A 56,738-nucleotide genomic window follows, 5' to 3' on the forward strand; every position below is an offset into this window, starting at 1 on the left:
GCTCGACCGCCTACACTCGCGACGGCAGCTTTCAGCTCGACGCCAACGGCGAGATGGTCAGCTCCAATGGCTATAAATTGACGGCAGGGATCACCATTCCGGCCAATGCCACGTCGATTTCCATCAGCACCGACGGCATCGTCTCGGTGACCCAGCCCGACAGCACCGCCTCCACCCAAGTGGGCCAACTGAACCTGGCACTGTTCGTCAACAATGCGGGCCTGCAGAGCATCGGCCAGAACCTGTACCAGGAAACCGATGCTTCCGGCAGCCCCACCGAGACGACACCCGGCCTGAACGGTGGCGGCACTGTCAGCCAGGGCTATGTCGAGACCTCCAACGTCAATGTGGTGGAGGAAATGGTGGGCATGATCCAGACCCAGCGCGCCTATGAAATCAACAGCAAGGCCGTCGAAACCTCCGACGAAATGCTGCAGCGCCTGACCCAGCTCTGATGGCCATGTCCCAACCCCGCAACGCATCGCTCAAGCTCCTGCCCTTCGTTTGCCTGGCCGTGCTGCTCGGCGCTGTGCTATCGGCTGCCGGTTGTGCGCAACTGGTACCAAAGCCAGTGGTGCCCGACGAGTCCATGCAGGTGCCCGACTTGCCCGAACGCCTGGCCAATGGCTCGATCTACCAAGGGCAGCGCGGTTCGCAACCGCTGTTCGAGGACCGCCGCCCGCGGATGGTCGGCGATACGCTGACCGTAGAACTCAACGAGCAGGTCAGCGCCAGCAAGACCTCATCGTCCAATGCCGACCGCAGCGGCAGCCTGGGCCTGGCGTTTTCCACCAGCTCCGACCGTGACTCCAAGGTTGGCAACTACGGCGTGAATGCCTCGACCGACCATGAGTTCGCCGGCAGTGGTGGCTCCAAGGCCAACAACTCGTTCACCGGCACCATTTCGGTCACGGTCATGCAGGTGCTGGCCAACGGTAACTTGAGGGTGCGTGGCGACAAGCAGATCGCCATCAATCAGGGCACCGAGTTCATCCGTTTCTCCGGCGTGGTCAACCCACGCTCGATCACCGGGGAGAACACCGTGCTTTCAAGCCAGGTGTCCCTGGCACGCATCGAGTACGTCGGCGAAGGCTACATCAATGAGGCGCAACGCATGGGCTGGTTGCAACGCGTCATCCTCAACCTGTCACCTTTCTAACGAGCGCATCATGGCCGACTCCCCGTTCACTTCCGGGCTGCGATGCCGACTGCACTGCGCGGCCCGCGCCCTGCGCCCGCTGTTTGGCGCCTTCGCGCTGGTACTGGGCGGCACGGCGCACGCGGAGCAGATCCGCGACATCGCCGATTTCGCCGGCATCCGCAGCAACAACCTTGTGGGCTATGGCCTGGTGGTCGGGCTGGACGGTACAGGCGACCAGACCACCCAAAGCCCCTTTACCGAGCAGGGTCTGACCAACATGCTTTCCCAGCTCGGCGTTACCTTGCCGGCCGGCGCCAACATGCAGATGCGTAACATCGCGGCGGTGATCGTCACCGCCAACCTGCCGCCCCTGACCCGCCCCGGCCAGCAGATCGATGTGGTCGTTTCTTCCATCGGCAACGCCCGCAGCCTCAGGGGTGGAACGCTGTTGATGACCCCGCTCAAAGGTGCCGACGGCGATGTGTATGCCATGGCCCAAGGCAACCTGCTGGTGGGTGGTGCTGGTGCGGCAGCCAATGGCAGCAGCGTGCAGATCAACCAGCTGGCCGGTGGCCGCATCAGCCGCGGGGCAGTGGTGGAGCACAGCGTGCCGCTCGACCTCGGCGCCCAGCACGGCATCCTCGAACTGCAACTACGCGAGCCCGACCCGGCCACCGCGCAGCGGGTAGTGTTCGCCATAAACAGCGTGATGCGCAGCACCGTCGCCTCGGCGGTGGACGGCGGCCTGGTGCAGGTACAAGGGCCGCTCTCGGCCAACGAGCGGGTCAATTTCATGGCCCGGATCGACAGCATCGATGTAATGCCAATGCAGGCACGGCCCAAAGTCATACTCGATTCGCGCACCGGCTCGGTGGTGCTCAATGGCTCGGTGAAGCTGTTCCGTGCCGCCGTGGCCCACGGCGATCTATCGGTCACCATCGACACCACCAACAGCGTCAGCCAGCCAGGCGCCTTGAGCGGCGGACAAACTGCGGCCACCGCCAACAGCGACATATCAATCGAAACCCAGGCCCGCGCCCTGCACGTACTGGAAGGCAGCGCCGACTTGATGGATGTGGTCAAAGGCCTCAACGCCCTGGGTGCCACGCCACAGGACCTGATGGTCATTCTCCAGGCGCTCAAGGCCGCCGGTTCCCTGCGTGCAGAACTGGAGATCATCTGATGAGCATGGCTGATGGCGCGGCGGGGTTCGCGCTCGACGTTCAGGGCCTGCAACGTTTGCGCAGCCAGGCCGGGCGCAGTGGTGAGGCAGGCCTGAAGGAAGCGGCCCGGCAGTTCGAAGCGCTGTTCCTGCAGACGATGCTCAAGAGCATGCGTGCGGCGATACCCAAGTCGGAGCTGTCCAACAACTCGCAAACCCAACTCTATACCGAGATGCTCGACCAGCAATGGGCTCAGAGCCTGGCCGGGCACGGCATGGGCCTGGCCGAGCAACTGACGCGTAGCCTTTCGACAAGCGGGCTGGTGGCCGAGCCCCCGACTGCTGCACAGGAATCGCCCTTCGTCAGCCTGGCCCGACAAACGCCGGCTTTCAATGCCTGGAAGCGCTATGAAGTGCGCGACGAAGCAGCTGGCCGTGCCGAGCATGTCGAGGACTTCGTGGCCCGGCTGGCCGAACCGGCGCGCATGGCCGCACGCAGCAGCGGCGTGCCGGCACAGCTGATTCTTGCCCAGGCCGCTCTGGAGACCGATTGGGGGCGACGGCGCATCACCTCCGCCGACGGCGCGGACAGCCACAACCTGTTCGGTATCAAGGCCGGCGGGCGCTGGCAAGGTGAAACCACGCAGATACAGACCACCGAATACGTCGCCGGCGAGGCACACAAACAGGTGGAGAGCTTCCGCGTCTATCCCCACGCTCAGGCCGCTTTCGACGATTACGCGCGCTTGATCCGCAGCCGCCCCGGTTATGCAGCGGCGCGCAACGCCACAAGCAGCTCAGAGGCAGCGCTAGCGCTGCAGCAAGGCGGGTACGCCACTGACCCACACTATGCCGACAAGCTGATCGCGGTCATGGCGACCATCGGGCCGCTGCCATCTGCCGGGCAGGTAGCACTGGCCAACGACCAATAAGGCCCGCACGCATTTGCCAACGCTTTTGTGCAACCAGCAATGGATAAAGGCTCAAGATGCCCTGACCCGAGGCCGATGTTGCGCAGCATGTAGCCCAGGAGCTTTTCGATGAGCATCATCTCCATTGGCGTCAGCGGCCTCTCGGCGGCCCAGATCGCCCTTGCCACCAGCAGCAACAACACGACCAACGCCTATACCGACGGCTATACCCGCCAGGTCGCCAGTTTCACCGAGTCTGCCTCCGGCAGCGGCGTGCAGGTATCGAGCGTCGACCGCCAGTACAACCAGTTTGTCACCACCCAGCTCAACAGCTCCACCAGTGCAGAAAGCGCGCTGTCCACCTACCAGACCGAGGTCGATCAGATCGACAGCCTGCTGGCCGACAGCGATGCAAGTCTGGATAGCCTGCTGCAAAGTTTCTTCTCGGCCATCCAGACCTTGACCTCAGATGCCAGTGACACGGCCGCACGGGAAGAAGTGGTGGGTGCGGCAGAAACACTGGCCAGCCAGTTCAACCAGCTGGGTAGCTACCTTTCAGCGATGTCGGACGACGTGAACGAGCAGATCGACGATCAGGTCACTCAGATCAACGACCTGAGCGCGCAGATCGCGACCCTCAACGAACAGATCAGCCTGTCCGGGTCGCTCGGCAGCACCTCGAACGACCTGCTCGACCAGCGCGACCTGCTGGTCAGCCAGCTCAGCGAACTGGTGGCGGTAGACGTCACCGTGCAGGACAACGGCAGCTACACGGTATCGCTCAGCAATGGCCTGGCGCTGGTCTCTGCGGGCGACAGCTTCGAACTGACCACCGGTGCCTCCGCCAGCGACCCGAGCGAAGCGTCCATCAGCTATGTCGATGCCGCCGGCAACAGCGTGACGCTGGACGACAGCGTGCTCGACAGTGGCTCGCTCGGCGGCCTGCTGTCATTTCGCGATACCACCCTGGCCGACACCCAGAACCAGTTGGGCCTGATGGCCGTGTCGCTGACCCAGGCCTTCAATACCCTGCAGGCGCAGGGCGTTGACCTCAACGGCGATACCGGCACGGCATTCTTCTCGGTGGCCGACCCGCTGGTATACGGCGACACCGGCAATACCGGCGACGCCACCCTCAGCGCCAGCTTCGGCGATGATGTCAGCGCCCTCACGGCCAGTGATTACACGGTGACCTGGTCCGACAGCGACGGCTTCACCGTCACCCGCAATGACACCGGCGCCAGCGTCGAGGCAAGCTACGACAGCAGCAGCGCGACCCTGAGTTTCGCCGGCATGGACCTTACCGTCAGCGGCACCGCCGAGGACGGCGACAGCTTCCTGGTGCAACCTACCCGCAACGCAGCCAGCAGCTTCACCACGCTGGTTAGTGAGGGCGAGCAGATTGCCGCCGGTACCTCCAGCGGCAGCAGTGACAACACCAATGCACTGGCGATGCTCGACCTGCAAACCAGCGATATCGTCGGCGGCAGTGCAACGCTCAGCGAAACCTACGCATCGCTGGTGAGCGACGTGGGCAGCACCGCAACGCGCGTCGCCGCGCAGCTGGAAACCCAATCGGCGCTGACCGAACAGCTGACCACCCTGCAGCAGTCTGAGTCGGGCGTGAACCTTGATGAGGAAGCGGCCAACCTCATCGTCTACCAGCAGTACTACCAGGCCTGCGCGAAGATCGTCGAAGTGGGCACCACAGTCCTCGACACCATCCTCGACATCAGCTGATTGCCCCCAAAGGAGAGCCCGGCATGCGCCTGAGCAGTGCGACCATCTACAACCAGAACCTCAACTCCATGCTCGCCCAGCAGAGCCAGTACCAGGAGGCGGCCCTGGAGGTATCCAGCGGTACCCGCGTGGTAAACCCCTCGGATGACTCCCTGGCAGCGGCACAAGCGGTCACCGTGCGCCAGTCGATTGCGGCAAACGAGCAGTACGCCGATTCGCGGGCGGCCATCACCACGGCGCTGTCCCAGGAAGAAAGCACCCTGGACAGCATCAATGACGCCATCACCAGCGCCATGAGCCTGGTGGTTGAGGCCGGCAACGGGACCCTCAGCGACGCTGACCGAGAATCGCTGGCCACCTCCCTGCAAGGGGTCTACGACACACTTGTCACCTTGGCCAACAGCACCGACAGTAATGGCAACTACCTGTTTTCCGGCTACCAGAGCCAAAGCCCGGCGTTTGCCGAGAACGCCGATGGCGAGCTGGTTTACCAGGGTGATGACAATGTGGTCTCGCAGCAGGTCAGTGCTACCCAGAGCATGGCCAGCGGCGACAATGGCGCGGCGATCTTCCTTTCGGTTAGCAGCTCCGCCGGTTTCATTGCCGAAGCAGGCGACAACACCGGCACATTGACCTTCGACGGCCCGGATGTCGCCGACACCAGCGCGGCCAACTATGGCGATGCATTCACCCTGACCTTCAGCGTCGCCGACGATGGCAGCACCCAGTACAGCATCGACGGCCAGGACCCGATCAGCTACACCGACGGTGAAACCCTGGAGGTCAATGGCCTGAGCCTGACACTCAGTGGCACACCCGCCGAAGGTGACAGCTTGACGGTCAGTGCTGCTGCCGATGCCGACCCCGACGTGTTCGCCACGCTGCAGAACCTGATCAGCGCCTTGCAGACGCCGGTGGAGGACGAGGCGGACCAGGCGGCCCTGAGCAACACCCTGTCCACCGCCAGCCGAGAGCTGAGCAATGCCCAGGACAATGTGCTCACCGTCCTCACCTCGGTCGGCACGCGCCTGGGCCAGGTGGAAGTGCTCGATACCATTGGCGACGACCTGGCCCTCAGTTACACCGAGCGGCTCTCCGGGCTGGTGGACGCCGACTACACCGAGTCCATCTCCCGCTACGTGACGCTGCAGGTATCGATGCAAGCGGCTCAGCAGACATTCGCCAGCGTGCAGCAGCTGTCACTCTTCGAGTACATCTGAGCGCTTGCGTAAAACCACAGTGGCGGCCTGCTTCGCACGAAAAACCCGGCGTATCAGGCATGCCCGAGCTGGCCGATCAAGGCCTGCATGAACTGCAGGGCCTGCTGCAACAAGCCCGCAAGGAACTGCCCCAGGTCGCCGACCAGTACCGTCAGCAGCAGCATGCCGACGAACAAGGTTGCCGGAAAGCCGACTGAAAACACTGTGAGCTGCGGGGCGACGCGGTTGAGGATACCCATCGCCAGGTTGATGATCAGCAAGGCCCCGACCATGGGCAACGCCAGCAGCAGGCCAGTCAGGAAGATGCTGCCGCCATGGCGTGCCAGCATGTTCCAGCCCTGGGGGTTGAAACCGAAGTGGCCGATCGGCAATTGGCTGAACGTATTGGCCAGCAGTTCCAGCACCATCAGGTGGCCGCCCAGGGCGAGGAACATCAGGATGGTCACCAGGCTGAGAAAGCGCGACAGCACCTGGCTGTTGGTGCCAGTGTCGGCGGAAAAGAACGACGCGAAGGCCAACCCCATCTGCATGCCACAAATGTCGCCCGCCATTTCCACCGCCGCCAAGGCGATGCGCATGACCATGCCCAGCGACATGCCGATCAGCAGCTGCTCGACGATCACCCCCAGCCCTGCCCAGGAAAACAGGGCGATATCGGGCATCGGCGGCAGGTTGGGTGCCAGCAGGAAGGCCAGCAGCAACGCCAACCCGACCTTCACCTGGCTGGGGACATTCTTGTGGCCCAGGATAGGGTCACTCATGAAAAACGCCAGCAGCCTGCAGAACGGCCAGAAAAACGCGCTCACCCAAAGCTGCAACTGATCCCAGCCGACCTCGATCAACTGCGCTCAACCCACCAGCGTCGGCAGGCTGGTGAACAGCGCCCGCGTGTAATCGACCAGCAGCTCCATCAGCATGGGCCCTGCGAGAATCAGCACCAGGCATACCCCAGCGATCTTGGGAATGAAAGACAGGGTGGACTCGTTGATCTGTGTCGCTGCCTGGAACAGGCTCACCAACAGGCCGATGCACAAGGTAACCAATAACAGCGGCGCCGCTATCGTCATGCTCAGGCGCATGCCCTTGTAGGCAAGGTCCATCACCATTTCCGGGGTCATCAAGGCACTCCTCGCAGGCTCATACCGGGTAGAAACTCTGGGCCAGGGAACCCAGCAGCAATTGCCAGCCATCCACCAGCACGAACAACATCAACTTGAAGGGCAAGGAAATGGTCGACGGTGGCACCATCATCATCCCCAGCGCCATCAGCACACTGGCCACCAGCAGGTCGATGATCAGAAACGGGATGAAGATGGTGAAGCCTGCCTGGAAGGCGGTCTTCAGTTCGCTGGTGACGAACGCTGGTAGCAGCACCCGCATGGGCACATCTTCCGGGCCCTTGAGATCATCGATGCGCGCCAGGCGGACATAGAGCGCAAGGTCAGCCTGGCGGGTCTGCGCCAACATGAAGGTACGGAAAGGCTGGCTGGCCTCATCGAGAAACTGCTCAACCCCCATCTGGTCCTGGGAAAAAGGCACCCAGGCTTTCTGATAAGCCTGCTCCAGCGTGGGCGACATGACGAAAAAGGTCAGGAACAGTGCCAGGCCCAGCAACACCTGATTGGGCGGAGCACTGGTGGTGCCGATGGCGGTGCGCAGCAAGCCAAGCACAATGATGATACGGGTGAAGCCGGTCATCATCAGCAGCACCGCCGGCAAAAAGGCCATGGCACTGAGCAGCATCAAGGTTTGCAGGCTCAGCGACCATTTCTCGCCACCGGCCTGCCCGGTGAATCCGGACAACCCCTGCATTGCCGGTGCCGCCTCGGCGACCGGCAGCAGCACCAGCAACAGTAGCGGCAACAAGACCAGGCGCGCCGTCCTCATGGTCGGTTCTGCGGGTCGCGCAACCCACCCTGCTTCAAGGCGTCCATCAGACGCAGGGCAAAACCACGTGCAGCGGGCTCCACCGCCGCTTCGGTGCCAGCCACCGGCGCCTCCAGCTCTGACAGGCAGGCGACGTGCTGAGCCGTCACACCCAGCACCAACCAGCGCCCACGCACCTGGACCACCACCACTTTCTCGCGCTGCCCCAGGCGGGTGCTGGCAACGATGTGCACGACCTTTTCCGGCGACGACACACGGGTGCCAAGCCGCGATACCAACCAGCCACACAGCAGCACACAGGCCATCACCAGCCCCAACGCGAAGGCTGTTTTGCCAAGCAGGCTCAGCCCGACCAGGTTGTCAGCCGGCACCCCAAGGCTGGCGGGCACTGCAAGCGCGGTCGCGGTGCTCATCGATTGAGCTTCTGCACGCGCTCGGAGGGCGTGATGATTTCGGTGATGCGAATGCCGTAGCGGTCATCCACGACCACCACTTCGCCCTGAGCGACCAGGTAACTGTTGATCAGAATGTCCATGGGCTCACCCGCCAGGCCATCGAGGGCCAACACCGAGCCCTGAGCCAGCTCCAGCAATTGCTTGATGGTGATGCGCGTGCGCCCCAACTCGACGCTCAGCTTCACCGGGATGTCCATGATCATTTCCAGCTCGCGCGGCGATGCCAGCCCAGGGGCTGTGCCCAACGGCTTGAAGATGACGTTGTCCGCCGGGGCTGGCTTCGCCTCATGCTGCTCGGCCAATGCCGTGGCCCAAGGGTCTTGAGCATCATCACCCGCGCCTTGCTCGGCCAGGGCACTGGCCCACTCGTCGTCTTCGTGCGCTTCAGGCTTGTTCGGGTCACTCATGATCGGGTTCCTTGGCTTTGGGCAGGTGGCCCTTGATGAATCGGCTGGAATTGGGCGACTTGCCGATGGAGTGATCGATCAACTCCTTCACCAGCAAGGCGCGGGAGCCGTTGTAACTGCCGAACTCACAGGTCATGACCGGCACGCCGTCGACGCGCACCTTGACGCTTTCGGGCAGGTCGATGGGCAGCACGTCCCCCACTTTCAGTTCCATGACCTGCCCCAGGCGTGCCTGCACCTCGACGAAGTCGGCTATCAGGTCAACCTGCGAATGGGTTATCTCGTCCGCCATGCGCCGGTTCCATTGGCGCTCCTCCTCCGGGTCGGCATCGGTCAGCGGGCCACTGAGCAGTTGGCGCATCGGCTCGATCATCAGGTAGGGGATGACGATGTTGAAATCGCTTGAAAGATTGCCGACCTCCAGGTGGAACGTGGCGTTGACCACGATCTCGTTGGGCGAGCCGGTGATGTTGGCGAACTTGGCCTGCATTTCCGAACGCAGGTAGTCGATCTCCAAGGGGTAAACCGACTTCCAGGCATCGCTGTAGGCATCCACCGTCAGCCCGAGCAAGCGTCGAATGATGCGCAGCTCAGTGTTGGTGAACTCGCGCCCCTCAGACTTGGTCACGAAGCGACCATCGCCACCGAACAGGTTGTCCACCACCATGAACACTACGCTTGGCGGGAATACCACCAGCGCGGTACCGCGCAGCGGCTTCATCGACAGCAAATTGATGTTGGAAGGCATTGGCAAGTGCAGGGAGAACTCGCTGAAGCTCTGGTAGCCAATGCCTTTGAAGGTGATATCCACGTTGCGCCGGATCAGGTTGAACAGGCTCATGCGGAAATAACGGGCGAAACGGCCGTTGATGATGTCCAGGGTGTGCAAGCGTTCCTGGATCACTCGGTGCTGAGTCGCCGGGTCGTAGCGGCGCACCTGCTCCTCGGGGTGCGGGTAGCCGTCCGGGAAATCCAGGCCGTCGTCATCGCCGATACCGGAGGTGTCCAGATCGTCACCACCGCGCAGCAGCATGTCGATCTCTTCTTGAGAGAGCATGTCGTTGGTAGACATGGCTTACTGCACGATGAAGTCGGTGTAGAGCACGCCGAGCAATGCAGCATCTGGCTGCTCGGTACTCAGGGCACGGCGCAGCAGCTCGAGTATGCGTGCCGCCAACGCTTTTTTACCCTCTGGCGTAGACAGCGCTGTGCTGTCCTGCCCACTCAATACGGTCAGCAGCTGGCTGCGGATTTTCGGCATATACAGCTCCAGCAACTTGCGGGTCGCTTCATTGCCCACTTCCAGGTTGAAGCCCACGTAGAGCATGGCCGGCTCATCATTGGCGCTGTGCAGGTTGACGGTCATGGGGGCGACGTTCACCAGCAGCAGTACCGCAGGAGCCGTGCGGGTCGCTTGGGTATGGGCCCGCTCACGCATCACGTAGGTGTACACACCCGCAGAACTGGCAGCGGCGGCAACCAGGGCCAATGGAATGAACCAGAGCCAGATTTTCTTGGTGGTAGTGGGCATGGACAGCTGCCTTGGGAATGGGAAAGCGTTTCGAAAGGGCGCAAGTATGCCCACCAGGCGCCCCGTGCCATGGGCTGATTAGCGAGGGTTTAGGGCGTTAACTTGCGGCTTTGCAGGGGGCTTCACAGGTACAGGTCGACCCCTGCGCCGGAATGGGTTGTCTGAGGCGCCTGTACCGTTGCGCTGGCCTGGGCTACCCGCGGGGCGCGCGCCTCGCCACCGCTGCCTGGCGGCTCCCGCCGCGGCTGTTCACCCGCAGCCTGACGGGACGCACCATCGTTGACCGATGTTTCGCCAAGGCTCAGGCCCTGGGCTGCCAAAGCACCCTGCAACTGCGGCAGCGCTTGCTCAACAGCCGCGCGCACCGACGCGTGGGCAGACTGGAACTGCGCCTGGATGCCACCCTCGCTGACACTGAGGCTGATCGACAGCGGCCCGAGATCGGCTGGATGCAACTGCATGTCAACCTGCTGCTCCCCACGCCGGACCATACCGATCACCTGCTGGCCCAAGTCGTCCTGCCAGGCGTCGGTGCCCAGCGTCGTGGTAATGGATGATGCAGCGCCATCGCTGGCTGGGCTGACGATGCTTCCCACCACGCTGGAATTCGATGCCGGGATGCCTGATAGCGAAGGCTGCTCCCAATTGGCTGGCGCAGAGACGGAGCCGTCACCCTGGACGCGGCCAACACCTTCGCTTGGTGCTTCAGCCGCCGGCGCGAGCTCGGCCGGGTTGTCTACACCCTCACTTGCCTGCGCCTCTAAGGGCTGCGTAGCGCTCTGCAGCCATTGCAGTTCGGTGGCCTGCCCCGGGTCATCCGCAACACCGAAGCCAGATGCCGCTTCTGCGCTTGCGGCAGGCGCCTGCACCCACGCCACCGCAGGCGTGAGGGCGAGCATGCCAGAGGCCATTTGGCCGGCGCTGTCGATCAGGTCCAGGCGCTGACGGATCGCGTCCAGCGAATCCGCCGATTGTGGCGTGTCATCATCGGCGACATCGCCCTGCTCCTTGCTGCCCCCCGGGGCTGCAGCCGGGGCCTTGATATCCAAAGGCTGCACCTCGCCATCGGCGACGCTCTCAGCCCCGCTTTCGTCGACCGCGGCTACTGCCGGCGTGGCCTCAGGTTCAGCCTGCACCGCCGCTCTGATGACCTGCTCGTTAGCGGGCGCAGCGCTCGCTTGCAGCTCAAGCGCCGCCCCCTCAACCGTCGACGTCAGGCCGTCATTGCCGGCGGCAGTCAGGGGCTGGGCAGGGGCGGCACCCGGTGCCGGCACCAAAGGCCCTGGGGCAGCGGCTCCGGTGCCGGCCTCGCTGATTTCGGCCTGCTGCAGAGCAACAGCGAAAGCTCCAGGTTCGCTGTCGCCGACACTGTCGCCGCCTGCGGCCTGCAGTGATACCGCAGGCGCAGGGGATATGGCGGTGATGATGTCCATGGTGTTTTCAGAATCCACTGTCGAGGGGTGAGGCAAATTGCCCGGCCTGGCGCGAGCGGCCAGCCAGTTCATCGGTACGCCTCTGTTCGGCGCGCCCGGCAAGCAGCCGGCCATGCTCCACACGGCGGGCCAGCAGCGTTTCCAGGGCATTGACCTTGCGCCAGGCCTGCCGCCAGGTGTCCTGGTGTTGGGCCAGTTGGGCGCGGTGGCGGTTCAAGTTACCCTCTGCCCGCTCGATAGCCCCTTCCAGCGACTTGAGGAAGCCGCGGTAGTTGGCCAGCGTAGAGGGGCTCATGCCGGCACCGGCCAACTCCTGCTGCAGGCCTTGGCGATACTCGCGCTGATACTGGTCCAACAGGCGCAGCTGTTCGGTCATCTGCTGCTCTGCGCGGCGGCTCTGGGCCAGCGCATTGGCCGCGGTCTCGCGGCTGCGCTCGGTGAGTTCGATGAGCAGCTGGAGTGACTCATGGGCCATGGGTGCATGCCTGCCTTAGCGTGGTTGCGGTCATTTGCCGGGGAACAGCAAGTTGAGCCCGGCAAGCGTGTCTTGCATCGATGTACGCTCGTGGGTCTGCTGCTGCAGGAAGCGTTCGATGTGCGGATACAACGCCACGGCGCGGTCGAGCTGGGCATCGTGGCCCGGCGCATAGGCGCCCACGCTGATCAGGTCGCGATTGCGCTGGTAATGCGACACGGCCTGCTTGAGCTTCTGTGCCTTGCGCTGCTGAGATTCACTGACGATCGCGCTCATCGCACGGCTGATCGACGCTTCGATATCGATCGCAGGGTAATGGCCGCTCTCGGCCAACTGGCGCGACAGCACCAGGTGACCATCCAGAATCGCCCGCGCCGAATCGGCAATCGGGTCCTGCTGGTCGTCGCCCTCGCTGAGCACCGTGTAGAACGCGGTAATCGAGCCACCACCGCGTGGCCCGTTACCGGCACGCTCGACCAGTTTGGGCAGTTTGGCGAACACCGAAGGCGGGTAACCTTTGGTCGCCGGCGGTTCACCGAGCGCCAGGGCGATTTCGCGCTGGGCCATGGCGTAGCGGGTCAGCGAATCCATGATCAACAGTACATCCTTGCCCTGGTCGCGGAAATCTTCCGCCAGGCGGGTCGCATACAGTGCCCCCTGCAAGCGTTGCAGCGGCGAAGCATCGGCCGGCGCCGCCACCACCACCGAGCGGCGCAGCCCGTCTTCGCCGAGAATGTTGTCGATGAAATCCTGCACTTCACGGCCACGCTCACCGATCAGCCCGACCACCACCACATCGGCCTGGGTGTAGCGCGCCATCATGCCCAGCAACACCGATTTACCTACCCCGGACCCGGCGAACAGCCCCAGGCGCTGCCCCCTGCCGACGCTTAGCAGGGCATTGATGGCGCGAATACCGACATCGATCTGCCGATCGATCGGCGCGCGTTGCAGTGGGTTGATCGGCTGGCCATGCAGGCTGGCGCGCTGCGTGCTTTGCAGCGCCCCTTTGCCGTCCAGTGGGTTACCGCTGCTATCGAGCACTCGCCCGAGCAACGCCATGCCCAACGGCACCGGGCGCACGCCATCGCTGGCCCCCGGCTCGTCGGCCAGGGCGAAGAACCGGGCGCCCGACTGCAACCCGTGAATTTCTTCAAGCGGCATCAAGTACAGCACTTCCCCGGCAAAGCCGATCACCTCGGCCTCGGCATAGTCGGCAGCCACCCCACCCCTGGCCGGGCTCAGTTCGATACGACAGCCAGCCCCCAGCGGCAGGCGCAAGCCAACTGCTTCCAGGACGATGCCGGTGGCACGAACGATGCGACCGCTGCGGCGGTAATCTGGCACCCGCAGCGCGTCACCGGCCAAGGCCTCGAGCCCTCGGCCCCAACGCTGCAAGTGGGGGTTGTCGGTTTTCACGATGATGCGCCCGGCGCCACGCTGATCGAATCGAGCAGCCATTGGCCGTTGCGCTCGAACAGGTCCCTGCGGGTCTGGCAGGTGGCATCCAGCTCTCCTGTCGCGCTCGATACACGGCAACCACCCGGCAGCACCGAACGATCCTCCTGCACACTCCAGCCAGCGGCATCGAGCTCATCACTCAGGCAGCGCTGCACCCAGGGCAGGTCATCGGGGCTGAGGCTGAGTGCCGGCTTGCCGGTAAGCGCGGGTTCACAGACCAGCATTTCACGCACCAGCACCTGCACCTGTTCGGGCTGTACCGCGAGCGCTTTGCCGGCCAGACGCCCGGCAAGGTCGATTGCCACCTGCCCCAGGCGCGCGGCGACCATGCCATCCACTTCGCGCATCGCTTCGTCGAAGCTCAGGCACAAGGCCCGCAGAGGCTCGAGCACGTCTTTGGCCTGCTGGCGCAGCTCCTCGGCGGCCGCTGCCCTGCCCTCGGCCAGCCCCTGGGCATAACCCAGTTCCTTGCCCTCGGCATGGCCCGCCTGCTGTGCGTCGGCCAGTGTCCGCTCACGCAACTGCTGCAACGCCAGCCGCTGCTCGACAGCCCGCCTGCGCGCCTGCTCACGGCGGGCGGCGGCGGGCTCGCCACTGGGCGGCTCGTCATTGCCCAGCGGCGCCATCTGCCATGGCTGCCAGTGCCCTTGTGGCATCGGCTCAGACATAAGCGTCGTCACCCCGTGCGGTCACCATGTCGCCGGTTTCGGAAAGGCGCCGTACGACCTGCAAGATCGACTTCTGCTCTGTTTCGATCTGCGACATGCGAATCGGGCCACGGGCCTCCATGTCCTCAAGGAACAATGTTGACGCACGTTGCGACATGTTGCGCATGAAACGGTCGAGCAGCGGCGCCGACGCTCCTTTGAGCGCAACGGCCAGCGAGTTGCTGTCGATGTTCTGCAGCAATGTCTGGATGCTGCGGTCGTCGACATCGGCGAGGTTCTCGAACAGGAACATCTCGTCGAGGGTCTTCTGCGCCAGGTCGGCACTGTAGTTGCGCAGGTTGTCGATGGCCGAGGACTCCTGGCTGGAGGCCATCAGGTTGAGGATCTCGGCCGCCGCCTTCACCCCGCCCATCTTGCTGCGCTTGAGGCTCTGACCATCGAGCATGCCACCCAGTACCTCGGTCAGTTCGTGCAGCGCCACCGGCTGTACGCCACTGAAGGTGGCGATGCGCAGGATGATGTCATTGCGCAGCCGCTCGGTCAGCAGTTGAAGAATCGCAGAGGCCTGGTGGCGCTCCAGATGCACAAGGATGGTGGCGACGATCTGCGGATGCTCGTCGCGGATCATCTCCGCCACCATCTGCGCCTCCATCAGGTTGAGCTTGTCGATACCCGAGACGGTATTGGAGGTTTCCAGGATATCGTCGATCAGGCTGGCGGCACGCTCGCTGCCCAAGGCCTTGGTGAGCACTGCGCGGATATGGTCGCTGCTCTGGATATTGATGGCCGCGTACTGCTCGGTCTCGTCCATGAAATCCGCCAGCACCTGGCGCATTTCCTCATGGGATACCTGGCTCAGCCCCGCCATTTCGCGGCTGATGTTCTCTACCTCCAGCCCTGGAAGAAACTTGAACACCTCGGCCGCACTGTCGGCATCCAGCGATAGCAGCAAGATGGCGCTGCGCCGTGCCCCACTGATCTTGTTAGTCATTGTTCTTCATCCAACCGCGCACGATCATGGCGACCAGGCGCGGATCTTCGCTGGCAAGCCGCTTCAGGCTCTCCATGTTCTGTTCATAAAGCGCCGACTTGCGAGGCAGCGCCGGGCGCGCGAGGCCGTCATTGCCGGTGATCAAGGCGTCAGCTGGGGATTTTGCCGGCATCAGGTCCAAGTCATCCTCGGACAAGTCCATCAGGTGCTTGCGCTGTGCTTGCGCGCGCTGCTGCATCGGTTTGATCACCCGTTGCCACAGCACAAAGGCAACGACGGCCACCAGCAAGTAGCGCAGAGCGCTCATTGCCAGGTTGTAGGCCTCGGGGGTACGCCACCACGGCAGCTCCCCTGCTTGTACATCCTCGTCGACGAAGGGGCTGTTGATCACCTGCACGGTATCACCACGGCTTTCGGTAAAGCCCATGGCCTGGCGCACCAGGTCGTTGATGCCGGCCAGCTCCTCCTTGCTCAACGGCTCACTGGTGGGGGCGCCATCTTTGAGTACGGTGCGGTAATTGACCACGACCGCCGCCGCCAGGCGCTGGATGTTGCCCAGGCTCGACTTGACGTGCTCGACATCACGATCGACCTCGTAGTTGACCATGCGCTCGGTTTGCAGCGACTTGCCGGGCTCCCCACCAGTAGCGGCGGTACTGCTGCCGGCTGTCGCATTCGGCTGCGCTGGTGCCGGTGCAGTGGCGCGGGTCGGTGCGGGTGTATTGGGCGGTGAATTGGTCAGTGCGCCAGGCACGCCACGGCCGGCGTCGCTGCCTTGCAGCATGCGCTCGGAGGTCTGCTGACTGCGTACCGAAGCCGCTTTCGATTCCTGGTTGGGCGCGTAGCGTTCGGCCGTGCTCTCGCGGGTCGAGAAGTCCATTTGCGCGACGACCCGCGCATGGACATTACGGCTGCCGAGCAAAGGTGTAAGGATTTCCTCTATTCGGCGCTGGTAGGTGCGCTCTACTTCGCCCACATAGTCCAGTTTGGCATCGTCAAGCCCGTCACTGGAATGGCTGCGCGACAGCAAACGGCCGTTCTGGTCGACCACCGTCACGCCATCCACTGCCAGCTCGGGCACGCTGGAAGTCACCAGGTGAATGATTGCGCTGACCTGCCCCTGGCCCAGTTCACGGCCAGGCTGCAGGGCCAGTGCGACCGATGCGCGGGCGGCTTCGCGGTCACGGGCGAACACCGAGTCCTTGGCCATCACCAAATGTACTCGAGCATGGGCCACCGGCCCGAGGGATTCGATGGTACGCGCCAGCTCACCTTCCAGCCCACGCTGGTAATTGAGGTGTTCGGCAAACTGGCTGATGCCAAAAGCTTGCTTGTCCAGCAGCTCGAAGCCAACACTGCCCGCTTTTGGCAGGCCTTGCTCGGCCAGTTGCAGGCGCAGTGCATTCATCCGCTCGGCGGGCACCATGATGGTATGCCCACCCTCGCCCAGCCGGTAAGGCACGCCGCGCTTGTCCAGCTCACCAATGACCTGGCCACCATCAGCCTCACCCAGGTTGGAGAACAGCACCCGGTACTCCGGCTCCTGCGCCCACAGCAGCAGCCCGACCAGTAGCGTCACAGCTGCGGCGCCGGCCAGCATCAGCGGCAGCAGTGGCCGGCCACGCAGCACCGCGGTCAACGCATCCAGGGAACGGACCGGCGTGGCGATCGGCAGGTTTTTTTTCGTGCCCTTGGCCTGGGCAGCAGTTGTCACGAACACCTCGAAGCTGGGGTTCTGGCCGGAAAGAGGGGCATTACAGAGTCCGCTGGCAGTGGTAATCGACCCGCGGTCCGTCGGCCGGTTGGCAAAGGGGTCCAGGCGGGATTGGCTCAGCGTCATTGTCGCCAGGCTGCTCGCCGGCAAAGGGCAGAAAAGCCCGTAGTTTTACGGTCAATTGGGCCGATTCCTACAGACTCAGGCTTGCTAACCTGCCGCGTATTCGCCAGCCACGAGCCACTGCGCCATGACCACTCAAGCCCTTGCCGATGCCTTGCAACAGTTGAGCAGCCTCGCCGAACAGGCGCAGGGCGGTAGCGCCAACAGGCTGAGCCAGGCCGCCGGGAGCTTTGCTGGCGAGCTGCAGGCCTCACTGCAGCGCATCAACCAGCTGCAACAAACCGCGAGCAGCCGGACCAATGCGTTTCAGGCGGGCAGCAGCGAAGTGTCACTGGTCGATGTAATGGCCGACTCGCAGAAGGCCAGCGTCGCCTTCCAGATGGGCGTCCAGGTGCGCAATCGCCTGCTCACTGCCTATAAGGATGTGATGGCCATGCAGGTTTGAGACATGCGTCACACATTTTTAGGGTAATGCCTTAAAGACGCAGTCATCGCTTGCCGATGTTGCGCCCAGACGCGCACATCAGGACGGACCAGCACATGACCACCACCACCAGCTCCACAGCAAGCATTACCAGCCTCGGCGTAGGGTCGGGGCTTGATCTGGAAAGCATCCTGGAGAGCCTGGAGGAATCGAAGACCACAAGCCTGCTGGACCCGATCACCGCTCAGGAAGAGTCTGTCGAAGCCGAAATCTCGGCCTATGGCACCTTGACCAGCGCACTCGACACGCTGCAGTCAGCCGCCGAAGCACTGGCCGACGCCAGCCTGTACGAGTCTCTGAGCACCAGCATTTCGGGCAGCGGCGTGGCGGTGACCACCAGCAGCGAGGCTGTGGCCGGCACCTACAGCATCGAGGTGACCCAGCTTGCCCAAGCCCAAAGCCTGGCAACCGATGGCATCAGCGATACGACCACGGCCCTGGGCACTGGCACGCTGACATTGCAGGCGGGCAGCAATGATGCAGTGTCCATCACCCTCGACAGCAGCAACAACACCCTGGAAGGCCTGCGCGATGTCATCAATGATGCCGACGCCGGCATCACCGCGACCATCGTCAGCGACGGCAGCGACAGCCCCTACCGCCTGGTGCTGACGTCCGACAGCACCGGCACCGAAGCGGCCATGACAGTCAGCTACAGCAGCAGCGACAGCAGTGACCTGGCCGCCTCCCTGTTCGGCTATGCCGACGGCACGGGCAACATGACCGAGACGGTGGCGGCACAGGATGCCGAACTCACCATCAACGGCATCGCCATCACCAGCCAGAGCAACACGGTGGAAGAAGCCCTGCAGGGCGTCACACTGACCCTGAGCGACACCGGCAGCTCACAGACACTGACCATCACCCGCGATACCGACTCGATCGAAAGCGCCATCACCGCATTCGTCGATGCCTACAACGACTTCGTCACCACGGTGGACGAACTTACCGCCTATGACGCCGATGCCGGCACCAGTGGCGAGCTGCTGGGCGACTCCACCACCCGTCGTATCAGCACGGAGCTGGCCAGCGACATCTACACGCAGATTGGCAGCGGCACGTTCAGCTACCTCTCGCAGCTGGGTATTGCCCTGGAATCGGACGGCACGCTGTCGATCGATGAAGACACGCTGGCAAGCGCCCTGGAGGACAACATCGACGCGGTGTCCGAATTTTTCATCGGCAGCGATGGCAGCTCAGGCTTCATCACCCGCATGACCGAAGACCTGGACAACTACCTGGATGAAGACACCGGCCTGATCCCGGCCAAGACAGACAGCCTGGACAACAAGCTCGATCAACTCGAAGAACGCTACGACGAAAAGCAGGCGCTGATCGATTCCGAAATGGAGCGCTGGCGCGAACAGTTCACCGAGCTGGATACGCTGATCTCCACGCTGAACTCCACCGCCGATTACCTCACCGAACAATTCGAGGCTCTCAACAGTGATTAATGTGTCAACGACGGAGCATGCAGGATGATGTCATCACACGATGCCAGCGCCTATGCCAGGGTCGGCCTGGAAAGCGCCATCCTGGCCGCTTCGCCGCATCAGCGCATCAGCCTGCTGTTCGACCAGTACCAGGCGGCGCTGCGCCTGGCGAAACTGCACATGCAGGCGGGCAACACACCCGAAAAGGGCAAGGCGATCACCCGGGCGATCAACATCGTCACCCGCGGCCTGCGCGCTTCGCTGGACCTGGAGCAAGGCGGCAGCATCGCCCGGCAACTGGACGAACTCTATGACTTCGTTGTGCGCCTGCTGTTACGCGCCAACCTTGAAAACAACGAAGAATCGCTCAATGCCGCCGCCAATTTGCTGGGCACTATCGCCTCGGCCTGGACCGCGATCGGCCCGCAAACCGAGGATTAACGGTAGTTATGCTGCAAGCACAAGTTATCGCTGCCTACGAAGGGCTGCTTGAGCAATCGCGACGCATGCTGACGTGCGCGGAAAATGCCGATTGGGACGGTATTTTCGCACTAAAGTCGCAGGGCCTTATCGATGCCGCCAGCCTGCGCCGCGCCGAAAGTCAGGCCGAACTCGATGAGGCCGGGCAACTGCGCAAACTTGAACTAATCACTGAAATAGTGGCGCTGGACAGCCAAGTAAGCCGCTTTCTACAAGCCCGGCAGAACCACCTTGGCGAACTCATGCAAGTGGGCCGGCAAAAGAACGATCTTGATAATGCGTACCGCGTCACAGGCGGCAAGGTGCTATCGTTGAGCCATCGCTTGTGCCAGTAGGTACATTCCGCCATCATAAGCAAGCTAACTAATGCAACATTCTGGTGTAAAAATCAGTGCCTTCAAGAGCACGAAAAATAACCGGGAAAAAGTCTGCCCCTTTCTGTTATCGGTCGACACGCTTGATAGTTTAGGAAAAATTTCTCGATGCTCCAAACGGAGCACACCACTGCTCAACACATTGATAAGCCGAAAAAACCAGGCCACCCAAACGCTCGCACCAACGGCTTCGAACGTGTTCGGGCCCGCACCAGGCGTGGTTGGCAAAAAGGTTTTACGGGGTATCGGGGCGTAGCAACTTTTGAAGGAGGGGAGAACGGTGCCGCACACCAATAGCTACCTTGCAGACATTCAGGAACTCAACCTTTCCTATCTGCTGCTGGCGCAGAACATGTTGCGCAAAGATCGTGAAGTCGCGATCTTTCGCCTGAAACTCAGCGAGAACATGGCGGACTTGCTGACCGGGCTGAGCAGCAAACAGATGACCCAACTGTCAAGGATCAACCAACTGATCTGCCGGCCCATCTTCGAAGAAGCCGATCGTATTTCGAAGGCACTGGAAAACTCACGCGAACTGGGCATGGTTGAAATCCACACTTCCCTGCTGATGGCGGCTGCCGACCGTTCAGATGGCATGCACAGCAGCGGCGTCTGAGCCATGTCGGAGAAAAGTCTGGTCACCGAGATGCAGCAGGTACAGCTGGCCATCGAGCTGATCCAACTGGGGGCTCGCCTGCAGGTGGTAGAGACGGAAACGTCGCTCACCCGCGGGCGGCTCATCCGGCTGTACAAGGAAGTACGTGGAGCCCCGCCGCCCAAAGGCATGCTGCCTTTTTCAACAGACTGGTTCGTGACCTGGCTGCCGAACATCCATTCCTCGCTGTTCTACAACATCTACCGCAGCATGCTGGAGATAGGCGGCCACCGGATCGATGCCTTCATCAAGGCCTACCGGCTGTACATGGAACATGCCAGCGATACCGACGGCGAGCGGGTGCTGGGGCTGACCCGCGCCTGGACGCTGGTGCGCTTCGTCGAGAACGGCATGCTTGAGCAGATTCGTTGCTCCTGCTGCTCAGGGGCGTTCATCACCCACTCCTATTCACCAACGCAGAACTATGTCTGTGGCATCTGCCAACCACCCTCGCGTGCAGGCAAGACCTTGAAACGCCGCGAGGTCGAGCCCGATACCCTCGATAACCTGCGCCCGGCCAGCCAGCGCTGACCGGGCTTTACCCCTTCCCAGACAAGTTCTTTCAAGTCACCTCTCGTCGTTGCCGATCTTCAGCGAACATTCACTGGAAGCTGAGGAGCGGCGACGTGCTCATTTTTTTAGGTCTATTCGTGGCACTGGCCTCGTCACTGGGTGGCTTCGTGCTGTCCGGTGGCAGCCTGGGGCCGCTGTACCAACCCACCGAGCTGCTGATGATCGTCGGCGCCGCGCTGGGCGCCTTCATCGCCGCCAACAACGGCAAGGCCATCCGCGCCACCTTCGGCGCGATCTCGACATTCAAGCGCAGCACCGGCTACGACAAGGCGTTCTACCTGGACCTGCTGGGCATGCTGTACAACCTGCTCAACAAGGCGCGCAGAGAGAGCCTGCTGGCCATCGAGCGGGACATCGACGACCCGCAGCAGAGCCCAGTGTTTTCCCAGTATCCACAACTGCTGAATGACCCGTTGCTGCTGAACTTCGTCGTCGACTACCTGCGCCTGCTCATCAGCCTGTCACTACAGGCCCACGAACTCGATGAGCTGATGCAGCACGAGATCGAGGAATTCGAGAACGAGGCCCATCTGCCCGCCGATGCGTTGTACAAGATCAGTGACGGTTTGCCCGCCTTCGGCATCGTTGCCGCCGTGCTCGGGGTGGTCAAGGCCCTGAGCGCTGTGAACGTGGGCCCCGACATGATGGGGCAGATGATCGCCCACGCCCTGGTAGGCACCTTCCTCGGCATCTACCTGGCCTACGGCGTCGTCGCGCCGCTGGCCAGCCGCATCGAACGGCAAACGGCCGAGTCCACCAAGATGCTGCACTGCCTGCGCGTGACCTTGCTGGCCCATGTGAAGGGCATTCCCCCGCAACTGTCGGTGGAGTTCGGGCGCAAGGCCTTGCACAGCGAGGAAAGGCCCAGTGCCGATGAGCTGGAGAACCATGTGCGAGGGGGGATCGGGCAGCCGAGCCCGGCAACGGCATGAGTGACCAGCCGATCATCGTCCGGCGCAGGAAAAAGGCGGCCAGGGGGCACCATGGCGGTGCCTGGAAGATCGCTTTCGCCGACTTCATGACCGCATTGATGGCGCTGTTCCTGGTGCTTTGGGTGCTCTCCAACGCCGGCAAAGGCGACAAGGACGCCATCGCCCAATACTTCAGCACGCCTTTGCTGGTAGCCCTGAGCAAGGGAGACAAGAATTCCGCCAGCACCAGCGCCATACCCGGCGGCGGTACCGACGCCAGCCTGTCCGAGGGTGAAATGGCTCGCAAGGCGAGGCGCCCAACCCGCCTGTCGAGCGAGGAGCGGCGCCACCTTCAGGCCCTCAAACAGCGGCTGGAAGATGCCGTGGAGCGTGACCCCAAGCTGCGCGACCTGAAACAGCAGATCGCCATCGAGCTAAGCCCGGAAGGCCTGCGCGTGCAACTGCTCGATACCGACAAGAGGCCCATGTTCGAGCTGGGCAGTGCAAGGGTAGCGCCCTACATGAGCCAGCTGTTGCGCACGTTCGCACCGGTGCTCAATGAGTTGCGCAACCGCATCCAGATCAGTGGCCACACCGACAGCCATCCCTATCCGGGGGGCGAGGCCACCTACAGCAACTGGGACCTGTCTGCTGACCGCGCCAAAGCCTCCCGCCAAGAGCTGGTGGCCGGTGGCCTGGACCCGGACAAACTGCTGCGGGTTTCCGGCATGTCCGACCGTATCCGCTTTCCCGGCGCGGGCCCGTTCGACGCGACCAACCGGCGAATCGAGATCATCGTGCTCGACAGCCAGGTCGCGAAGCGCATCCTCAACCAGGACGAATTCGGCACCCAGCCGCTGCCCCCCGAGCAGCCTGGACAAACGCCACAATAGCGGGGCATTCAGGCGGCTTTTCGCGGGATGAGCGTGCCTGGCAGTTGCACACAATAGCGCCCCCTTCCCCGCCCGGGTGCGTGCAGCTGCCTGGAGAACCATGGCCGAAACCAGCAGAGAAGACCGGACGGAAGCGGCAACGCCACGCCGCATCGAAAAAGCCCGGGAAGAAGGGCAGATCGCCCGCTCCCGCGAGCTGAGCACGTTCATCATGCTGCTGGCGGGCATAGGTGGGCTGTGGAGCATGGGCGGGCACCTGTACGACCGTCTTGGCGGCATCGTCGAACAGGCACTGCTGTTCGATCGCGCGCAACTGTTCGACCCCGCGCGCATGCTCAGCACCTTTACTGCGCTTGGTGGCGCCGCCCTGCTCGCCTTGGTGCCCTTCTTCGCCCTGATGCTGATCGCCGCCGTGGCGGCACCTACCCTGCTCGGCGGGCTGGTCATCACCCTGGCAGCGGCGCGCCCCCGCTTTTCTCGCCTCAACCCCGTGAGCGGCCTGGCACGGCTGTTTTCCGTGCAGGTGCTGGTAGAGCTGGCCAAGGCCATTGCCAAGGCAGCACTGATCGGGACCGTGCTGTACCTGTTTCTCGATGCCCATATCGGCCAGTTGCTGGGCCTGCCAAAACTGCCACCGCAGCAGGCGCTGGTGACGCTCATGGCATTGACTGCCAAAGCCTGTGCAACCTGCGTGGCCGCACTGATCCTGGTGGTGGGTATCGACACGCCTTATCAGTTGTGGACGTACGCGAAAAACCTGCGCATGTCCAAGGAAGAGGTGCGCCAGGAGCACCGCAATGCCGACGGCGACCCCCACGTAAAGGCACGGATACGCCGCCTGCAACAGGCCCGCGCGCGCAGGCGCATGATGAGCAAGGTGCCCAAGGCCGATGTAATCGTCACCAACCCCAGCCATTTCGCGGTGGCCCTGAGCTACCGCAAGGATAAGGACGCCGCCCCGCGGGTAATCGCCAAAGGCGCAGATGCCGTGGCATTGCGCATTCGCGAACTCGCCCAGGATCACGACCTGCCCATCCTCGAGGCACCGCCGCTGGCACGCGCCCTTTACTTCCACGTGGATCTGGACAAGCAGATCCCTGCCGAACTGTACACCGTTGTCGCTGAGGTGGTGGCCTGGGCCATCCGCCTCAAACGCGTCAGTGAACAGGGCGGACTCACGCCACCCGTTCCGGTCAACCTCGACGTTCCCGAGGGCATGGACAAGCCAGGACGACGCCCCCACTCACCCGAGGACCTACAGACCCCATGAAAGGCCTGACCGCCCTGTTCCGTCGCGACAACTGGCCCGTCGGCGCCGAACTGAAGATCATGACCGGCCCGATACTGATCGTGCTCATCTTGTCGATGATGATCCTGCCGCTGCCCAGCTTCATTCTCGACCTGCTGTTCACCTTCAACATCGCACTGGCCATCATGGTGCTCATCGTCAGCATGCTCACCGAGAAACCACTGGATTTCTCATCGTTCCCCTCGGTGCTGCTGTTCACCACCTTGCTGCGCCTGTCGCTGAACGTAGCCTCGACCCGGATCATCCTGATGCACGGGCATACCGGCACCGATGCCGCTGGCAAGGTCATCGAGGCCTTCGGCGAGTTTCTGGTGGGCGGCAACTTTGCCGTGGGCCTGGCACTGTTCATGATTCTGGTCACCATCAACTTCATGGTGATCACCAAGGGTGCCGGACGTATTGCCGAAGTCGGCGCGCGCTTCACCCTGGACTCGATGCCCGGCAAGCAGATGGCGATCGACGCCGACCTCAACGCCGGGCTCATCGGCGAGCCGGAGGCCCGCAAGCGCCGCCGGGAAGTAGCCCAGGAAGCGGACTTCTTCGGCTCCATGGACGGTGCCAGCAAGTTCGTGCGTGGCGACGCCGTGGCAGGCCTGGTGATCATGGGCGTGTGCGTCGTCGGTGGCCTGGCCATCGGCCTGCTGCAACACGACATGAGCTTCGCCGACGCGGCGCACACCTACACCATGCTCACCATCGGTGACGGCCTGGTAGCGCAGATTCCTGGCCTGGTGATCTCCATCGCCGCCGGTGTAATGGTCTCGCGGGTGAACACCGAAGAAGACGTCAGCCGGCAGATGATCGGCCAGCTGTTCAGCCGGCCGAAAATGCTGATGATGACGGCCGGGGTGATGGGCTTGCTGGGCCTGGTGCCCGGCATGCCCAACCTGGTATTCCTGCTGCTGACCGCACTGCTGGGCGGCCTGGGCTGGTGGCTCTCGCGGGAGGAGCAGCAGGCTGAGCAGACGCCAGCGCAGGCCGCCTTGCCAAAGCCCGCGGCACAGAACAGCGAGGCGAGCTGGGATGACGTGAAGCTGGTCGATACCCTGAGCCTGCGTGTGGGCCACCGCCTGATTACGCTGGTTGATGTGCGCCAGCAGGGTGAGTTGAGCACCCGTATCAAGAGCCTGCGCAAGAAGTTCGCTCAGGATGTGGGTTTTCTGCCACCGGTGGTCCATGTGCGCGACAGCCTCGAGCTTTCGCCCAACACCTACATCATCAGCCTCAAGGGTGTGGAAGTCGGGCGTGGCGAGATCTACCCGGGTAAATGGCTGGCGATCAACCCCGGCAAGGTTACCGGCCAGCTTGAGGGCAAAGAGGGGGTGGACCCGGCCTTTGGCCTGCCGGCGATCTGGATCGACCAGAACCTGCGCGAACACGGGCAGATCTACGGCTATACCGTGGTCGATGCCAGCACCGTGGCAGCCACCCACCTCAACCACCTGCTGCATCAGCACGCCAAGGACATGCTTGGCCGCAGCGAGGTGCAGAAGATGCTGGACAAGCTGGGCGGCGACGGCAAAGGGCTGGTCGAGGAAGTGGTACCCAAGCTGCTGACCCTGACCCAACTGCAGCGGATATTGCAAAACCTCTTGGAAGAGAACGTCCCCATCCGTGACCTGCGCACCATCCTCGACACACTCGCCGAGCACGCAGGTGCACAGCAGCCAGCGGATATCCAGGAGCTGACCGCGCTGGTGCGCGTCGCCCTCGGCCGCTCCATCGTCAACCAGTACTACGCAAACAAGCCCGAGCTGCGCGTCATGGGCCTGGACTTCAACCTGGAGCAGGTGGTGATGCAGGCGGTCGGCAACGGCGGCTCACTGGAGCCGAGCCTGGCAGACACCCTGATGAAAGAAACCTCCCTGGCGCTCAAACGCCAGGAGCTGGCCAATGACCCTGCCGTGCTGGTGGTGCCCAACCGCTTGCGCCTGGTGTTGTCGCGCTTCCTGCGCCGGCGCCTGCGCCAGCTGACGGTCATCGCCCTGAGCGAAGTGCCCGATGACCGCACACTGCGGATCACCAGCATCATCGGCGCACCTACCACATAACCCACCGCTAAGGGGCGAATAGCCCTGCATGCATGGGGTTGTTCCGGGCTTAGCTGCCCGGACGCAGCACCGATAATCCCGAACCTACCCCTTGGGCAGCGCGCAGTCTGCGAACGGCGCGGATGCCTGACCGCCACACTTGTTCTGCACAGGCACGCACGATGTATACGGCACAAGGCAAGATGCACCAGCATGAGCTGCTTCAGCAGTACTTGCCCTTGGTCAAACGGCATGCACTGAACCTCAAGACCAAGCTGCCGCCCGGCTTCGATCTGGAGGACCTTATTCAGGCAGGCAGTATCGGCTTGCTCGATGCCTTGACCCGCTACGACCAGGAACTGGGCATTCCTTTCGGCACCTTTGCCGCCCACCGCATTCGCGGGGCGATGATCGACGAGTTGCGCACGCGTGACTGGGCACCGCGCAGGGTCAGGCGCCAGGCCCGCCTGATGGAAGAAACCGTCTACCGGCTGGAGCACAGCCTCGGCCGCGCCCCCACTGAACGCGAGATTGCATCGGCCATGGGCATGGCCTTGGCCGAGTACCAGCAGCTGCTGGCAGACATCAACGGCAGCCACATGCTGCCCATCGACCAGGTCAGCGATGACTACCTGGCAAGCCACGAGCCACAGGGCTCCAACCCCCTCAATGCATTGCTCGAAGAGAGCAATCGCACCGGCCTGATCCGCGCCATCGACAACCTGCCCGAGCGGGAACGGCTGCTGATGGTCCTGTATTACCAGCAGAAGCTGAACATGCGCGAGATAGGCCTGGTGCTGGATATCAGCGAGTCGCGGGTCTGCCAGCTGCACAGCCTGGCCATCACACGGCTGCAAGCAACGCTGGTGGGCTGAGCCCGCCCCACACGGTAGGAACGCCATGAAGATCAGTGTGTTTGGTTCAGGGTATGTGGGGCTGGTGGCAAGCGCTTGCCTGGCCGATGTGGGCCACGACGTAACGTGCATGGACATCGACCCGCAACGCATCGCGCGTCTCAATGCCGGCGAGGTGCCCATCCATGAGCCCGGCCTGGGCCTGCTGATCGAAGCCAACCTGCGCGCCCAGCGCCTGCACTTCAGCACCGATGCCGCCCAGGCCATCGCCTTCGCCCAGGTGCTGTTCATCGCCGTGGGCACGCCGCCCGATGAAGACGGTGCGGCCGACCTTCAGTATGTCCTGGCTGTTGCCAGGGACATTGGTCGCCACATGGAGGGCTACAAGGTGGTGGTGGGCAAGTCCACCGTGCCCGTTGGTACAGGCGAGAAGGTCCAAGCCACCATCAAGGCCGAACTGGCCGCTCGCGGCCTGGCGGTACCCTTCGATGTGTGCTCCAACCCGGAGTTTCTCAAGGAAGGGGCCGCCATCGAAGACTTTACCCGTGGCGCCCGCATCGTCGTGGGGACGGGCTCCGAGCAGGTCAAGCGCCTGATGCGTGAATGCTACGCCCCCTACAACCGCCACCACGACAAGCTGATGTTCATGAGCCTGCGGGCTGCGGAGCTGACCAAATACGCCGCCAACGCCATGCTGGCGACCAAGATCAGCTTCATGAACGAGATGGCCAACCTGGCAGAGCACCTGCGGGTCGATATCGAAGAGGTTCGTCACGGTATCGGCAGCGACCCGCGCATCGGTTACGACTTCATCTACCCGGGCTGCGGCTACGGCGGTTCGTGCTTTCCGAAGGATATCCAGGCGTTGAGCCGCAGTGCCCGCGAGGTCGGCTACGAACCCCAGTTGCTGAACGCGGTCGAGGCGATCAACCAGCGGCAGAAGGCTTCACTGTTCAGGAAACTGGCGCAGGCCTTGAACGGCGAGCTCGCAGGCAAGACCATCGCCGTGTGGGGCCTGGCCTTCAAACCCGATACCGACGACATGCGGGCAGCCCCCAGCCGCGAGCTGATGGAGGCATTGTGGGCCGCCGGTGCGCGGGTGCAGGCCTACGACCCGGAGGCCATGGCCGAATGCCAACGCCTTTACGGCAAGCGTGAGGACCTGCTGCTGGCCGGCGACCGAAAGCAGGCAATCGAAGGCGCCGACGCGCTGGTGATCTGTACCGAGTGGAAGGCGTTTCGCAGCGTCGATTTTCACTGGTTACGCCAGCAGTTGCGCACCGCCGTGGTCATCGACGGGCGCAACCTCTACGACCCCCAGGCCGCCGCCAGCGCCGGCCTGACCTATCGGGCCGTTGGCCGAGGCTGACCTTCCAGGCCCGCCGATTCAGCTGGCGTATGCCACCTCGTTGAAGCTTGCCACCAGCCAGGTCAGCTCATTGCGCGGGATATCTGCCATCGGCTGCAGATCGAAGCGCGCCATACGGCCGATGTACTCGGTTGGCGCCTGTAAGCGCTCGACGACGTGATAGTGCGGGCGGTCCAGGTAGTCATCGAACAGCACGATGGTCGGCTTGCGTACCCGCAGGCAGGCGGTGACGAAGCACGCCACGCGAAAGCGCCCGTCGATCAGGATCACATCTGGTGCCTGGAAGAACGGCTCATCCCATACCCGCAACGGATAACTGTGGAACCGCTTCCAGCCTTCGGCGTTTTTCGGCCGGGCCCAGGCGCCTGTGGCGCCCACGTCGACCGGATAGATGCGCGGCACCGAGGGCAGTGCGGCAGCTTCGATCCAGCGCTGCATCTGTTGCGCCCAGTGCAGGTCATTCTCGACCGATACCACGGTCTTGCCGGGCATTCGGCCGGCAAGGACGGTTGACCCGCCACTGCCATACTCGAGAATCACATTCGCCTTGCTGTAAAGCTTCTCGACGTAGCGCGCAACCTGGGCCGGGAAGGTCAACTGCGGCGCCTGGAAGGGTGCTGGCACCACGCTTGGCACCGCCGCCGGCGGTGCATCACGCGGGGCATGGGGCTTGCCCGGGCCGGGCTGGCAATGGCGCAGGTACTGCTGCGCGACTTCGTCGCCCAGCCCGCGCAACAGGTGCACTGCCACGTCCTTTGCGTCGTAGACCGTGTGCAGCAGGAACGCCAGCTTGCGGCGCTGGTTCTCGCAGAGCGCCGCCATGCGCTCGGCATTGGGCAAGAACAATGCATCGGCACAGACCAGTTGTGACGCGGCCAGGCCGGCACAGCCCTCATCCTGCGCAGCAAACCTGCGGTACTGCTGGTTGTGCAGCCGACAGAGGCTGAAGCCGAGCAATGCCAGGCGCTGCGAGACAGCGGCGATGTCCGGCTGGCCTTCATGGCTCGCAGAGAAGTTGATACGGGCCTGCACCAGCAACGTGTTGGCCAGTGTTCGCGCGCCATGTACGAGCAGCGCTACGCTGTCGTTGAGGTTGTCGAGCAACAGCCAATCCACCGAGCCCAAGCCCTCGATGGCATCCAGCCGCAGCGACGGCAGCGGCAGGCGGGCCAGAACCTGCGAGGGCTGCAGCGGTCCGGGTACAGGCAATGGCTCCAGCGTGGCGCTCAGCGCAGGGTCCAGGCAGGCGCGCAAAGTCACCGCACGCCCGTCGCCCAGCGCGGTATTGGGGTAGTAGTGCAACTCCCCCAACTGGGCCAGCTGTTCGGCGTTACCGATGCGGCCGGCCGGGTCGAAGGCGATGGTCGACAGCACGCCCATCCGCTGCAACCCAACGAATCGTGGCGATGCCAGCAACGTGGCGCCATGGTCCAGGGTGACGATACGCCCCTGAAATCGGAAGCTGAAGCCGCCGTCTGCCGTTGGCGCCGCAGGGTGGCAGAGCGCAACGGCGTCGTGTTCGCCTTCGAAGAAGGCTTGGCCCTGTTTGTCGAACGTCAACGCGGCGGGTGCCTGGCCGGCGCAATGACGCTGCCAGATGGCCCGTAACGCACTGCTCAAGTGGCTGGCGAAACGCTGGTTGTCGCAGACCGGCGAGTTCATCAACACCCCGCGCAGCAAGCTGCGAATGGTTACAAGGCTGCTCAGGTCACCGGCCAGTCCGGCGGCACGCGCCCTGTACTGCTCCCAACTGCTCACCACCAGCTCGGGCAGGCCGGCATTGACCAAGTGTGTGGCGCTATGGCGCCCCGCGAAGGTAGGGCCAGGCAGGGTGACCACCGGCACGCCCATCAACAGCGCTTCAGAGGTGGTCAGGCCGCCGGAGTAAGGCCATGGGTCCAGCGCAATGTCGACCCGGTTGTAGCTTTCCAGCAGGGCCTTGTGGCCCACCGGCCCCTCCACCTGCAAACGCTCCGGCACAATGCCCTGCGCGCCCAGCACCTCGAGCACATGCTGGCGCAGCTCGGGGTTGGAAAAAGCGCTGCCCTTGAGCAACAGGCGCGAATCGGGCACCTCGTGCAACAGCGCAGCCCAGTGCGCCAGCAGCTCATCGTTGATCTTGGTCGGGTTGTTGAAACAGCCGAAGGTGATGAAGCCGTTGGCCAGAGCCGGCAACGGTAGGACATCCGGCGCGTAGGGCGGTGGGTCGTAGCAAATGTAGTCGTCGGGCAGGCGGATCAGCTTTTCGGTGTAGAACGCATCCTCCCCTGGCGGCGACTCGATGGCGTCGCTGAGGAGGTAGTCGATGGCATCCAGCCCGGTGGTGTTGATCAGCCCGCCAACCCACTTCACCAACAGCGGGGCGGGCTGCAACGCCATGCTGCCCATGCGGTTGCCAGCATTGTGGCCACTGAGGTCGATAAGAATGTCGATGCCATCGTCGCGGATTTGCTGCGCCAGGCGCTGATCATCCATGTGCTTGATCGATCGCCAGGCATGCATGCGTGTGCGGATGCGACGGGTGAGGTGGTCGCTGACCTGGCTGCTGCTGTAGGCGAACAGGTGGAACTGATGGCTGGGCAAACGCTCCAGCACTCCGACGATCATGTTGCCTACCGGATGCTGGCGCAGGCCATCAGAAACCAGCCCGACCCGCAGCAGCCGGTCCGGTACAAGGTCGATCATTTGTGGGCGGGGCGGCACCACGTCAGGCCCGAAACGGGACTGCCACTGCTTGCACACCTCGAAAATGTACTCGCGACTTCTGCGCGGGTCGTAGTGCAACGTGGTCAGGCGGTTGGAGTAAGGCAGCACGTCCCGGCGCCCGGCCAACTCGATGGCGCGGGTGTAATGCTCGTCCGCCAGCGCCAGCTTGCCGATGTCCTTGCACAGGTTGGCCAGGTTGTTCCAATGGCTGTAGTCCTTCGGCTCCCGCCCGACCAGTGCCTCGAACACTGTGATGGCTTCACCGTGGCGGTCGAGCCGGCCGAGGATCAACCCCTTTCGGGCCAGCATGCGGCAGTCGTCAGGCTGCCCCGCCAGCGCTTGCTCGATGTGCTGCAGCGCCTGGGTGAAACGGCCTTTCTCGAAATGCAGCGTGGCCAGCCGGTGATGGGCCGGGGGGAAGTGTGGCGCGTGATCCAGTGCTTGTGCGGCCAAAGCTTCGGCGCGCTCGCTGTCACCCAGCTTCTGCGCGGCCTTGGCCACCAGTTCAAGTGTGTGCGGGTCGTGCGGCAGCAACTGCAGGGCCTGCTCGAAACTGGCCAGGGCCTGCTCAGGCTCCATGGCCAATTGCAGGTTGCCGAGCGTTTGCCACGCACTTGCGTCATCCGGGCGCCGCTGGCAGTGGCGTCGCGCTTGGGCGAGATCGACGGGGGCCTGGGTATGACGGGGGTTTGGCGTGCGGGCGCGCTGGGGCTTGGGCATGAAGAACGGCCTTGTGGCAGAGGGACTCTAGCTTGAATGCTATCCCTGTGCTGGCCAGGTCAAAGCCCGGATAAGGCGCTGTATCTGGAGGGTCGGGGGCGCTTTGCGCCCCAATCGCCGGTAAGCCTGCGAAGAGCGCGGCGTGCGCCGCGCTCCTGGCTTTATTACTGCAGCAGCGACAGCATCTGTTGCGGCATCGAGTTGGCCTGGGACAGCACCGAGGTACCTGCCTGTTGCAGGATCTGCGCGCTGGTCATGGCCGATACCTCAGTGGCGTAGTCCACGTCCTGAATGCCGGAGCGGGCAGACGTCAGGTTGGTCACCGTGGTGGAAATGTTGGTGATCGCCGAATCGAAGCGGTTCTGGATCGCACCCAGGTCCGAACGCATGGAGTCGATGGTGTTCAGCGCGTTGTCCAGCGACGTCAGGGTGTTGGTGGACTTCTTGGTGACCGCGTTGTCGGTATCGATGGTGATGGTCGCGGTGGTGGTGGAGCCGCTGGTGGTGGTGTCTACTTCAGCCGCGTAGGTCTTGCCGCCAACGGTCAGGAAGTAGTTGCCATCGGCGTCTTCCGACAATGTGCCACCGCTGACGGTGGTACCGGAGCTGTCGACATAGCTGGTGTTGGTGGAGGTGATCGCGGTACCCGAGTCGTCGGTCAGGGTTGTTGCGGTCAGGGTGGTGTCGTAACCGTTGACGTTGAAGTCGCCCAGGCCCAGGGTCTCGGCATTGATTTCGCTGAGCGAAATCTCGATGGTTTCGCCGTCGTTGGCACCTACCTGGATGCTGATGGTCTGGTCTTTGGCCAGCACGTCGACGCCGTTGAACGACGTTTGTTCGGAGATACGGTCGATCTCGTCCAGACGCTGGGTGATTTCGTCCTGGATCGACTGCAGGTCGGACTGCGAGTTGGTGCCGTTGGATGCCTGCACCGCCAGCTCACGGATGCGCTGCAGGTTGTCGTTCACCTGGTCCAGTGCACCTTCAGTGGTCTGCGCCAGGGAGATGCCGTCGCTGGCGTTGCTGCTTGCCTGCTCAAGGCCGGTGATCTGCGAGGTCATGCGGTTGGCGATGGCCTGGCCAGCGGCATCGTCGGAGGCGCTGTTGATTTTCAGGCCCGAGGACAGGCGCTCGATCGAGGTGCTCAGGCTGCTTTCCGAAGCACTGAGGTTTTGCTGGGCGATAAGCGAGGTGATGTTGGTATTGATCACAGACATCTTGCAGTTCCTTTCGTGGGTGGGCACTTGTGGCAAACACGGGGCGGCGCTCCACGCGCTCAGCGCCGTTGTCTTGCTGTCAGCGCGAACATCGGCGCACGGAAAACCGACCTTTAGCGCCACACTGAAAAAAATTTCCCCCACCCACGGCGCGCCACCGGCTGCCCGGTCGCTCAAGCTGAACAGCAAAAGTGCCTGTATTAGCCCCTTTGCCCACACCCCGGCGGCGCTATAACGCTGCACATCATTTTCTACGGCCGGGTGCCGTCAACGGGAGTGCCCATGAACCCATCGACCCTGGTCGGCCTGCTCGCCAGCCTGCTCCTGCTGACCGTCCTGCTGCTGTTCAGCGCACAGCAACCGTCGCTGCTCATCGACCTGCCTGGCCTGGGCATCGTGGTGCTGGGCACCTTCGCCGCCACCTGCATCAGCTACCCCATGGCAGAGGTGCGGCGCGTGCCGGGCCTGTTCGCAGCCGTTGTGCGAACCGAGCGTGAGCGCACCGAGCTCGATATCGACGACCTGGTCAACCTCGCCCGCCGCTGGATCGATGGTGACAGCCGCGCCGTGGAAAACGCCCTCGCGCAAGTACGCAACCCGTTCATTTGCCACGGTGTGCAACTGCTGGTCGACCAGGTAGGCGAAGAGGACATTCTTGAACTCATGCAATGGCGCATTGCCCGGCTGCGCGCCAAGGAGCGCGCCCAAGCCCAGATCTTCCGCGCCATGGCCAGCTACGCGCCAGCCTTTGGCATGCTGGGCACGCTGGTCGGCCTGGTGAACATGGTGTTTGTGCTGGGCGACGGCGACCTGGGCAGTGTCGGACGCCAGATGGCGTTGAGCCTGACCACCACCCTGTACGGCGTGCTGCTGGCCAACCTGTTGTTCAAGCCGGTGGCGGTCAAGCTGGAGCGCCGTACGGAGCGGCGCGTGGTGATCATGAACATGATCCTGCAAGGCATTTCGATGATGGCCAGAAAACGCAGCCCGGGGTTGATGCGCGAAACGCTCAAGGCTTTCGTCGCCCACTATCATGACGAACTGCAGGACGAAGGCCCCCGCCCCGCCCGCAAGCCGCTGTCACTCGCCTGGCGCCGACGCCCATGATGCCCGATGCCTCGCCCAGCAGCCTGGCCGACAACCGCCACTGGCTGGCGCACCAGCGCGCCCTCGAAACCGAGCTGAACAAGGCCCGGCAGCGCCAGTGCAATCTCAAGCGTGCGGCAACCGCCCCGCACTGGCTGGATGACCCCACGCACGAAGCTGAAAGCGAAGGCTGGATGCTGACTTATCTGGACCTGATGACCCTGCTGCTGGTCATGGTCCTGGCCATGCTGGCCCAGGCGATGATCAACCGCATCCCTTCGCCAAAAGCGCCTGCGAAGCTGGCCCTGCCGTTCGACATCGCCAGCCTGACGCACGTCGATGCGCCGGGTGCGCTGTTACTGGTCCCCTCCAGCGTCGGCGAAGTCGCGCCACACGAACCCGTGGCCGACGAGCCGGTCGCTGCCGAAGAAACAGCCCCTGCCAGCCCCGCCCCGGAACCGGAACCCGACCCGCTGGCAGCGTTGCCCGTGGACCAGCTGGGCAGCGATGTGCAAGTGATCCGCAACGAGCGCAGCGTCAGTTTCCGCATCGACAGCAGCATCCTGTTCCCTTCCGGCCAGACCGACCTAGACCCCAAGGGCATGCAGGTCCTGCAACGCCTGGCGCGGGTGCTGAGCACGGTGCCGCACCGGATCGTCGTCGCAGGCCATACCGACACGCGCACCATCCGCAGCGCGCGCTACCCGTCCAACTGGGAGCTTTCCGGCGCCCGGGCCGGCAGCGTGGTCCGCTACCTGCAGCAGCAAGGCATCGCCGGTGACCGGCTCAGTGCCGTTGGCCTGGCCGATACCCAACCGCTGGGCGACAACACCACGGTACAAGGGCGGGCGGAAAATCGCCGGGTCGAGCTGACACTGGAGCAACGACCACAACCGTGATGCAGCCCTGCAGAAAGACATGGAAGCACTTTTTTCTGCAGGGCCATCAGGCCACTCACTATGCTTGAGCCAGCCGCAGGAAGCGGCCCCCTATTCGCGACAACGGAGCGTCCATGTCCCTTGCCCTCGTCCACAGCCGCGCCCAGGTTGGCGTGCAGGCACCTGCTGTCAGCGTCGAAACCCACCTGGCCAACGGCCTGCCCCACCTCACCCTGGTCGGCCTGCCCGAAACCACCGTCAAGGAAAGCAAGGACCGGGTGCGCAGCGCCATCGTCAACTCCGGGCTGAACTACCCGCAAAGGCGCATCACCCAAAACCTGGCACCGGCAGACCTGCCCAAGGACGGCGGGCGCTACGACCTGGCCATCGCCCTGGGCATCCTTGCCGCTGACGGCCAGGTGCCGGTGGCAACATTGGCCGACATCGAATGCCTGGGCGAGCTGGCGCTTTCGGGCAAGCTGCGCCCGGTGCAGGGCGTGCTGCCTGCCGCACTGGCGGCGCGCGAGGCTGGCCGGGCACTGGTGGTACCGCGGGAAAATGCCGAAGAGGCGAGCCTGGCGGGTGGGCTGGTGGTGTACGCCGTAGGGCACCTGCTGGAACTGGTCGCGCACCTCAACGGCCAGGTGCCGCTGCCTCCCTTTGCCGCCAACGGTCTACTGCTGCACAGCCGCCCTTATCCCGACCTCAGCGAGGTGCAGGGCCAGGTGGCCGCCAAGCGTGCCTTGCTGCTGGCGGCTTCAGGTGCGCATAACCTGCTGTTCACGGGGCCGCCCGGCACGGGCAAGACACTACTGGCCAGCCGCCTGCCCGGCCTGCTGCCGCCGCAGGATGAGCATGAAGCGCTGGAAGTGGCAGCCATCCAGTCGGTAAGCGGGCACAAACCGCTTGATAGCTGGCCGCAACGGCCGTTTCGCCATCCGCACCACTCAGCGTCCGGGCCCGCGCTGGTAGGCGGAAGCTGTAAGAAGCATTAGTAAACAAGAAATACAGTATTAAAAGAGAAAATCCATCAGTAAATGAGAAAACTTTATTCAGCTGAGGCCCTGCTGCTTCCACACCGCGCAGGTCAAATAGCCGCACGGACTTTCATCATGGATAGTTACACCGTGGCCGACCTGCTGACCTTCTATCAGGTGACACAGAAGCTGCGAGTTAACCTCGACGTGAAAAACCTGTTCAACGAGGATTACGAAGAATACGCTTACCTTGGTGCGCCTCGCACAGTTCGGCATTGAATCGAGGGACCTGAACAAGCGTTGCCACGTCGGCACGGCCTAATATGAAAGCTACCAAAGATCATCTGATGGGAACGTCGCATCGTTTGGTAGGGCTTCAATATAAAATTCAATATTTTCCGATATTTTTTCTAGCACGTCTGGAAGGTAAGGCACCAAATCATGAAACCCATCCCCATTAGGTCCTCCATGGTAACGACGGCAATAATCCAAAATCGATTTTCGTGACACTTCATCAATCATCTGCATTGGATCACGGCTGTTATAATCGTGAAAGCTAGACAGATGAACAAATCTACAACAGAAATCGTAGACAAGGCGAATCCAGCCTTCGAATCCGTCAGCGAAATCAACCATCTGACGGTCAGTCACCCATCCCTTTTTACCTTCGTTCCGCCACTTTTCTCCATTAACAGATGCCATAATCAGAGACATTCGTCGTGGTAATGGTTGGCTCAAGAGAAATATTACTCTAACCATCGAATCCAATTCTTGCCGGAGCACCGACGCCATTTGACTTGGAACGTTGGCAATCAGTAGGGCATGCATTGCGGCCTTGTGATCGTTGGACCGCTTAATCACTTGCCTTTTGAAAATGTATATCGTATCCATTCGAACTTCTCACTTTTCTTGTCATAGCTGGCCATGATACGGCCAGAAAGATTATGCGCAGCAACTATCACTCAAAGCCCATGCAAAACTCAAACATCGAGAAACCTTTTAATTGAATATTATAGTCGAGAGAAAAATCGCATCGAATGAGATCCACTACAATCAAATGAGAGCATGAGGCCTTAACTGCGAGCTATGCTCCGCCCATTCACTCACGTAATCGCCCCTGCTTGAAGGCTATTTTGTACGAAAAATACACGCGCCGACTCATGAATTTTCTCAACAATTAGTGAATGTAGTTGACGTTTGTCGTGACGGCTTGGATTGATGGTTTGCCCTGTAACTCTAAGCTTAGCACGACTTCCAAGTGGCATATTGAACTTGAGCAGCATATTTCTCTTGAAAGGCATCAAACTATTGCTTACGCTTGTGACCTGAAGATTCTTATATGGCAGCACACCCGAAACAACAGAATCCACGGACAATGAAAAAAGTTGCGTAGCATAAATTTCATTTTCGTTAAACTTGCTCCGACCATTCGGCATAAAAAGACCATTCCCCTTAAGAATACACGGCAGCCATGACTGAAACTCTGAGCTCAGTACAAAATTCGCATACGCCCTTGAAGGGCACAGGTAATGTCTGAACAGTTCCGCACAAGGGATAAGAATTCTAACGAACTCACTTTCAAACTGAACATAATTTACATGGGACAAGAACTCTGCTCTCGAGCACTTGGCACGAAGGAGTCGCTTATGCATCTCTTCAGGTGGCAGATGATGGGCTGCGTCCACATAGGTTATTTTATAGCTACTAAGATCCACCCAGTGCCCCCCATATGTATGCGCTGAGATTCTTATTCCGTTCTGCCATAGTGATCCTGGAATAAGCACACGAATCGCGTCAATTGGAAGCAAAACATGGATACTGAACCCAGACCAGGTTCTTTCTTTCAGATCTTTCACAGAACGAAAGTAAAATACTGCTTCGAACCTCTCCTTATCCCTCGAAAAAAACAACTGCCCAACACCCAAAACCTCAAAAATCGTTGAGCCACGATCTAACTGGGGGAAGTACCTCATGTTCAACACCTAACACTTATCTAGAAGGTAGCAGCTCAAGACTCACAATAAAACTAGCCAAGCCTAGCATGCAACATTGACATGCACATATAGAAACCATCATATTGAGCTTGCCCTTGCAGTCGACAGGTAAATCACCCTTGAACAATCTCGCTAAATCTTCCGTACTAACCAATACGCAAGTCGCACACGCTGCAAATCTGGCAAAGTCAATTAGCCATGAAAACGGTAACCGAGACGCCGCCTTAATATTAACCTGCTTCTCAAGCGGCCTAACAGTCACTGAAATTTCACAACTAACCGTCAGAGATTATTTAACTGCAGACGGGGAAATTTTACATGAATCCGAGGTTAGAGAAAATATCTCCTACAACGGTCGGTGCCGACCTCTTTTCTGGGCAAATGATAAAACGAATTGTGCAATTGACGCACATTTAGCAGAGCGTTCAATTCGCAATCACGGCACCACTTCACACAAAACTTTTCGAGGACTAGATCCAGACTCTCCACTGTTCGTGTCTGGTCGTACCGGGGCTGCCCTAAAAATTAGCGCCAAGGTAAGAGATGGTCAAACCTACTATAGCTGCAACCAATTAAGCAGACTTATTGTTAGAATACTCGAGCTATCTGGAATACAGGGTGTAACGGCACAATCTGGCAGACGAACATTAGCCTGCAAAATGGCGAAACATGGAGTTAAGTACAGTTACATAGGTGAACTCTTAGGCATTGAGAGCCTTGAAGCGGTAAAAAAATTGTGTCAAAGCTCGGCTCCATGCTTCAAAACAATCATGAAATCGATTTTTAAGTGAATCGCCCTCGGTTTCGAAAACCCCGTAGCTATCGGCCAGATGGAGCCTTACGCGAAGGTATCGAGAGCAGCGTGGCGATGATGCATGAGAGTGCGGAGCACGCTCGGCTAGCATGACTTGCTCCCAAGAAGAGATCCATCGCATTTATTTCAGAAGCCTCCAATAGCCTCTGCAAGATCAAAAGGATTTTATAAATAATGTCAGTTATTGAATTAGCATCCATCGGAGAGAAGCGTAGCTATGCGTCTACAGTCCTTCCCGGGTTAATTCTTGGGCCAACAGTTTTTTTACCTACAGAGCACTTACTGATTATCTGAAGCATGCTGTTGATCCCTGGACGCTCATCGCTTACGGAATACCCATTCTCTACGGCGTTCCCGCATTTTTTCTGACCGCAGTCGTAGTCTTGCAACATCGGCTGTCGCCTGGATTCAGGCTGGTTGGGCGATTTGATCACAGAGTTCTGGGAATTGGGGTTGCTGCGGTAGTCTTCGCGTATCTGATAGAGACTGCTGCAGTGCTGTACCTAGGACTAGGTCGGGAATTTCAGATGTCTGTATTGGGATTCGGACAGACGCCTGCCCAGTATTGGCTGATGGTCGGATCGCTCTTAGTCTTACCCCCTATTGTGGAGGAGCTGGCATACCGTACATTTTTGCTGCAGACACTGCCCTTCAACAAGCATTGGACCGTCGCCGTCCTGGCGGTCGTGATCTCTGCCGGCTGCTTTATGTGGGCGCACTTTGGTGTTTACAAGATTTGGACTAGCCATGTGCTGTTGTTTTTCCTGGGGGTGATTTTCGCGGTAGGTAGGGTAATGACCGGTGGGGTGGTGTTTTCGATGATACTCCACAGTGTTGCGGTCGCCTGCGGTTTGATCTTGGACTATGCAGGTACAGCGCTGGGATGGAGCGGATGGTGACTTGCAGTTGGTCGGTGCCGGTGGGTTAGGCGCAGAAGTCACAAGGGGCCTAACCTGAATGGAAATGGGCCCTGGTTTGAGAGCTGGGCTTGGGATTGTCGCTGTGGCGCTGCGGCTTGACCGAATCTCCCGCAGCGCGCTGGAAGCCGGTGCCAGCGCCCTGCTGCGTGAGTGAAAATCTGAAAGATCTGGAGCTGTCGGCTGCGGGCCTGAGAGTGATCGATGGCCCGCAGTTGGGAAATTGCGCCGCACTTGACCAGTGAGAATCACCGAAGCTGACCACCTGTTTGCATTCGACTTGACCACCCAATTGCATCGGATTTGACCAGCACAATTCGCGACCTCGACCGGCTGGAATCGCCCCCCCGTAGTCGCCGTTGGTGACAGCAGCTATCGGCCAAAAGGTCGCCCATAAGGCACTGGCCGCAACGCCGGTGCCTCTGCAGAGAAGCCCTGCTTCCTAGTCCAAGTTCAGCCGCTTGCGTGTCTCGTCGCTCATGAAGATATCGTAGATATGGCGATACTCGCGGGCATGGGTCTCAATTGCCGTGACCTTGTGATACCGAATTGAGCCATGCACAACAATTACCTTGGTAGGCGGCTTAAACGGATTGTCCAATTCGACCTCGACCACAACGGGGGGCTTTTCGTCACCAACTCTTTCAGCGTCGGCCTCCGGCGGGGGTACATAGGCAAGGCGGCTGGCCTCGGGGAATAAGACTACGTTGGTACCCGTCTCACCCGTCTGCACGGATGGGAAGACCAGACCGTCGACCTGCTTGCCAAAGCGCAGCCGTAGGTACTCGAACACCACCTGAGTCGACAGATAGCTCAGCTCATCATTACGAGCCTTTGGCCTGGACATCTTTTTGACAAGTGAGCCCAGGAATACCTTGCGGTGTAGCGCCTCACGAAACCCTACGTCCATGAGCGAAAGACCCGGAAGTTCAACCTGGTCCAGAGCCGTGAGGTCAAGGAGCTTCAGTTCGGCGACTGGAGTCAGCGCTGTGCTCACCACATGATCCCCGGTGATGGAGCGGATTTCGCTCAGACAGGTCTCTCGCTCCAGCGCGCAGTACAGAGCGGAGATACCGTTCGGCGTCATCCTTTGACTGCTTGCCAAGAATCTTGGAGTAGGGCCGAATTGGCCAGCAGGATCATTAATTATCTTCTCCGCATCGCTGAAGCCTTTAGCAAGACGCGCACGGTACATCAAGTCGCCATTGGCCATGGTCCGGATAGCTTCAGACTTAAGGCCTTCGTTATCGGCGACCAGCAAGGAGAAAATCGAGTCGAGAAATTCTCCGGCATTCGCGTTGAAGAAGCGGTGCGTGTACTGCACACCCTCAACGAACTGGTCCCAAAGACCTTCGTAGAGGTTTACTTCCATCGCGTCGTCTTCGCCATAAAAGTGCGTAGTGTCGCCGGCGTCATCTAGATTGAATTCATCTGGAACACCGCTACACAAATCGTCGAAATATGGTTCGTTGCCGAGATCAAACCATTCCGAGAGAACAATATCTATTTCTGCAATGGGGAAAAGCTCAATTCTGGCCCCATACAACATGCTGAGCTCGTAGTCCGAGAGATTCTCCTTACGAGCAATATTCTCGCGAACCCGGGCATAGACGTATTCAAATAGAATCTGGGACTCAATTGCCTTCCCACGGCGCTGGCAATACTTGCAGCTAGCTTCCTGCCCGTGCGCATCGAACAGCTTCTTGAGAGGTTCCGGAGTGACGCATTCAATACAAATCATCGCTTCTTCCTGAAGGTTCTTTTTCTCATACATATGGCTGGAGCCATCTACTTAGGGAATCTCCGAACAAGCCTTCAGTTATGCGAGAATCCCCGCAACACCTGATCCGAGCCGCCCATGAGCCAGATGAGCTTTTCCGACTTTGAGTACGCCGGCAAGCGCAAGCAAACCCGCCGAGAGCGCTTCCTCGCCGAAATGGATCAGGTGGTGCCCTGGGCAGGCCTGCTGGAGCTGATCGAACCGTTCTACCCCAAGGCCGGCGGCGGTAGAAAACCCTATCCTCTGGAAACCATGCTGCGCATCCATCTGTTGCAGAACTGGTTCTCCCTGAGCGACCCGGCCATGGAAGAAGCGCTCTACGAAATCACGCCCATGCGCCAGTTCGCACGCCTGACGCTGAGCGCGCCAATCCCCGAAGACACCACGATCATGAACTTCCGGCACTTGCTGGAGAAGCATCAGCTCGCACCGGCAATCCTTGCGGTCATCAATGGTTATCTGCAGGAAAAAGGCCTGTCGCTGCGCCAAGGCACCATCGTCGATGCCACCATTATTCATGCCCCCAGCTCGACCAAAAATAAAGAAGGCAAGCGTGATCCCGAGATGCACCAGACCAAGAAAGGCGGTCAGTATTTCTTCGGGATGAAGGCGCACATCGGTGCCGATGTCGAGTCCGGCCTGGTGCATCACGTCCATGGCACCGCTGCCAATGTGGCCGATGTCACGCAGGTGGCTGAACTGCTGCATGGCGAAGAAAACGCCGTGTATGCAGATGCCGGTTACACCGGTGTCGAAAGGCGCGAAGAGCATGAAAATCGGGGGGTGATCTGGCAGATTGCAGCGCGTCGCAGCACCTATTCCAAGCTGAACCAGCGCAGCGTACTGTACAAAGCCAAGCGCAAGATCGAGTTCTGCAAGGCTCAGACACGGGCCAAGGTCGAGCATCCGTTTCGCGTGATCAAGCGGCAGTTTGGTTACGTGAAAATACGTTTTCGTGGGCTGATGAAAAACACGGCTCAGTTGACCACGCTGTTCGCCCTGGCAAACCTGTGGAGGGTTCGAAAACAGCTCATGGGTATGGGTGAGGTTCGCGTTTAACACGGAGAACCGGTCGAAAAAGCTCTCCGTACATGATTTTTCGGTCACTTTTCGTCCAATGACGCTGTAGGTGCCTGGAAAATTGCAACTTGCCGCGGCTGCACGACAAGTTGATCGGAGCATCCTTAGCAAAGCTGGCAGCGCCCGTGTAGCCCCCAAAAGCGGCAGCTGATTGCACTGCACCATTAAGGTAATCTCCATCAGGGACCATTTGAACAGACATTCCAAGGAAGACCGAGCCACTCATGTCCGCAGATAAATCTCTTGTCGCTGCCCTTCAAGCGCTGTGGGACATCCCGCCACCCGGCCCACAGAATCTCTGGAGCAGCCGCGAGTTCGTCGCACTGAAGGAGTTGCTCGCCAAGCGCTACCGTAGCGGAAAATCCACCTTCGGACTGGAGGTCTCCATCGGCAATGCGCTTAGGTCGCTGGGCCTGCCATGCAGCTCCCCCCATCTGCCCAACCAGCCCAGGCCAGACATGGGTAAGGTGGCTGCCGCGTTGGCTCACGAGTTTCAACGTACCACCACTAGGCGGCGTTACCTCTGCCCGCTCGATATGGCCGATGAGCTCCCGTCCTTCCAGTTTGGCAATGCCCGGATGGGTCGATTCACCGCTGCCGAACTTGAGGTTTTGTTCAATGCGCCCCGCTTAGAGCGCTATTATCCAGGCATACGGCTGGACGCTCAGCGCCTGTCCCAGTTTCATTGGATGGTCGTAGAGGAAGACGTCTCTGTTCTCGGCGAATCGGGCAATCGCCAGTTCTCCTGGCTGGACTTCCCCATCGGAAAGGATCTGGGCGAGATTGTTCCCCACAGCGGGCGCTTCCCCGCTGCGGTAGAGAGCGCGCTGTTCTTCCTGCTGCTGGCGCCATGGGATGACTGGGCCGAGATGACCGAGGTGGACTGGCGGGGTTTCCGGCTGCCTTGGGTCTACACCCTCGACGATGACCTGTGCGCTTTCCCGCAGCCGCCGCCACCCCCTGAGCGGCTGTCGTGGGAGCCGTACTCCCACCAAGTGGACTACGACGAGTGGGAGGAATCCGAACGCCCGATGTGGCTGCGAACCTGGGCAACCGCCGAGGATGTGCGGCAGGCACTGGAAGCTAGGTGGGAGCTGCTGCAGGCAACGAGTACCCAGGCGTCGGAACTTTTCTCGACTCCAGTGGAGCACTTCCTGGTCCGTGCGTTCCTTTCCGATGGCATCGATGAAGTGATGGCGCACCTCATCATGATTGAGGCCGCGTTCGGCGCCGAGGCAGACCACAGGCGCAAGCTGCGACTGACAGGCGATAATTACGACGAATCGCCGACACGCAGGGTTGCTGCAAGACTGAGCGCCGCCATTGTCGAGCCGGGCGCAGCGAAGGAGTATCTGGACCTATACGATATGCGATGCACCTACGTTCACGGGCGCCCTGAAGATCGCATCATCTCCACCCAACAGCGGGTCTTGGCACGTCGCCTTGCACGCGAAGCGGCAAACGCCCTGGTTGGCTTGGCGCAAGCACAACATGCCCGTGAAATCGTCCTGTTCGACTTGCTCAATCGCGGCGTGGCGAACCTCCCACCCAAGCCGTGACCATGCGGCTAACTCAGGCGCAGCCTCATGAAGGTAGGCGGCGTGTTGCGAATGTCCGCATTGAGTTATTGATTTCCGCCGGCCAAGGTCACTCAGTGTACTGGTCAAGTCTGATGCAAACGACTGGTCAGGACCAATGCAAATGGGTGGTCAAGTCCTTGCAATTACGCAGCAGTCTGCATTTAAGAGCTTTATGCGAGTCCGTGTTTAGGGAATCAACCTTGTTGTCGTACTCACCGTCTTTCGCTGCTCCAAGGTCGATCGATCATTTGACGAGGTCATGCGCCGGTGCTTGAGCCTAAAATCCCACAAGCGCGCGGCCGCGGCTTCGGCATTTGCTTGATACGCGTAGTTTCCATCGGGTTTGGGTAGGAAAAAGCCCACGGGTGCCGGGTCCCCGTTCTCCGTGCCACTGAATGCAAAAACCTCGAGCAGTTCAAGCTTGTGCTGAGACTCTGGACGGAAGCACACATTCACACCACCTGGGACCCGGGTCGAAGAGTAGGCCCAACCATCGGGGCTGAAGTTCATGATCGAGTTGGTGAATTCGCTGCTGAACAGATACGCACCCTTACCGGCAGCCAATAGGTTTTGGTTGATAAATTTGCGAATTAGGATGAGCTTCTTTTTCGCCTCTGATGACAGCTCGACGTCAAACCGGCTTCCCATGGAAGCAACAGTCAAAGGCTCTTTTGCTTGGTAAGCCATCAAAAGAATCTTAGATTGCGGCTGGGCTTCTACTTCCGCAAAAGTAGTGTGTATTTGTCCTTCCGATGTATAGAGTAGGCCTTGGGCGGGTCGATTGATACGTCCATAGTCGTCGATAAATTTTCCAGGTGCTGCCCAGAACTCCGACTCCGGCAAATCTTTGAACTCCTCGCGCCAGATTCTTGCTCGGTAAAATATACCCGCCGGGTCATATTCTCTTTCTTGGGCTGGGAACGCGCCTGCCCTATATGGGCCGACCTGAATCATGAATACATCTTTGATTCGCTCGTAGATATCGTCAGGGCCATATGTTTTATAGTTTTTGTTAAATGAATCAATGCGCCTTTTTAGCTCTTTGCTGCTAATGGAGCGGAGCAAGTTCTCGATGTAGGAAAGGTCTTCCTTTGTCGCGCCTTTGCTATCCATTTCTGACGTTGACATGTGTTGCCTCTGCCTCTCGTGATGTTTGCTGTGGTCACTTCTAGGTGTTCACTCAAGGTTCCTGACCATGGGTGAGGTGGCTAGGCCAAGCTATCACTGAGGTCGTGCTTTGGGCCAGGCAACGCTAGCGGAAATGGTGTAGACCAAGGTCTAACGGATACAAAAAGGGCCAGCCTGTCTGGATAGACCTTTTACCCGTGGAGCGGTGTTCCGCATCGTTGCGTGCAACTGGGATAGACGGGGATGACCGAAGCGCCTTCTCGATCGTGAGCATGCGGCTCTTCAGGTCCTCCAAGAGCAAATAATCAGGCTCACCACAAACCATTTGCTGGGAATGTCAGATAAAGTATTTAATATCTGACATAATTCACTCTGGAAACCTCCGATGTCCTTACCATCGATCATTCTGGAACGCTCCCACGCCCTGCCGGCGGGCACCGTTCTGTCCCCCAAGGAGTTTTTGCACTTGGGAAGTCGGGCCGCAATTGATCAGGCGTTTTCCAGACTGACGAGGGGAGGAATGCTCTGCCGAGTAGCGCGAGGCATTTACGTGCGCGCGGCTTCAGGGGCCAAAGGAGCTGTGCCAGCCCTGGAAAAGGTGGTGAAGTCCATGGCGGAAAAAGGTAAGGCGGCTATTGTCTTGGCTGGTGCACAAGCAGCGGCACTTCTCGGCCTAACCCCCACCCAGCTGGGCAATGAGGATTTTTTGACCTCTGGCCGCACACAGCACCTGAAGGTCGGGAACCAAGTGGCTCTGGTCCGGCATGCCCCCCAATGGATGCTGGCGTTGGGCAGTTCCAGGGCCGGGAATGCGCTTCGCGCGCTGGCGTGGCTAGGGCCAAAGCACGCCGAAAAGACTGCTCGCCAGATTCGTTCAAAGATGTCTGGGGCGGAGTGGGAAGCACTGTCATCGATCCGCGGTCGCCTTCCTTCCTGGATGGCAATCGCCGTAGGCCGAGCGTCAGCAGCACAGGACGGCCAGTGACCAACGGCCTCATTTTGAGGGCGTAAGCACGGAAAGCATTGGGTCAGAACGTTTACACTATAGATATCGAAAAGGCAGGAAAACCATGGCTAGCGGCGAGCACTTGAAGGCACTTTTACGTTCCCACATAAAAGGGGACGATAGCCATTTCCTCTCCGTCGCCATGCAGATGGCCGCACACGAAGCCAAACAAGGTCATGGCAAACTCGCCCAAGACCTGCGCACGCTCATCGACGCAGCGGTCAGCAAGCGAAATCAGCTGCCGCCCAGTCAACCCGTACCTATTGGTCAGCCGCGCGGCGAGTTGAGCAACCTTTTGTCGGTGGCCATGCCGAGCACTCGCTTCTCGGAAATGGTGCTCGACGAAGGCACACACGGCCGCCTCGCTCGGATTATCAGCGAGCAACGCAACTTCGAGAAGATTCGTGCCCACGGACTGTCCCCGCGCAGGAAACTGCTGCTCGTGGGGCCACCAGGTACCGGCAAGACAATGACCGCGTCGGCACTCGCCGGCGAGCTCAAGATCCCTTTGTATGTCGTCCGCCTAGACAGCCTGATCACCAAGTTCATGGGCGAGACTGCAGCCAAACTGCGCCAAGTATTCGACGCCATTCGTGATACTCGAGGCATCTACTTCTTCGACGAGTTCGATGCCATCGGCTCTCAACGTGGTTTGGCAAATGACGTCGGTGAAATTCGACGGGTGCTCAATAGCTTCCTGCAAATGATTGAGCAAGATCAATCGAACAGCCTGATTATCGCGGCCACGAATCACCCTGAAATTCTCGACTACGCCTTGTTCCGCCGCTTCGATGATGTTATCGAATATGGGTTGCCCAACAGCGAACAGATCCAGGCCGTACTCAAAAGTCGCTTGGCAAACTTTTCGAAGAAACTCAGTAAGTGGGATGCATTAGCCGAGGCTGCAGCAGGCCTCAGCTATGCGGAACTGACGCGGGCAGCGGATGACGCTATCAAGGATGCGATCATAGATGACCGTGCCCAGGTAGATGCTAGCGACGTGGAAAGGCACCTTGGGGAGCGCAAGGCCTTCCACCAACGACAACGGATATAAGTCGGTAGAGCTTTTCGATGACGGAACCAAACGCAGGACAGCGACGACACTTCCACTTCAAGCAGACAGGGAAAGCCGAAAGGTTCCAGTCGACGATCAGCGCCAAGCGGAATCCCTGGTACCCGGAGCGGGATCGCAGGACTCACGGGGATTTGCTGAGAAGGCAGTTGCAGCGTGTGCAAGTGCAGCTCGACGAGGCTGTGAACCTCCAACGTGCAAATGGTCAAGAGAAAGGCCTCGGGCTTCAAATTGAATTCGTAAGCGAACCTTCCTTCCCCCTCGTCTTTGAAGGGCTGGCCCGCGGACAACAACGGATAGAGCTGTTAAACGTCCGATTTGATAAAGCAACCGACACTCACTTCGCGACAGTCTTCGTCCCCGATGGAAAGCTGGTTGCGTTCGAAAAGCTGGTGACGAAATACCTCACCGAAAGCTCGAAGAAAGACATTCCTCTTAACACCCCGTTGCTTAATCCTATTGCCGAAATCCGCTCAGCCACCTTCGAAGCGTTGTGGACAGATGCTACCCACATGCTGCCCGAGGATGACCAGCAGGTTGTCTGGTGGGAGTTCTGGCTTCCGGCGCGCGACAATCAGGCAGCAGTTGAACAAAGATTCAGGACAATTGCTGCAGTGCTTCGCATCAGGACGTCAGAGCACGTACTCACATTCCCCGAGCGCACGGTCATCAACGTTTTTGCATCACGCGCGGCAATAGTCGAATCGATTCACTTGCTAAACGAGGTGGCAGAGATCCGAAGGGCGAAAGAAACAGCCGAGTTTTTCGACGCTCTACCGCCCATTGAGCAACAGGCCTGGGTCACTCATCTCACCGACAGGACCACGCCGGCCGCAGATGACAATCTTCGAATTTGCCTGCTCGATACCGGCGTGAACCCCGGTCATCCATTGCTATCAGCCCACATTGATCTCGACGATCTGCACACAGTCAATGCCGAATGGGGCGTCGATGATCGTCAGGGGCATGGCACAGGGCTCGCCGGCGTCGCGCTGTATGGCGATCTGATAGAACCCCTCGACGGCAACAGCCCAGTCACAATTTCCCATCGTCTTGAATCTGTGAAGCTGCTTCAAGCGGATCGGAGTGATTCCAGCGAGCCTTATGGTGCGCTGACATTGCGAGCGGTGGCGTATCCCGAAATATCCACCCCCTTCAAACAACGCATTTTCAGCATGGCGGTCACCAGCATCGATGACCGAGATAGGGGACGGCCTTCAGCGTGGTCATCCGCGGTGGACATGCTTACCTCTGACTCTCTGGGCCAACGCGCAAATCCTCGGTTGATGATTGTCTCCGCCGGCAACGCCAAGGAATCTGGCTGGGTGGAATACCCCAATAGCAACATCACCGACGGTATCCACGATCCTGGTCAGTCTTGGAATGCGCTCTGTGTCGGCGCGTACACGCTCAAGGACAGGATTGTTCCACCGTACCCAAACTCAAGTGCATTGGCAGCCCACGGCAGCTTGAGCCCATACAGCACGACGTCGAGACTCTGGCTCAACACTCCATGGCCATTGAAGCCTGATGTTGTGTTTGAAGGGGGAAATCTCATTCGGGACGAGATTGGCGCGTTTAGCCACACATCGTTGTCACTGCTCACCACCTCTCATCGGCCTCAAGAACACCTTTTCTCCACCACTTGGGCGACCAGCGCAGCTTCAGCGCTCGCCGCGCGAATGGCTGCACAGATATCGGCGGCTTATCCGGAGCTATGGCCCGAGACCGTCCGTGCTCTGATTGTCCACTCCGCCGAGTGGACTGAGCGCATGAAGGTGGACTTCCTCAGAGGAAACGCTAAAGGAGCGTATGAAAATCTCGTGCGTACCTGCGGGTTCGGTGTGCCCGACATTGGGCGAGCGCTTTGGAGTGCCTCCAACACACTGACCCTCATCGTCGAAGATGAACTGAAGCCCTATACACGAGTGCAATCCAAGCCACCCACTGCCTTCGACATGCATCTTCACCAATTGCCATGGCCGAAGGAGGCTTTGATCGACCTAGGCGAGGCCGAAGTTGAAATGCGTGTCACCCTTTCATACTTCATCGAGCCCAACCCCGGGGTAGCTGAGCGTGGTCTAAAAGGTCGCTATCGCTACGAATCACACGGGCTTCGCTTCCAGGTAAGCCGCCCCAACGAAGACGTGATCGATTTCCGCCACCGCATTAACAAGCGGGCTCGCGACGAAGAGGAGGGCCTTCCGATTGTCTCCAGCGCGTCGGACGACCGCTGGTTGATTGGCGTGAATGCGCGCCACCGCGGCTCTCTTCACTCGGATGTGTGGCGAGGCCCAGCCTCAGACCTGGCAGGCCTGGGCATACTCGGTGTCTACCCCGCCCCTGGATGGTGGAAGACCTTGGTATCGAAGAAGCGATTCCACGATAAGGTTCGATACAGCCTGGTCGTCTCGATCAAAACACAGCAAACCGAAATAGACCTGTACAACGCGGTGAGTACCGAGATCGTGAACAGAGCGGCCATTACTGTCTGATCGCTCCTGGCACTGAGCCCCAAACGAGCGATCTGGGGCAGCAGTACTTTTCCATCGAGCCAGCGCTTGCCCCACCACGGCAGCAAGCGCTGAGCCAGGCGCCGGTCTCAAATGAGGCGCTATAGTGGGAAATTGCACATCGCTTGACCAGTCAGTCTGATTGACCGTGCACACCACCCATTTGCATTCGACGTGACCACCCAATTGCATTCGATCGTGACCAGCCCCTTGAGCCCGGGTGCATCGGAGCTGTTTGCGCTATCGCTGTGTTGCCAGATGGTTGCCTTGCAGTGCGAAAGGAGCAATGGCTCGAGGCATGCGAACAACCGGCTCGGGTGAGAGCGGCACAGTATATCGGTGCTCGTTAGAAAACGAGCTACCCGGTCACCACGACTTGGAACTGCTCGAATAGAGATGTCGTAAACACTGCCGGCAGCAGGCCACGTGACTGTGGCCACATAACTTGCTGCGAGCTTGTAGCAGCGCCTGGTCACCCGCCGCTATCAAGGTGAGCATCCAAGGGGCCACTTTTAATCGGGGGCAGCATGGCCCTGAACACAGAGAAATCACTTTTCACGGAGTCGAGGACGGGCCTGAGGCATCCAGAGCCGATGGAGTCAGAAATGGATATATGGCTTTGTCTTATCAGTTGCAGCAGGCTCTATGACTCGTATTTATAAGCAGTGTAATTAATGTCTGCTACAGCCACTCCCCAACATGCGATACTTAACCCTATGGCGCTCTCCTGCGCTGTCCTTGTAATCCATCACAATCCAGTGAGGTGCGCAATCTTTCGGAGTTGGTGATACATGAATCAATTGGGCCACATCCAGTTTCATTCCGTAATGATAGGTCTCAACCGGAATTTGCGCAGGCTCATCATATGCGAGTACTAACGATGAATCGAAAATAAATACGAGCGAAACCACATACTTCATCTTGGCGTCCATAAATTGGCAATTGGTGCATTTGGGTGGTATTTTAATGTGGGGATTAGGAGGAGCTACGTGCAAGGTTCAATATTTTAAATTAATAGAATAAGAGTCTCGCTGCTTTGAGCGAGACCCTGAGTTTTTAGGTTTTAAGCTAAGTCGACGCTACTTAAGCATCTACAAACAGAACTTGACCGCTGATGAAACCGTCGACGGAACGCTCGAACGCTTTACCTACCAAAACACCCGGCACTGGCTGGAAGCCAGGCATCATTTCACCGTAGACTTCCCATGCCTCTTCCAGCACGGTAGGGTTCACGACGTTGATTCGGATATCGCGAGGCAGTTCGTGAGCGACACATTTTACAAAAGTGTCAATCGCACCGCTCGTAGTTGCATCGGCAATTGCGAACGGAATCGGCTTCACATTCAGAATTCCAGAAATCAGAGTGAACGAGCCACTATCCTTGATATACTTGAGGCCAACACTGACCAGATTGATTTGACCTACCAGCTTACTCTGGATGGTGTTATCCCACTGCTCGCTAGTCATCTCTTCAAAAGTAGCGTACTCGCAGAAGCCTACAGTATTTACTACCGCATCGAAACTTCCAACCTTTTCGTACAGGTCCTCAATAGACTTCTTGTCGGTAATGTCTACCTTGTAGTCGACACCTTCGCCGCTCCGGCTTGCAGTAATAACACGGTGTTTTCCGAGGCCGGTAAGTGCTGCTTGACCCATTTTACCGTTTGCACCAATTAGAATTACCGTTTTCATAATCAGACCCTTGTGATGAAATTTGTGGGCCCATGTTAGGTCGAACGTGCTACAATTAAAATCATATCCAGCTTGTATGAGATACAATTTTTTATGGTGGACAAGATTGATCTAAAGCACATGCGGGTTTTTCTTCAGCTGGTGAGGGTCGGTAATGTCTCAAAGGTGGCTGAGGAGACAGGTGTCTCGCAGCAGGCTATAAGCGGTTATCTCAAGCGCCTGCGAGACGCTTTTCCCCACGAGCTTTTTCTCAGGCAAAGCACCGGTCTCAAACCGACAGATTTCGCCATAGGCTTAGCCACAAAATTCGAGCGGATCCTGCTTGATGTCGAAGGGTTGTTCGACGACAACTCGTTCGACGCGGCTACCTCTACAGCGACCTTCAGGCTGATAGCAAATGAGTATGCGCAACTCTGCATCATCCCGAAATTGGCGAACTTAATTGCACGGGAAGCTCCTGGGGTTAAGCTCCATGTGACTGACTTTGACATGCGTACGCATGAAGCTACATTGGGGGCCGGTGATGCAGATATACTCATCGGCTTTGCGGATTTTGTAAGTGCAGGAGTCGTTAAGGCGGGCTTGAAAAAAGAGCGATACTCATGGGTCGTAGGTGCTGATTCAGCTATACCCTCCGGCATTAAATCAGTGGCAGATTTACAGCGGTATTCTCATGTTGATTTTGCCAGCGGCGCTGCTCACCTTGTTGATAATATTAAGAATTTTTTACAAGACCACGCAGTGAGTCGAGATGTTGTGGCGATACTTCCTTGTTATACATCGCTTGCCTCCTTCCTGGAGCTTAACGATGTCGTTGCATGTGTTCCATCGGCATTAGCGCGCTCCAGCCAAATCAAAACCTTGACGCTAAGCTCAGAAATGGAGACTTTCGATGTGGTTGTAGGTTGGCACCGGAGATCATCTGGCAGCTCTGCAAGAAAGTGGCTTGCGAAATTAATTAAAAAATCGGTTGAGTAGTCGTCGTACACCAGCGCCGCGACCTCTATTTCGAAAACCAGAATTTCGAAGAGCTGATACTTAATTTCTAGCTCTTCGTACACTCAAGCACCTGTGCCCGAGGTGCAATGGGTTGTTAACATTCCGCCTGCGACGCAGCATGTATATACGCCGCATGGCGGAGCAGACCGACGTCTGACTCCACGCCACGACGGTCTGCTTCCCTAGGTCGCCAAGTTGAATAGCCTGTCTTCTGCCCACAGCGGTCGGTGTTCGCTCGGCAAGCGTTGTTAAAGGCCAGTTACCAACCCAGCTGCTTGTTGAACGACAAGGCATCATAGTAGTCGTGAAGGGTTGCGATTTTGCCATCCTTCAACCGAACGAAGCTGACGCCCTTGAAGGACAATGGTTTGTTGGTTGCCGGTGTTTGGGGACCCCAGGCACCGGTATTGTTACCGTCGAACTGCCATTCAAAAGCAATATTGTCACCGTCGATAATCGGCTGGCCAATCATTTTCCATTTCAAATCAGGCACCGCGTCGATAAAAACCTTTATGACTTCGGTCTTGGCGGCTTCCCGTCCGACTTTAGGCACGCCCACCGAGGCATCAAGAAACTCGCCATTTGCCGCAATGTACTCAGCAGCAGCGTCGGGATCATGTTTATTCCAAGCGTTCATGTAGCCCTGGATAATCTCCAAGGGTTGCTCCTTATCCGCCGCAACCGAGAGTTGAGCAAGGGTCATAAGGCCCAGCAAGCTGATAAAACGAATCGATTTTCCAAACATGGTATTTCCTCATTTTTGGTTGGCGTACAACTAAGTTGACGAACAAAAACTCATTGCGGGTCAGGTAGCACCACCAGCGTCCAATCGAGAGATAGCGGACGCAACTGATACAAGTTTGCGCCAGCAGGGCGACCTGCCAGGTTGCCTACACACCAGTTGCTGGAGTTGGCAGCGACAATGCGGCCCTCGCCATTGATGACGAACGCGTCCGTTGGCATATGCAGCAAGCACCGGGTCAGCAGTTGGTCGAATTCGTGCAGAGCAACGTCCGCTGCCGCGACGCCAACGAAGTGTCCATTGGCAAAAATCGGAACAGAGAACGCCAATATATAGAGCTCTGTGCCGTAAAGGTCGACGAAGGGCCCTTCCACTGAGGCTCGCCCCGTTAGTTTCGGGCGAGTGAACCATGGCATGCTTTGGTAGTTGTAGAAGGTTTCACTCTGGTGGTTGAAGTTCAGAACCATTGGCGCGATCTTTCCGCTCGCTGTGCGGTAGAACCACTCCAGGAACAAGGTCTGATCAGCGAGCTCTTCTGGCTCTACTACCACGCCAGTGCCGTGGATATAAGTGTCGTTCTCCGAAAGCCGCTCTTTTATGGTCGCCTGCAGAAAGGCAAGGTCCTTGATCGTCGGCTTGTTGCCTTCAGCGGTGATGGCATCCCATACCGTAACGACATGTTCTGCCAAGGTCTCGAGATGCTCGAACACCTTTCCAAAAATCGCCTCCAGGCGGTGGGCGCATTGATGGGTATCTTGGTCCAGTTCGGTGCTGGTCATTACAACGCCCCCTCTTGCAGTCGAAGCAGTGCCAGACGCATATCCATCAGGCGTTTGATGGCTTGTTTGACGTGAGCTTCGGTCAGCGCGGTGGCGAGATTGAATTCACCAGCCACCACTGCCTGCAGAATTGCTCTGTGCTCAGCAATGGCGGTGCTCTTGTGTACTTCGCTCGTGGAGATCCAGTGTAATTCCCCCATTTCGGACTGCAGGCGCATTTCACCATGTGTAAGACGCACCGATTGGGCGGCCACCGCAATTTCGATATGGAATCGTGCATCGGCTCTTCGCAGGTCATTGCGCGTTGTGGCGTTCTCCAAGGCAGTCACGAAATGAGCCAGGCGCTGATGGTGTGAATTTGAGGCGCGCCGCGCTGCAAGGCCGGCAGCAGTGGCGGAAATGGCCACGTGCTCATCGCAAAGATCCCGCAACTCCAACGAGCTCATCGTGCTCAATCTAGCCTTGAGGACCTCATCGGAAACCTCTCTTGGGGAGAGTACAAAACTCCCTCCATTGCGACCCCGCTTGGTGTCGACGACGCCGTGATCACGAAGGATTGCCAGTGCATCCCGCAGGGTAATAGTGGCCACACCAAAGTGGGTGGCTAGCTCATATTCACTGGGTAACTGTTCACCCTCGCCGATCAGGCCCAGCTTGATGACTTCTGTCAGCCGCCGGGCGATCTCCTCTGGCTTCCCTTCCTGGCTCACGTGCAGCAGAGACAGGCGACTCATTTTGCTCAACTGGTTCATCGAAGGCCTAAAAATTCACAACAATATTTCAATAATCATATACAGCCATTTCTATATGTCAAAATCCATTTTCACGGCGTATTTCAGCCATGAAATGTCGTTTTTAGACAAAAACGACCTTGCGATTGTCAGCATTTTTTCATTTAGATATTGTTTTAAATGTTTAAACGGGTACGCAGGGCTCGGGCGCAGGGCGCTGAACGGCCGATCCACCAACCAGGAGATTGCTGATGACGACTACAACACTCAACACGTGGGAAGTTCGAGCGCAAGGCTTGAAGATTGAAGGGCGGGCTTTTATCGGTGGTGACTACGCTCACGCTATCGAGGGCCAAACCTTCGATTGTCTAAGCCCGGTCGACGGTCGGCTGCTGGCGAAGGTGGCCAGCTGTACTGTGGCCGATGCGAACCATGCCGTCACAGTGGCCCGCGCTACGTTCGAGTCTGGCGTATGGTCCCGACTGGCTCCGGCAGATAGAAAGCAAGCCATGGTCCGGTTTGCCAACCTGCTGGAGGAGCACGCCGAAGAGCTGGCATTGTTGGAAACTCTGGACATGGGTAAGCCGATCGGCGACTCGCTGGCCGTCGACGTACCTCAAGCGGCGCAAGCGCTGAGTTGGAGCGGTGAGGCCATCGACAAGATCTATGATGAAGTCGCGGCCACACCACACGACCAGCTCGGCCTGGTAACACGCGAGCCGGTCGGCGTGGTCGCTGCCATAGTGCCGTGGAACTTTCCACTGATGATGGCGTGCTGGAAGCTTGGCCCAGCACTGGCAGCCGGGAACTCGGTAGTACTCAAGCCTTCCGAGAAATCACCTCTGACGGCCATCCGCATCGCTAAACTGGCGATCGAGGCAGGAATCCCGGCCGGAGTGCTGAATGTGCTGCCAGGCTACGGCCATACCGTCGGCAAGGCCTTGGCCCTGCACATGGACGTGGATACCTTGGTGTTTACCGGGTCGACCAAGGTCGCCAAGCAGCTACTGATTTACGCTGGCGAGTCGAATATGAAGCGCGTCTGGCTGGAAGCTGGCGGCAAGAGCCCGAACATAGTATTCGCCGACGCTCCCGATTTGCAGGCCGCAGCTGAATCGGCGGCCGGCGCGATTGCCTTCAACCAGGGCGAAGTGTGCACTGCAGGCTCCCGCCTGCTGGTGGAGCGTTCCATCAAGGATAAGTTTCTGCCCATGGTGGTTGACGCCCTCAAGGTTTGGAAGGCGGGCAATCCGCTGGACCCCGAAACGAATGTCGGCGCCCTGGTAGATCACCAGCAAATGAATACCGTGCTGTCCTACATCGATGCGGGCCACAAGGATGGCGCCACCCTTGTGGTGGGTGGAAAGCGTACCCTGGAAGACACTGGCGGTACTTATGTCGAGCCCACCCTGTTCGACGGGGTGACCAACAGCATGAGGATCGCTCAGGAAGAGATCTTTGGGCCTGTGCTGTCGGTGATCACCTTCGAGACCGTGGAAGAAGCCATCGCTATCGCAAATGATAGCCAGTATGGCCTCGCAGCTGCGCTATGGACCGCCGATATCTCCAAAGCTCACCTGACGGCAAAAGCGCTGCGCACTGGCAGCGTGTGGGTCAACCAATACGATGGCGGCGACATGACC

General features: G+C 59.8%; 54 protein-coding genes and 2 pseudogenes (2 of these 56 running past the window's edge). 32 read left to right on the top strand and 24 right to left on the bottom strand.

Annotated features, from left to right (window positions below; translation table 11 throughout):
* The 6 genes from flgG to flgL form a co-directional block, all read left to right on the top strand.
* Positions 1-455, top strand: the 3' portion of a protein-coding gene (gene flgG / locus ACEWE8_RS07800; RefSeq protein ID WP_046786939.1) for a flagellar basal-body rod protein FlgG. It extends 328 nt beyond the left edge of the window; 455 of the gene's 783 nt are visible here — the last part of the coding sequence; its start codon lies off the left edge, out of view; the stop codon is at positions 453-455.
* Between the two features lie 5 nt (positions 456-460).
* Positions 461-1,159: a flagellar basal body L-ring protein FlgH gene (locus tag ACEWE8_RS07805; protein ID WP_177010140.1), complete on the top strand. Its 699-nt coding sequence runs from the start codon at positions 461-463 to the stop codon at positions 1,157-1,159.
* Positions 1,160-1,169: 10 nt separating this feature from the next.
* Entirely contained in the window at positions 1,170-2,324 is a 1,155-nt protein-coding gene (locus ACEWE8_RS07810; RefSeq protein ID WP_080952146.1) for a flagellar basal body P-ring protein FlgI, read from the top strand.
* Entirely contained in the window at positions 2,324-3,235 is a 912-nt protein-coding gene (gene flgJ / locus ACEWE8_RS07815) for a flagellar assembly peptidoglycan hydrolase FlgJ (RefSeq protein ID WP_223255140.1), read from the top strand. Before ACEWE8_RS07810 ends, flgJ begins: the two co-directional genes overlap by 1 nt.
* A gap of 108 nt (positions 3,236-3,343) precedes the next feature.
* Positions 3,344-4,954 (top strand): flagellar hook-associated protein FlgK, encoded by a 1,611-nt coding sequence (gene flgK / locus ACEWE8_RS07820; protein ID WP_046786937.1) that lies wholly within the window; start codon positions 3,344-3,346, stop codon positions 4,952-4,954.
* A gap of 23 nt (positions 4,955-4,977) precedes the next feature.
* Complete coding sequence (gene flgL, locus ACEWE8_RS07825; RefSeq protein ID WP_046786936.1) at positions 4,978-6,174, top strand: flagellar hook-associated protein FlgL; 1,197 nt, start codon at positions 4,978-4,980, stop codon at positions 6,172-6,174.
* Between the two features lie 53 nt (positions 6,175-6,227).
* On the opposite strand, the gene fliR is transcribed toward flgL, so the two are convergent.
* The 13 genes from fliR to fliF form a co-directional block, all read right to left on the bottom strand.
* On the bottom strand, positions 6,228-6,980 hold the full coding sequence (fliR, locus tag ACEWE8_RS07830; protein WP_223255144.1) for a flagellar biosynthetic protein FliR: 753 nt from the start codon (positions 6,978-6,980) through the stop codon (positions 6,228-6,230).
* A gap of 42 nt (positions 6,981-7,022) precedes the next feature.
* Positions 7,023-7,292 carry a flagellar biosynthesis protein FliQ gene (gene fliQ, locus ACEWE8_RS07835; protein WP_046786934.1) on the bottom strand — a complete coding sequence of 90 codons (270 nt, stop codon included), beginning with the start codon at positions 7,290-7,292 and terminating at the stop codon, positions 7,023-7,025.
* A 19-nt stretch (positions 7,293-7,311) separates the two neighbouring features.
* Complete coding sequence (gene fliP, locus ACEWE8_RS07840; protein ID WP_046786933.1) at positions 7,312-8,061, bottom strand: flagellar type III secretion system pore protein FliP; 750 nt, start codon at positions 8,059-8,061, stop codon at positions 7,312-7,314.
* Positions 8,058-8,474, bottom strand: coding sequence for a flagellar biosynthetic protein FliO (gene fliO / locus ACEWE8_RS07845; protein ID WP_046786932.1), 417 nt, complete (start codon positions 8,472-8,474; stop codon positions 8,058-8,060). Before fliO ends, fliP begins: the two co-directional genes overlap by 4 nt.
* Positions 8,471-8,923 carry a flagellar motor switch protein FliN gene (fliN, locus tag ACEWE8_RS07850; RefSeq protein WP_046786931.1) on the bottom strand — a complete coding sequence of 151 codons (453 nt, stop codon included), beginning with the start codon at positions 8,921-8,923 and terminating at the stop codon, positions 8,471-8,473. The genes fliO and fliN overlap by 4 nt, the downstream gene beginning before the upstream one ends.
* Positions 8,916-9,995: a flagellar motor switch protein FliM gene (gene fliM / locus ACEWE8_RS07855; protein WP_046786930.1), complete on the bottom strand. Its 1,080-nt coding sequence runs from the start codon at positions 9,993-9,995 to the stop codon at positions 8,916-8,918. Before fliM ends, fliN begins: the two co-directional genes overlap by 8 nt.
* 3 nt (positions 9,996-9,998) lie before the next feature.
* Positions 9,999-10,454, bottom strand: a complete 456-nt coding sequence (locus tag ACEWE8_RS07860) for a flagellar basal body-associated FliL family protein (RefSeq protein ID WP_046786929.1) — start codon at positions 10,452-10,454, stop codon at positions 9,999-10,001.
* A 122-nt stretch (positions 10,455-10,576) separates the two neighbouring features.
* Entirely contained in the window at positions 10,577-11,887 is a 1,311-nt protein-coding gene (locus ACEWE8_RS07865; RefSeq protein WP_052750451.1) for a flagellar hook-length control protein FliK, read from the bottom strand.
* A gap of 7 nt (positions 11,888-11,894) precedes the next feature.
* On the bottom strand, positions 11,895-12,362 hold the full coding sequence (gene fliJ / locus ACEWE8_RS07870) for a flagellar export protein FliJ (RefSeq protein ID WP_046786928.1): 468 nt from the start codon (positions 12,360-12,362) through the stop codon (positions 11,895-11,897).
* Positions 12,363-12,392: 30 nt separating this feature from the next.
* Positions 12,393-13,823, bottom strand: a complete 1,431-nt coding sequence (gene fliI / locus ACEWE8_RS07875) for a flagellar protein export ATPase FliI (protein WP_046786927.1) — start codon at positions 13,821-13,823, stop codon at positions 12,393-12,395.
* The gene (locus tag ACEWE8_RS07880) at positions 13,778-14,491 is read right to left on the bottom strand and encodes a flagellar assembly protein FliH (RefSeq protein WP_046786926.1); all 714 of its coding nucleotides are present in this window, start codon (positions 14,489-14,491) and stop codon (positions 13,778-13,780) included. Before ACEWE8_RS07880 ends, fliI begins: the two co-directional genes overlap by 46 nt.
* Positions 14,484-15,482 carry a flagellar motor switch protein FliG gene (gene fliG / locus ACEWE8_RS07885; RefSeq protein ID WP_046786925.1) on the bottom strand — a complete coding sequence of 333 codons (999 nt, stop codon included), beginning with the start codon at positions 15,480-15,482 and terminating at the stop codon, positions 14,484-14,486. Before fliG ends, ACEWE8_RS07880 begins: the two co-directional genes overlap by 8 nt.
* Positions 15,475-17,196 (bottom strand): flagellar basal-body MS-ring/collar protein FliF, encoded by a 1,722-nt coding sequence (gene fliF / locus ACEWE8_RS07890; RefSeq protein WP_046787072.1) that lies wholly within the window; start codon positions 17,194-17,196, stop codon positions 15,475-15,477. The genes fliG and fliF overlap by 8 nt, the downstream gene beginning before the upstream one ends.
* Positions 17,197-17,446: 250 nt before the next feature.
* Here fliF and fliE point away from each other — a divergent pair, with 250 nt between their 5' ends.
* From fliE to ACEWE8_RS07950, 12 genes are all read left to right on the top strand, one after another.
* The gene (gene fliE, locus ACEWE8_RS07895; protein ID WP_046786924.1) at positions 17,447-17,764 is read left to right on the top strand and encodes a flagellar hook-basal body complex protein FliE; all 318 of its coding nucleotides are present in this window, start codon (positions 17,447-17,449) and stop codon (positions 17,762-17,764) included.
* Positions 17,765-17,859: 95 nt separating this feature from the next.
* Entirely contained in the window at positions 17,860-19,257 is a 1,398-nt protein-coding gene (fliD, locus tag ACEWE8_RS07900) for a flagellar filament capping protein FliD (RefSeq protein WP_046786923.1), read from the top strand.
* A gap of 24 nt (positions 19,258-19,281) precedes the next feature.
* Positions 19,282-19,677, top strand: coding sequence for a flagellar export chaperone FliS (gene fliS, locus ACEWE8_RS07905; protein WP_046786922.1), 396 nt, complete (start codon positions 19,282-19,284; stop codon positions 19,675-19,677).
* Between the two features lie 8 nt (positions 19,678-19,685).
* Positions 19,686-20,051, top strand: coding sequence for a flagellar protein FliT (locus tag ACEWE8_RS07910; protein ID WP_046786921.1), 366 nt, complete (start codon positions 19,686-19,688; stop codon positions 20,049-20,051).
* Between the two features lie 319 nt (positions 20,052-20,370).
* Positions 20,371-20,706 (top strand): flagellar transcriptional regulator FlhD, encoded by a 336-nt coding sequence (gene flhD / locus ACEWE8_RS07915; RefSeq protein ID WP_046786920.1) that lies wholly within the window; start codon positions 20,371-20,373, stop codon positions 20,704-20,706.
* A gap of 3 nt (positions 20,707-20,709) precedes the next feature.
* A complete protein-coding gene (gene flhC, locus ACEWE8_RS07920) occupies positions 20,710-21,276 on the top strand; it encodes a flagellar transcriptional regulator FlhC (RefSeq protein ID WP_046786919.1) in 567 nt (188 codons plus the stop codon).
* A gap of 95 nt (positions 21,277-21,371) precedes the next feature.
* A complete protein-coding gene (gene motA / locus ACEWE8_RS07925; RefSeq protein WP_046786918.1) occupies positions 21,372-22,250 on the top strand; it encodes a flagellar motor stator protein MotA in 879 nt (292 codons plus the stop codon).
* On the top strand, positions 22,247-23,122 hold the full coding sequence (motB, locus tag ACEWE8_RS07930; RefSeq protein WP_046786917.1) for a flagellar motor protein MotB: 876 nt from the start codon (positions 22,247-22,249) through the stop codon (positions 23,120-23,122). The genes motA and motB overlap by 4 nt, the downstream gene beginning before the upstream one ends.
* A gap of 100 nt (positions 23,123-23,222) precedes the next feature.
* Positions 23,223-24,392, top strand: coding sequence for a flagellar biosynthesis protein FlhB (flhB, locus tag ACEWE8_RS07935; protein WP_046786916.1), 1,170 nt, complete (start codon positions 23,223-23,225; stop codon positions 24,390-24,392).
* Positions 24,389-26,482, top strand: coding sequence for a flagellar biosynthesis protein FlhA (gene flhA / locus ACEWE8_RS07940; protein ID WP_046786915.1), 2,094 nt, complete (start codon positions 24,389-24,391; stop codon positions 26,480-26,482). Before flhB ends, flhA begins: the two co-directional genes overlap by 4 nt.
* A 161-nt stretch (positions 26,483-26,643) precedes the next feature.
* Positions 26,644-27,336, top strand: a complete 693-nt coding sequence (locus tag ACEWE8_RS07945) for an RNA polymerase sigma factor FliA (protein WP_046786914.1) — start codon at positions 26,644-26,646, stop codon at positions 27,334-27,336.
* A gap of 25 nt (positions 27,337-27,361) precedes the next feature.
* Positions 27,362-28,684, top strand: coding sequence for a UDP-glucose/GDP-mannose dehydrogenase family protein (locus ACEWE8_RS07950; protein ID WP_046786913.1), 1,323 nt, complete (start codon positions 27,362-27,364; stop codon positions 28,682-28,684).
* Positions 28,685-28,702: 18 nt separating this feature from the next.
* On the opposite strand, the gene ACEWE8_RS07955 is transcribed toward ACEWE8_RS07950, so the two are convergent.
* Positions 28,703-32,110 carry a tetratricopeptide repeat protein gene (locus ACEWE8_RS07955; protein WP_395589242.1) on the bottom strand — a complete coding sequence of 1,136 codons (3,408 nt, stop codon included), beginning with the start codon at positions 32,108-32,110 and terminating at the stop codon, positions 28,703-28,705.
* A 164-nt stretch (positions 32,111-32,274) separates the two neighbouring features.
* Positions 32,275-33,327 (bottom strand): flagellin, encoded by a 1,053-nt coding sequence (locus ACEWE8_RS07960; RefSeq protein WP_046786911.1) that lies wholly within the window; start codon positions 33,325-33,327, stop codon positions 32,275-32,277.
* 282 nt (positions 33,328-33,609) lie between these two features.
* Here ACEWE8_RS07960 and ACEWE8_RS07965 point away from each other — a divergent pair, with 282 nt between their 5' ends.
* From ACEWE8_RS07965 to ACEWE8_RS07980, 4 genes and pseudogenes are all read left to right on the top strand, one after another.
* On the top strand, positions 33,610-34,434 hold the full coding sequence (locus tag ACEWE8_RS07965; protein ID WP_046786910.1) for a motility protein A: 825 nt from the start codon (positions 33,610-33,612) through the stop codon (positions 34,432-34,434).
* Positions 34,431-35,312 (top strand): OmpA family protein, encoded by an 882-nt coding sequence (locus tag ACEWE8_RS07970; protein WP_046786909.1) that lies wholly within the window; start codon positions 34,431-34,433, stop codon positions 35,310-35,312. Before ACEWE8_RS07965 ends, ACEWE8_RS07970 begins: the two co-directional genes overlap by 4 nt.
* 113 nt (positions 35,313-35,425) lie before the next feature.
* Positions 35,426-36,277 (top strand): annotated as a pseudogene (locus tag ACEWE8_RS07975) (YifB family Mg chelatase-like AAA ATPase); the annotation flags it as partial.
* Positions 36,278-36,403: 126 nt separating this feature from the next.
* The gene (locus ACEWE8_RS07980; RefSeq protein WP_332299388.1) at positions 36,404-36,547 is read left to right on the top strand and encodes a hypothetical protein; all 144 of its coding nucleotides are present in this window, start codon (positions 36,404-36,406) and stop codon (positions 36,545-36,547) included.
* A gap of 51 nt (positions 36,548-36,598) precedes the next feature.
* Here the strand turns inward: ACEWE8_RS07980 and ACEWE8_RS07985 are convergent, their stop codons facing one another.
* Entirely contained in the window at positions 36,599-37,159 is a 561-nt protein-coding gene (locus ACEWE8_RS07985) for a hypothetical protein (protein WP_197888510.1), read from the bottom strand.
* Between the two features lie 212 nt (positions 37,160-37,371).
* Positions 37,372-38,241 carry a hypothetical protein gene (locus ACEWE8_RS07990; RefSeq protein ID WP_197888509.1) on the bottom strand — a complete coding sequence of 290 codons (870 nt, stop codon included), beginning with the start codon at positions 38,239-38,241 and terminating at the stop codon, positions 37,372-37,374.
* A 140-nt stretch (positions 38,242-38,381) separates the two neighbouring features.
* Between ACEWE8_RS07990 and ACEWE8_RS07995 the strand changes: the two genes are divergently transcribed.
* The 3 genes and pseudogenes from ACEWE8_RS07995 to ACEWE8_RS08005 form a co-directional block, all read left to right on the top strand.
* Complete coding sequence (locus ACEWE8_RS07995; protein ID WP_197888508.1) at positions 38,382-39,053, top strand: site-specific integrase; 672 nt, start codon at positions 38,382-38,384, stop codon at positions 39,051-39,053.
* A 550-nt stretch (positions 39,054-39,603) separates the two neighbouring features.
* Complete coding sequence (locus ACEWE8_RS08000) at positions 39,604-39,975, top strand: CPBP family intramembrane glutamic endopeptidase (protein WP_197888507.1); 372 nt, start codon at positions 39,604-39,606, stop codon at positions 39,973-39,975.
* Between the two features lie 7 nt (positions 39,976-39,982).
* Positions 39,983-40,150 (top strand): annotated as a pseudogene (locus ACEWE8_RS08005) (proline/glycine betaine ABC transporter permease); the annotation flags it as partial.
* A gap of 285 nt (positions 40,151-40,435) precedes the next feature.
* Here ACEWE8_RS08005 and ACEWE8_RS08010 read toward each other — a convergent pair.
* Entirely contained in the window at positions 40,436-41,767 is a 1,332-nt protein-coding gene (locus tag ACEWE8_RS08010; protein ID WP_232248882.1) for an RES family NAD+ phosphorylase, read from the bottom strand.
* Positions 41,768-41,851: 84 nt separating this feature from the next.
* Here ACEWE8_RS08010 and ACEWE8_RS08015 point away from each other — a divergent pair, with 84 nt between their 5' ends.
* Both ACEWE8_RS08015 and ACEWE8_RS08020 read left to right on the top strand, forming a co-directional pair.
* A complete protein-coding gene (locus tag ACEWE8_RS08015) occupies positions 41,852-42,832 on the top strand; it encodes an IS5-like element ISPa41 family transposase (RefSeq protein ID WP_003117291.1) in 981 nt (326 codons plus the stop codon).
* 245 nt (positions 42,833-43,077) lie between these two features.
* A complete protein-coding gene (locus ACEWE8_RS08020) occupies positions 43,078-44,412 on the top strand; it encodes a hypothetical protein (protein ID WP_197888506.1) in 1,335 nt (444 codons plus the stop codon).
* 207 nt (positions 44,413-44,619) lie between these two features.
* On the opposite strand, the gene ACEWE8_RS08025 is transcribed toward ACEWE8_RS08020, so the two are convergent.
* On the bottom strand, positions 44,620-45,561 hold the full coding sequence (locus tag ACEWE8_RS08025; RefSeq protein ID WP_197888505.1) for an RES family NAD+ phosphorylase: 942 nt from the start codon (positions 45,559-45,561) through the stop codon (positions 44,620-44,622).
* A 385-nt stretch (positions 45,562-45,946) separates the two neighbouring features.
* Between ACEWE8_RS08025 and ACEWE8_RS08030 the strand changes: the two genes are divergently transcribed.
* The 3 genes from ACEWE8_RS08030 to ACEWE8_RS08040 all read left to right on the top strand — a co-directional run bounded on the left by ACEWE8_RS08030 (position 45,947) and on the right by ACEWE8_RS08040 (position 50,134).
* Positions 45,947-46,546 carry a DUF6088 family protein gene (locus ACEWE8_RS08030; protein ID WP_197888504.1) on the top strand — a complete coding sequence of 200 codons (600 nt, stop codon included), beginning with the start codon at positions 45,947-45,949 and terminating at the stop codon, positions 46,544-46,546.
* A gap of 85 nt (positions 46,547-46,631) precedes the next feature.
* Positions 46,632-47,621 (top strand): AAA family ATPase, encoded by a 990-nt coding sequence (locus ACEWE8_RS08035; RefSeq protein ID WP_197888503.1) that lies wholly within the window; start codon positions 46,632-46,634, stop codon positions 47,619-47,621.
* A 17-nt stretch (positions 47,622-47,638) separates the two neighbouring features.
* Positions 47,639-50,134 carry a S8 family peptidase gene (locus ACEWE8_RS08040; RefSeq protein WP_197888502.1) on the top strand — a complete coding sequence of 832 codons (2,496 nt, stop codon included), beginning with the start codon at positions 47,639-47,641 and terminating at the stop codon, positions 50,132-50,134.
* Between the two features lie 689 nt (positions 50,135-50,823).
* Here ACEWE8_RS08040 and ACEWE8_RS08045 read toward each other — a convergent pair.
* Both ACEWE8_RS08045 and ACEWE8_RS08050 read right to left on the bottom strand, forming a co-directional pair.
* Positions 50,824-51,084, bottom strand: a complete 261-nt coding sequence (locus ACEWE8_RS08045) for a DUF2790 domain-containing protein (RefSeq protein WP_395589243.1) — start codon at positions 51,082-51,084, stop codon at positions 50,824-50,826.
* 151 nt (positions 51,085-51,235) lie between these two features.
* Positions 51,236-51,844, bottom strand: a complete 609-nt coding sequence (locus ACEWE8_RS08050) for a short chain dehydrogenase (protein ID WP_197888500.1) — start codon at positions 51,842-51,844, stop codon at positions 51,236-51,238.
* 93 nt (positions 51,845-51,937) lie between these two features.
* Between ACEWE8_RS08050 and ACEWE8_RS08055 the strand changes: the two genes are divergently transcribed.
* Positions 51,938-52,822 carry a LysR family transcriptional regulator gene (locus ACEWE8_RS08055; RefSeq protein WP_395589244.1) on the top strand — a complete coding sequence of 295 codons (885 nt, stop codon included), beginning with the start codon at positions 51,938-51,940 and terminating at the stop codon, positions 52,820-52,822.
* Positions 52,823-53,102: 280 nt separating this feature from the next.
* Here ACEWE8_RS08055 and ACEWE8_RS08060 read toward each other — a convergent pair whose 3' ends face one another.
* Genes ACEWE8_RS08060 through ACEWE8_RS08070 form a run of 3 tightly spaced genes read right to left on the bottom strand, consistent with a single transcriptional unit; the run spans position 53,103 to position 55,116 of the window.
* Positions 53,103-53,588, bottom strand: coding sequence for an ester cyclase (locus ACEWE8_RS08060; protein ID WP_197888498.1), 486 nt, complete (start codon positions 53,586-53,588; stop codon positions 53,103-53,105).
* 50 nt (positions 53,589-53,638) lie between these two features.
* Complete coding sequence (locus ACEWE8_RS08065; protein ID WP_197888497.1) at positions 53,639-54,364, bottom strand: cache domain-containing protein; 726 nt, start codon at positions 54,362-54,364, stop codon at positions 53,639-53,641.
* Positions 54,364-55,116 (bottom strand): FadR/GntR family transcriptional regulator, encoded by a 753-nt coding sequence (locus tag ACEWE8_RS08070; RefSeq protein ID WP_197888496.1) that lies wholly within the window; start codon positions 55,114-55,116, stop codon positions 54,364-54,366. The genes ACEWE8_RS08065 and ACEWE8_RS08070 overlap by 1 nt, the downstream gene beginning before the upstream one ends.
* A gap of 230 nt (positions 55,117-55,346) precedes the next feature.
* Here ACEWE8_RS08070 and ACEWE8_RS08075 point away from each other — a divergent pair, with 230 nt between their 5' ends.
* Positions 55,347-56,738, top strand: partial view of an aldehyde dehydrogenase gene (locus ACEWE8_RS08075; protein WP_197888495.1) — the 5' portion only. 102 nt of this gene lie beyond the right edge of the window; only the first 1,392 of its 1,494 coding nucleotides appear in the window; its start codon is at positions 55,347-55,349; the stop codon falls past the right edge of the window.

Origin of the sequence: Pseudomonas sp. TR47, assembly GCF_044143025.1 — a bacterium.
GTDB classification, from domain to species: Bacteria; Pseudomonadota; Gammaproteobacteria; order Pseudomonadales; family Pseudomonadaceae; genus Aquipseudomonas; species Aquipseudomonas putida_E.

Excerpts from the sequence above, each read along its gene's own strand:
- ACEWE8_RS07805 (WP_177010140.1), top strand. The coding sequence starts at position 461 with ATGTCCCAACCCCGCAACGCATCGCTCAAGCTCCTGCCCTTCGTTTGC.
- ACEWE8_RS07810 (WP_080952146.1), top strand. The coding sequence starts at position 1,170 with ATGGCCGACTCCCCGTTCACTTCCGGGCTGCGATGCCGACTGCACTGC.
- flgJ (WP_223255140.1), top strand. The coding sequence starts at position 2,324 with ATGAGCATGGCTGATGGCGCGGCGGGGTTCGCGCTCGACGTTCAGGGC.
- flgK (WP_046786937.1), top strand. The coding sequence starts at position 3,344 with ATGAGCATCATCTCCATTGGCGTCAGCGGCCTCTCGGCGGCCCAGATC.
- flgL (WP_046786936.1), top strand. The coding sequence starts at position 4,978 with ATGCGCCTGAGCAGTGCGACCATCTACAACCAGAACCTCAACTCCATG.
- fliQ (WP_046786934.1), bottom strand. The coding sequence starts at position 7,292 with ATGACCCCGGAAATGGTGATGGACCTTGCCTACAAGGGCATGCGCCTG.
- fliP (WP_046786933.1), bottom strand. The coding sequence starts at position 8,061 with ATGAGGACGGCGCGCCTGGTCTTGTTGCCGCTACTGTTGCTGGTGCTG.
- fliO (WP_046786932.1), bottom strand. The coding sequence starts at position 8,474 with ATGAGCACCGCGACCGCGCTTGCAGTGCCCGCCAGCCTTGGGGTGCCG.
- fliN (WP_046786931.1), bottom strand. The coding sequence starts at position 8,923 with ATGAGTGACCCGAACAAGCCTGAAGCGCACGAAGACGACGAGTGGGCC.
- fliM (WP_046786930.1), bottom strand. The coding sequence starts at position 9,995 with ATGTCTACCAACGACATGCTCTCTCAAGAAGAGATCGACATGCTGCTG.
- ACEWE8_RS07860 (WP_046786929.1), bottom strand. The coding sequence starts at position 10,454 with ATGCCCACTACCACCAAGAAAATCTGGCTCTGGTTCATTCCATTGGCC.
- ACEWE8_RS07865 (WP_052750451.1), bottom strand. The coding sequence starts at position 11,887 with ATGGACATCATCACCGCCATATCCCCTGCGCCTGCGGTATCACTGCAG.
- fliJ (WP_046786928.1), bottom strand. The coding sequence starts at position 12,362 with ATGGCCCATGAGTCACTCCAGCTGCTCATCGAACTCACCGAGCGCAGC.
- fliI (WP_046786927.1), bottom strand. The coding sequence starts at position 13,823 with ATGGCTGCTCGATTCGATCAGCGTGGCGCCGGGCGCATCATCGTGAAA.
- ACEWE8_RS07880 (WP_046786926.1), bottom strand. The coding sequence starts at position 14,491 with ATGTCTGAGCCGATGCCACAAGGGCACTGGCAGCCATGGCAGATGGCG.
- fliG (WP_046786925.1), bottom strand. The coding sequence starts at position 15,482 with ATGACTAACAAGATCAGTGGGGCACGGCGCAGCGCCATCTTGCTGCTA.
- fliE (WP_046786924.1), top strand. The coding sequence starts at position 17,447 with ATGACCACTCAAGCCCTTGCCGATGCCTTGCAACAGTTGAGCAGCCTC.
- fliD (WP_046786923.1), top strand. The coding sequence starts at position 17,860 with ATGACCACCACCACCAGCTCCACAGCAAGCATTACCAGCCTCGGCGTA.
- fliS (WP_046786922.1), top strand. The coding sequence starts at position 19,282 with ATGATGTCATCACACGATGCCAGCGCCTATGCCAGGGTCGGCCTGGAA.
- ACEWE8_RS07910 (WP_046786921.1), top strand. The coding sequence starts at position 19,686 with ATGCTGCAAGCACAAGTTATCGCTGCCTACGAAGGGCTGCTTGAGCAA.
- flhC (WP_046786919.1), top strand. The coding sequence starts at position 20,710 with ATGTCGGAGAAAAGTCTGGTCACCGAGATGCAGCAGGTACAGCTGGCC.
- motB (WP_046786917.1), top strand. The coding sequence starts at position 22,247 with ATGAGTGACCAGCCGATCATCGTCCGGCGCAGGAAAAAGGCGGCCAGG.
- flhB (WP_046786916.1), top strand. The coding sequence starts at position 23,223 with ATGGCCGAAACCAGCAGAGAAGACCGGACGGAAGCGGCAACGCCACGC.
- flhA (WP_046786915.1), top strand. The coding sequence starts at position 24,389 with ATGAAAGGCCTGACCGCCCTGTTCCGTCGCGACAACTGGCCCGTCGGC.
- ACEWE8_RS07945 (WP_046786914.1), top strand. The coding sequence starts at position 26,644 with ATGTATACGGCACAAGGCAAGATGCACCAGCATGAGCTGCTTCAGCAG.
- ACEWE8_RS07950 (WP_046786913.1), top strand. The coding sequence starts at position 27,362 with ATGAAGATCAGTGTGTTTGGTTCAGGGTATGTGGGGCTGGTGGCAAGC.
- ACEWE8_RS07955 (WP_395589242.1), bottom strand. The coding sequence starts at position 32,110 with ATGCCCAAGCCCCAGCGCGCCCGCACGCCAAACCCCCGTCATACCCAG.
- ACEWE8_RS07960 (WP_046786911.1), bottom strand. The coding sequence starts at position 33,327 with ATGTCTGTGATCAATACCAACATCACCTCGCTTATCGCCCAGCAAAAC.
- ACEWE8_RS07965 (WP_046786910.1), top strand. The coding sequence starts at position 33,610 with ATGAACCCATCGACCCTGGTCGGCCTGCTCGCCAGCCTGCTCCTGCTG.
- ACEWE8_RS07970 (WP_046786909.1), top strand. The coding sequence starts at position 34,431 with ATGATGCCCGATGCCTCGCCCAGCAGCCTGGCCGACAACCGCCACTGG.
- ACEWE8_RS07980 (WP_332299388.1), top strand. The coding sequence starts at position 36,404 with ATGGATAGTTACACCGTGGCCGACCTGCTGACCTTCTATCAGGTGACA.
- ACEWE8_RS07985 (WP_197888510.1), bottom strand. The coding sequence starts at position 37,159 with ATGGATACGATATACATTTTCAAAAGGCAAGTGATTAAGCGGTCCAAC.
- ACEWE8_RS07990 (WP_197888509.1), bottom strand. The coding sequence starts at position 38,241 with ATGAGGTACTTCCCCCAGTTAGATCGTGGCTCAACGATTTTTGAGGTT.
- ACEWE8_RS08000 (WP_197888507.1), top strand. The coding sequence starts at position 39,604 with ATGTCTGTATTGGGATTCGGACAGACGCCTGCCCAGTATTGGCTGATG.
- ACEWE8_RS08010 (WP_232248882.1), bottom strand. The coding sequence starts at position 41,767 with ATGTATGAGAAAAAGAACCTTCAGGAAGAAGCGATGATTTGTATTGAA.
- ACEWE8_RS08015 (WP_003117291.1), top strand. The coding sequence starts at position 41,852 with ATGAGCCAGATGAGCTTTTCCGACTTTGAGTACGCCGGCAAGCGCAAG.
- ACEWE8_RS08020 (WP_197888506.1), top strand. The coding sequence starts at position 43,078 with ATGTCCGCAGATAAATCTCTTGTCGCTGCCCTTCAAGCGCTGTGGGAC.
- ACEWE8_RS08025 (WP_197888505.1), bottom strand. The coding sequence starts at position 45,561 with ATGTCAACGTCAGAAATGGATAGCAAAGGCGCGACAAAGGAAGACCTT.
- ACEWE8_RS08030 (WP_197888504.1), top strand. The coding sequence starts at position 45,947 with ATGTCCTTACCATCGATCATTCTGGAACGCTCCCACGCCCTGCCGGCG.
- ACEWE8_RS08035 (WP_197888503.1), top strand. The coding sequence starts at position 46,632 with ATGGCTAGCGGCGAGCACTTGAAGGCACTTTTACGTTCCCACATAAAA.
- ACEWE8_RS08040 (WP_197888502.1), top strand. The coding sequence starts at position 47,639 with ATGACGGAACCAAACGCAGGACAGCGACGACACTTCCACTTCAAGCAG.
- ACEWE8_RS08045 (WP_395589243.1), bottom strand. The coding sequence starts at position 51,084 with ATGGACGCCAAGATGAAGTATGTGGTTTCGCTCGTATTTATTTTCGAT.
- ACEWE8_RS08050 (WP_197888500.1), bottom strand. The coding sequence starts at position 51,844 with ATGAAAACGGTAATTCTAATTGGTGCAAACGGTAAAATGGGTCAAGCA.
- ACEWE8_RS08055 (WP_395589244.1), top strand. The coding sequence starts at position 51,938 with ATGGTGGACAAGATTGATCTAAAGCACATGCGGGTTTTTCTTCAGCTG.
- ACEWE8_RS08060 (WP_197888498.1), bottom strand. The coding sequence starts at position 53,588 with ATGTTTGGAAAATCGATTCGTTTTATCAGCTTGCTGGGCCTTATGACC.
- ACEWE8_RS08065 (WP_197888497.1), bottom strand. The coding sequence starts at position 54,364 with ATGACCAGCACCGAACTGGACCAAGATACCCATCAATGCGCCCACCGC.
- ACEWE8_RS08070 (WP_197888496.1), bottom strand. The coding sequence starts at position 55,116 with ATGAACCAGTTGAGCAAAATGAGTCGCCTGTCTCTGCTGCACGTGAGC.